Source organism: Bradyrhizobium sp. HKCCYLRH3099 (assembly GCF_051167855.1).
Classification (GTDB): Bacteria; Pseudomonadota; Alphaproteobacteria; order Rhizobiales; family Xanthobacteraceae; genus Bradyrhizobium.
The window spans coordinates 167,754-213,358 of record NZ_JBNPTW010000015.1 but is presented as its reverse complement, the minus strand read 5'-3'; the positions used below and the strand labels follow the sequence as shown (position 1 = coordinate 213,358).

At 65.8% G+C, this 45,605-nt stretch carries 46 protein-coding genes (1 of these 46 only partly in view); 7 read left to right on the top strand and 39 right to left on the bottom strand.

Annotated elements, in window-relative coordinates:
* Positions 1 to 393: 393 nt before the first annotated feature.
* The 6 genes from ACQR1Y_RS25435 to ACQR1Y_RS25410 all read right to left on the bottom strand — a co-directional run bounded on the left by ACQR1Y_RS25435 (position 394) and on the right by ACQR1Y_RS25410 (position 7,057).
* Positions 394 to 1,440, bottom strand: a complete 1,047-nt coding sequence (locus tag ACQR1Y_RS25435; RefSeq protein ID WP_434856711.1) for a peptidase M29 — start codon at positions 1,438 to 1,440, stop codon at positions 394 to 396.
* 34 nt (positions 1,441 to 1,474) lie between these two features.
* The gene (locus tag ACQR1Y_RS25430; protein WP_434878664.1) at positions 1,475 to 2,236 is read right to left on the bottom strand and encodes an ABC transporter permease; all 762 of its coding nucleotides are present in this window, start codon (positions 2,234 to 2,236) and stop codon (positions 1,475 to 1,477) included.
* Positions 2,233 to 3,009 (bottom strand): ABC transporter permease, encoded by a 777-nt coding sequence (locus tag ACQR1Y_RS25425; protein WP_434856713.1) that lies wholly within the window; start codon positions 3,007 to 3,009, stop codon positions 2,233 to 2,235. Before ACQR1Y_RS25425 ends, ACQR1Y_RS25430 begins: the two co-directional genes overlap by 4 nt.
* Positions 3,006 to 3,851 (bottom strand): ABC transporter ATP-binding protein, encoded by an 846-nt coding sequence (locus ACQR1Y_RS25420; RefSeq protein WP_434878665.1) that lies wholly within the window; start codon positions 3,849 to 3,851, stop codon positions 3,006 to 3,008. Before ACQR1Y_RS25420 ends, ACQR1Y_RS25425 begins: the two co-directional genes overlap by 4 nt.
* Before the next feature lie 498 nt (positions 3,852 to 4,349).
* Entirely contained in the window at positions 4,350 to 6,056 is a 1,707-nt protein-coding gene (gene ilvD, locus ACQR1Y_RS25415) for a dihydroxy-acid dehydratase (protein ID WP_434878666.1), read from the bottom strand.
* 23 nt (positions 6,057 to 6,079) lie between these two features.
* The gene (locus ACQR1Y_RS25410; protein ID WP_434856716.1) at positions 6,080 to 7,057 is read right to left on the bottom strand and encodes an ABC transporter substrate-binding protein; all 978 of its coding nucleotides are present in this window, start codon (positions 7,055 to 7,057) and stop codon (positions 6,080 to 6,082) included.
* A gap of 290 nt (positions 7,058 to 7,347) precedes the next feature.
* Between ACQR1Y_RS25410 and ACQR1Y_RS25405 the strand changes: the two genes are divergently transcribed.
* On the top strand, positions 7,348 to 7,698 hold the full coding sequence (locus tag ACQR1Y_RS25405) for a RidA family protein (RefSeq protein ID WP_008965519.1): 351 nt from the start codon (positions 7,348 to 7,350) through the stop codon (positions 7,696 to 7,698).
* Positions 7,699 to 7,966: 268 nt separating this feature from the next.
* Here ACQR1Y_RS25405 and ACQR1Y_RS25400 read toward each other — a convergent pair whose 3' ends face one another.
* From ACQR1Y_RS25400 to ACQR1Y_RS25355, 10 genes are read right to left on the bottom strand one after another with little or no spacing between them, the layout of a single operon-like run.
* A complete protein-coding gene (locus ACQR1Y_RS25400; protein WP_434878667.1) occupies positions 7,967 to 8,203 on the bottom strand; it encodes a hypothetical protein in 237 nt (78 codons plus the stop codon).
* 33 nt (positions 8,204 to 8,236) lie between these two features.
* Positions 8,237 to 9,142 carry an intradiol ring-cleavage dioxygenase gene (locus tag ACQR1Y_RS25395; protein WP_434856718.1) on the bottom strand — a complete coding sequence of 302 codons (906 nt, stop codon included), beginning with the start codon at positions 9,140 to 9,142 and terminating at the stop codon, positions 8,237 to 8,239.
* 19 nt (positions 9,143 to 9,161) lie between these two features.
* Positions 9,162 to 10,916: an FAD-dependent oxidoreductase gene (locus tag ACQR1Y_RS25390; RefSeq protein ID WP_434878668.1), complete on the bottom strand. Its 1,755-nt coding sequence runs from the start codon at positions 10,914 to 10,916 to the stop codon at positions 9,162 to 9,164.
* 23 nt (positions 10,917 to 10,939) lie between these two features.
* Positions 10,940 to 12,001: a branched-chain amino acid ABC transporter permease gene (locus ACQR1Y_RS25385; protein WP_434878669.1), complete on the bottom strand. Its 1,062-nt coding sequence runs from the start codon at positions 11,999 to 12,001 to the stop codon at positions 10,940 to 10,942.
* An 11-nt stretch (positions 12,002 to 12,012) separates the two neighbouring features.
* Entirely contained in the window at positions 12,013 to 12,876 is an 864-nt protein-coding gene (locus ACQR1Y_RS25380) for a branched-chain amino acid ABC transporter permease (protein WP_434878670.1), read from the bottom strand.
* On the bottom strand, positions 12,873 to 13,580 hold the full coding sequence (locus ACQR1Y_RS25375; RefSeq protein WP_434856722.1) for an ABC transporter ATP-binding protein: 708 nt from the start codon (positions 13,578 to 13,580) through the stop codon (positions 12,873 to 12,875). Before ACQR1Y_RS25375 ends, ACQR1Y_RS25380 begins: the two co-directional genes overlap by 4 nt.
* Positions 13,580 to 14,299: an ABC transporter ATP-binding protein gene (locus tag ACQR1Y_RS25370; protein ID WP_434878801.1), complete on the bottom strand. Its 720-nt coding sequence runs from the start codon at positions 14,297 to 14,299 to the stop codon at positions 13,580 to 13,582. The genes ACQR1Y_RS25375 and ACQR1Y_RS25370 overlap by 1 nt, the downstream gene beginning before the upstream one ends.
* Before the next feature lie 25 nt (positions 14,300 to 14,324).
* A complete protein-coding gene (locus ACQR1Y_RS25365) occupies positions 14,325 to 15,605 on the bottom strand; it encodes an ABC transporter substrate-binding protein (protein ID WP_434878671.1) in 1,281 nt (426 codons plus the stop codon).
* A gap of 47 nt (positions 15,606 to 15,652) precedes the next feature.
* The gene (locus ACQR1Y_RS25360) at positions 15,653 to 16,723 is read right to left on the bottom strand and encodes a maleylacetate reductase (RefSeq protein WP_434878672.1); all 1,071 of its coding nucleotides are present in this window, start codon (positions 16,721 to 16,723) and stop codon (positions 15,653 to 15,655) included.
* Positions 16,720 to 17,535: a dioxygenase gene (locus ACQR1Y_RS25355; protein ID WP_434878802.1), complete on the bottom strand. Its 816-nt coding sequence runs from the start codon at positions 17,533 to 17,535 to the stop codon at positions 16,720 to 16,722. Before ACQR1Y_RS25355 ends, ACQR1Y_RS25360 begins: the two co-directional genes overlap by 4 nt.
* A 148-nt stretch (positions 17,536 to 17,683) precedes the next feature.
* On the opposite strand from ACQR1Y_RS25355, the gene ACQR1Y_RS25350 reads away from it, so the two are divergent.
* Positions 17,684 to 18,631 carry a LysR family transcriptional regulator gene (locus tag ACQR1Y_RS25350; RefSeq protein ID WP_434878673.1) on the top strand — a complete coding sequence of 316 codons (948 nt, stop codon included), beginning with the start codon at positions 17,684 to 17,686 and terminating at the stop codon, positions 18,629 to 18,631.
* On the opposite strand, the gene ACQR1Y_RS25345 is transcribed toward ACQR1Y_RS25350, so the two are convergent.
* The 11 genes from ACQR1Y_RS25345 to ACQR1Y_RS25295 form a co-directional block, all read right to left on the bottom strand.
* Complete coding sequence (locus ACQR1Y_RS25345) at positions 18,632 to 19,540, bottom strand: flagellin (RefSeq protein ID WP_434878674.1); 909 nt, start codon at positions 19,538 to 19,540, stop codon at positions 18,632 to 18,634.
* Between the two features lie 15 nt (positions 19,541 to 19,555).
* Positions 19,556 to 21,313 carry a flagellar hook-associated protein FlgK gene (gene flgK / locus ACQR1Y_RS25340; protein WP_434878675.1) on the bottom strand — a complete coding sequence of 586 codons (1,758 nt, stop codon included), beginning with the start codon at positions 21,311 to 21,313 and terminating at the stop codon, positions 19,556 to 19,558.
* A gap of 27 nt (positions 21,314 to 21,340) precedes the next feature.
* A complete protein-coding gene (locus ACQR1Y_RS25335; protein ID WP_434878676.1) occupies positions 21,341 to 21,793 on the bottom strand; it encodes a flagellar protein FlgN in 453 nt (150 codons plus the stop codon).
* A 15-nt stretch (positions 21,794 to 21,808) separates the two neighbouring features.
* The gene (locus ACQR1Y_RS25330) at positions 21,809 to 22,072 is read right to left on the bottom strand and encodes a hypothetical protein (RefSeq protein ID WP_434878677.1); all 264 of its coding nucleotides are present in this window, start codon (positions 22,070 to 22,072) and stop codon (positions 21,809 to 21,811) included.
* Positions 22,073 to 22,074: 2 nt separating this feature from the next.
* Positions 22,075 to 23,313 (bottom strand): flagellar hook protein FlgE, encoded by a 1,239-nt coding sequence (gene flgE, locus ACQR1Y_RS25325; protein ID WP_434856730.1) that lies wholly within the window; start codon positions 23,311 to 23,313, stop codon positions 22,075 to 22,077.
* A gap of 22 nt (positions 23,314 to 23,335) precedes the next feature.
* The gene (locus tag ACQR1Y_RS25320) at positions 23,336 to 23,998 is read right to left on the bottom strand and encodes a flagellar hook assembly protein FlgD (RefSeq protein ID WP_434878678.1); all 663 of its coding nucleotides are present in this window, start codon (positions 23,996 to 23,998) and stop codon (positions 23,336 to 23,338) included.
* A gap of 313 nt (positions 23,999 to 24,311) precedes the next feature.
* Positions 24,312 to 24,605 carry a hypothetical protein gene (locus tag ACQR1Y_RS25315; RefSeq protein ID WP_434878679.1) on the bottom strand — a complete coding sequence of 98 codons (294 nt, stop codon included), beginning with the start codon at positions 24,603 to 24,605 and terminating at the stop codon, positions 24,312 to 24,314.
* A gap of 208 nt (positions 24,606 to 24,813) precedes the next feature.
* Positions 24,814 to 25,239 (bottom strand): flagellar export chaperone FliS, encoded by a 426-nt coding sequence (fliS, locus tag ACQR1Y_RS25310; protein ID WP_434878680.1) that lies wholly within the window; start codon positions 25,237 to 25,239, stop codon positions 24,814 to 24,816.
* Positions 25,239 to 26,951 carry a flagellar filament capping protein FliD gene (fliD, locus tag ACQR1Y_RS25305; RefSeq protein WP_434878681.1) on the bottom strand — a complete coding sequence of 571 codons (1,713 nt, stop codon included), beginning with the start codon at positions 26,949 to 26,951 and terminating at the stop codon, positions 25,239 to 25,241. Before fliD ends, fliS begins: the two co-directional genes overlap by 1 nt.
* Before the next feature lie 58 nt (positions 26,952 to 27,009).
* The gene (locus ACQR1Y_RS25300; protein ID WP_434856735.1) at positions 27,010 to 27,834 is read right to left on the bottom strand and encodes a flagellin; all 825 of its coding nucleotides are present in this window, start codon (positions 27,832 to 27,834) and stop codon (positions 27,010 to 27,012) included.
* Between the two features lie 138 nt (positions 27,835 to 27,972).
* The gene (locus tag ACQR1Y_RS25295; protein ID WP_434856736.1) at positions 27,973 to 28,677 is read right to left on the bottom strand and encodes an RNA polymerase sigma factor; all 705 of its coding nucleotides are present in this window, start codon (positions 28,675 to 28,677) and stop codon (positions 27,973 to 27,975) included.
* A 174-nt stretch (positions 28,678 to 28,851) separates the two neighbouring features.
* Here ACQR1Y_RS25295 and ACQR1Y_RS25290 point away from each other — a divergent pair, with 174 nt between their 5' ends.
* The 5 genes from ACQR1Y_RS25290 (at position 28,852) to ACQR1Y_RS25270 (ending at position 35,015) form a co-directional block, all read left to right on the top strand.
* Positions 28,852 to 29,163: a hypothetical protein gene (locus ACQR1Y_RS25290; protein ID WP_434878682.1), complete on the top strand. Its 312-nt coding sequence runs from the start codon at positions 28,852 to 28,854 to the stop codon at positions 29,161 to 29,163.
* Positions 29,164 to 29,573: 410 nt separating this feature from the next.
* Complete coding sequence (locus ACQR1Y_RS25285) at positions 29,574 to 30,896, top strand: hypothetical protein (protein WP_434856737.1); 1,323 nt, start codon at positions 29,574 to 29,576, stop codon at positions 30,894 to 30,896.
* A gap of 20 nt (positions 30,897 to 30,916) precedes the next feature.
* Positions 30,917 to 31,678: a formyltransferase family protein gene (locus ACQR1Y_RS25280; protein WP_434878683.1), complete on the top strand. Its 762-nt coding sequence runs from the start codon at positions 30,917 to 30,919 to the stop codon at positions 31,676 to 31,678.
* 236 nt (positions 31,679 to 31,914) lie between these two features.
* Positions 31,915 to 32,715 (top strand): CbbQ/NirQ/NorQ/GpvN family protein, encoded by an 801-nt coding sequence (locus tag ACQR1Y_RS25275; RefSeq protein WP_434856739.1) that lies wholly within the window; start codon positions 31,915 to 31,917, stop codon positions 32,713 to 32,715.
* Positions 32,703 to 35,015 (top strand): nitric oxide reductase activation protein NorD, encoded by a 2,313-nt coding sequence (locus ACQR1Y_RS25270; protein WP_434878684.1) that lies wholly within the window; start codon positions 32,703 to 32,705, stop codon positions 35,013 to 35,015. Before ACQR1Y_RS25275 ends, ACQR1Y_RS25270 begins: the two co-directional genes overlap by 13 nt.
* 1 nt (position 35,016) lies before the next feature.
* Here ACQR1Y_RS25270 and ACQR1Y_RS25265 read toward each other — a convergent pair whose 3' ends face one another.
* From ACQR1Y_RS25265 to ACQR1Y_RS25210, 12 genes are all read right to left on the bottom strand, one after another.
* A complete protein-coding gene (locus ACQR1Y_RS25265) occupies positions 35,017 to 35,859 on the bottom strand; it encodes an urease accessory protein UreD (RefSeq protein WP_434878685.1) in 843 nt (280 codons plus the stop codon).
* Positions 35,825 to 36,472, bottom strand: a complete 648-nt coding sequence (gene ureG / locus ACQR1Y_RS25260; protein WP_434878686.1) for an urease accessory protein UreG — start codon at positions 36,470 to 36,472, stop codon at positions 35,825 to 35,827. Before ureG ends, ACQR1Y_RS25265 begins: the two co-directional genes overlap by 35 nt.
* Positions 36,473 to 36,476: 4 nt before the next feature.
* Entirely contained in the window at positions 36,477 to 38,186 is a 1,710-nt protein-coding gene (gene ureC / locus ACQR1Y_RS25255; RefSeq protein ID WP_434878687.1) for an urease subunit alpha, read from the bottom strand.
* A 21-nt stretch (positions 38,187 to 38,207) separates the two neighbouring features.
* Positions 38,208 to 38,903 carry an urease subunit gamma gene (locus ACQR1Y_RS25250; RefSeq protein ID WP_434878688.1) on the bottom strand — a complete coding sequence of 232 codons (696 nt, stop codon included), beginning with the start codon at positions 38,901 to 38,903 and terminating at the stop codon, positions 38,208 to 38,210.
* A 12-nt stretch (positions 38,904 to 38,915) separates the two neighbouring features.
* Positions 38,916 to 39,587, bottom strand: coding sequence for an urease accessory protein UreF (locus ACQR1Y_RS25245; protein WP_434856745.1), 672 nt, complete (start codon positions 39,585 to 39,587; stop codon positions 38,916 to 38,918).
* 2 nt (positions 39,588 to 39,589) lie between these two features.
* Positions 39,590 to 40,123 (bottom strand): urease accessory protein UreE, encoded by a 534-nt coding sequence (gene ureE, locus ACQR1Y_RS25240; RefSeq protein ID WP_434878689.1) that lies wholly within the window; start codon positions 40,121 to 40,123, stop codon positions 39,590 to 39,592.
* Positions 40,124 to 40,197: 74 nt separating this feature from the next.
* Positions 40,198 to 41,235: an aliphatic amidase gene (locus ACQR1Y_RS25235; RefSeq protein WP_012042181.1), complete on the bottom strand. Its 1,038-nt coding sequence runs from the start codon at positions 41,233 to 41,235 to the stop codon at positions 40,198 to 40,200.
* A 92-nt stretch (positions 41,236 to 41,327) separates the two neighbouring features.
* On the bottom strand, positions 41,328 to 42,023 hold the full coding sequence (gene urtE / locus ACQR1Y_RS25230) for an urea ABC transporter ATP-binding subunit UrtE (RefSeq protein WP_434878690.1): 696 nt from the start codon (positions 42,021 to 42,023) through the stop codon (positions 41,328 to 41,330).
* Positions 42,023 to 42,766 carry an urea ABC transporter ATP-binding protein UrtD gene (gene urtD, locus ACQR1Y_RS25225; RefSeq protein WP_434856748.1) on the bottom strand — a complete coding sequence of 248 codons (744 nt, stop codon included), beginning with the start codon at positions 42,764 to 42,766 and terminating at the stop codon, positions 42,023 to 42,025. The genes urtE and urtD overlap by 1 nt, the downstream gene beginning before the upstream one ends.
* 3 nt (positions 42,767 to 42,769) lie before the next feature.
* A complete protein-coding gene (gene urtC, locus ACQR1Y_RS25220; RefSeq protein WP_434878691.1) occupies positions 42,770 to 43,918 on the bottom strand; it encodes an urea ABC transporter permease subunit UrtC in 1,149 nt (382 codons plus the stop codon).
* Position 43,919: 1 nt separating this feature from the next.
* Positions 43,920 to 44,813 carry an urea ABC transporter permease subunit UrtB gene (gene urtB, locus ACQR1Y_RS25215; RefSeq protein WP_434878692.1) on the bottom strand — a complete coding sequence of 298 codons (894 nt, stop codon included), beginning with the start codon at positions 44,811 to 44,813 and terminating at the stop codon, positions 43,920 to 43,922.
* A gap of 60 nt (positions 44,814 to 44,873) precedes the next feature.
* Positions 44,874 to 45,605, bottom strand: partial view of a transporter substrate-binding protein gene (locus ACQR1Y_RS25210; RefSeq protein WP_434856751.1) — the 3' portion only. Its footprint extends 525 nt past the window's final position; only the last 732 of its 1,257 coding nucleotides appear in the window; its start codon lies off the right edge, out of view — the gene reads right to left on this strand; the stop codon is at positions 44,874 to 44,876.

Here is a 45,605-nt window from a genome sequence, read left to right as displayed (position 1 = left end):
GGAGACAAGCCAGCAGTGATCGAATACTGTCAGGAGTCAGCCCGGTTCAAAATGTCAGGGATCAACCCGGTCGGTCAGGGCGCTGAACGGCGTTGGGGTAAATGTACCGCGAATTGCCAGCGCTTGTAGCCGTCAGCGGCACCGCCGGGGAGACACGCAAAGCAATCGAGGCTTGCGCAAACTACCCTGGATTGCGTCGCTGCGCTCGCAATGACGCTGTGGGGGCATCGCGTCCAACAGGCGGTTCGCCCGCGGACCGGAGCTCAGCTCTCCTCTCTGAGAGCAGAGTTCGGGGACCCCCACCCCCGACCCCTCCCCACAAGGGGGAGGGGAGCAGACTGCCCGCGGGGCGAGTGCTCGAATACGACTAAGAGGGCTATCCGAGAGAAAGGACTACCCGAACACGTCCTGCAGCACGCCGTGCTTGATCACGGCCACCCCATCCAGCTCGATCGTCGTTCCCATCATCGGCAGATCGAAATGGCCCGCCGTGTAGCGGCCGGCGAATTCGTTGGCGCCGGTGGAGAACAGGAAGTTGCCTGGGACGGCGCGCAGTTCGGTGCCGTTGGTGTCGCGCTGGTCGTACATGGTCAGTGCTTCGTAGCGTGCGCCGGGATTCATGCCCCAGCCGACATGCGACACGGCGTAGGCCTCGCGATCGCCCCAGGAGGCGAGATAGGCGCGCATCATCGCGGCATCGGCGCCCTCGCCTTCCAGATCCGTGATGTAGTCGTCGCGCATCGTCATCGTGACGGGCGAGGACAGATAGCGCTTGAAGGTGAGGTTGATGTCGCCGGGCGCCATCACGATGGTGCCGTTGACCGATTTGCTCTTGGGGAAGCTGACGACGATGCCGCCCGGCCAATGCGCCAAGGTACCGGGACGATCGGTCCAGCCCCAGACGCCGACCGTCGAGGCCCCCTCCATGATGACGTCGAGATCGGTGCCGGCCTTCGAGGTCACGCGCATCCGCTTGGTGCCGCGCAGCATCTTGGCGGCGGCGCGGACGCGCTTCTCCAGCGCTGCATCGGGCCGCATGCGCTCCAGCGCTTCCGGATGCTCGTTGGAGATCACGAGAATGCGCGCGCCGGCTTTGAGGATCTCCGGCGTCTCCACCGCATGCATTAGACCTTCGATGGTGCAGTCGACGACGAAGCCGGCCTGCTGGAGGGCCGTCACGACGGGGCCGAGCTTGCCGATCGCCTCGGACGCGCCGGTCGATCGCACGGGCACCGGGTGGGGATTGCGCGGCGTCGGCACGATCACATGGAAGGGGCGCGCGCCCATGCGCAGCAGCGCCAGTTCGGCGATGTGGACGTTGAGCGGACGCGACTGCGTCTCCGACAGGATGGCGGCGGTGTCGCCGGCCTTCACCGCGCAGCGCTCGAAGATCTCGCAGAATGCGTCGATCCATTTCGCCTCGATGCGATCCGCCAGCATGGTCGTTCTCCCGAATTGTCGTTGGTTGCTTTTATCAGACGGAGGGGAAGCCGCGCAGCAAATACGCGCGCAGGCCCTGCAGCAGGGCGTTGAGAATGAGGCCCAAGAGCGAGATCGTGATCAACGGCACGAACATGTCGACCGCCTGGAAGGTGCGCGCGGCGGTGACGAGCACGTGGCCGAGTCCGTCGGTCGAGGTGATCATCTCGGCCAGGAATACCACGATGCAGGAAATCACGAGGCCGATGCGGCAGCCGGTCAGGATCGAGGGCATGGCTGCCGGCAGCACAACCTTCCACAGCACGTCGCGCGGCGGCGTGCCGGCGGCAAGCGCCGACCAGATCAGCTTCTGCTCGATCGTGGTCGCGCCGTAATAGGTCGACAGCAGGATCGGAAACAGCGCGTCCGCCGCCACCAGCATGATCTTGGATTCATGGCCGAAGCCGAGCAGCAGCAGGAAGGCCGGATAGAGCGCGACCTTAGGTAGCGGCGCCAGCACGCGCACGATCGGCTTGACGGCCGCGTTAATCGGCGGGCTCACCGCAGCGGCGATGCCGAGGGAGACGCCGAGCACGACGGCGATGGCGAAGCCGGCGAACAGCCGGAACAGGGTCGCGGCGATGTCCTGCTGGAACGTGACGCTGGAGAGCTGCTGCGCCATGCGCAGGAACACCTGCCCGGGCGGCGGCAGCAGGGTCGGCGGCGCATAGCCGAACGACACGAGGCTTTGCCACAGCAGCAGCAGAAGGAGGATCGGGGCCGCGCCGAGGGCGACATTGTTCGAGGTGCGCGTCATGAGAAGCTCAGGGGCATGTCGAACTGCGGCTCGGACCAGCGCACCAGCCAGCGCCTGACGATTTCGAACGCGGCATCGAGGCAGATGCCCATCGCGCCGACGATGATGATCATCGCGAAGACCGTGTCGTACTGGCCCATGTCGAGCGCGTTGAACAGGATATTGCCGGCGCCCGACTGGCGCGCGATCATCTCGCTGGTGACCATGGTGATCAGCGCCAGCACCAGTCCGGTGCGGCAGCCGGTCAGGATCTCCGGCAGCGCGGCCGGCAGCACGATGCGCAGCAGGCGCTCGGCCGGCGACAGGCCCATGGCGGCGCCCGACCACAGCATCTTCTCCTCGACCGCCTTGGCGCCCTCGAAGCTGTGGTAGATCACGGGCAGGCTGACGCCGAGGAAGATGACCAGCGTCTTGGAGATATCGCCGACGCCGAGCCACAGCATGATGATCGGCATCAAGGCCGCCTTCGGCACCGGGTAGATCAGCATCAGCAGCGGATTGAAGAACGCGGCGGTGGCGCGGCTGCGGCCCATCAGCAAGCCCAACGGGATCGAGAACGCCAGCGCCAGCGCGAAGCCGATCGCCATCCGCCGCAGCGACGCCAGGATGTTGATCAGGGATTCCTTGTCGGTCAGGATCGGCGGGATCGCGCGCAACGACTCCAGCGCGGTCGGGAAGCTGTCGTTCTTCAGCCCGAGCGAGGCGAGCTGCCAGAGCAGCAGCAGCCCGCAGCAGGCCAGCACCGGCGCGAGCGGCTTCACGAGCCCGTTCATGACGGCAGCTCGTTGTCGCCGGAGGCGTCGAACATGCGCTCGATCTCGACAATGTAGTTCTGGTAGCGCGGGTCGAGCAGCAGCTCCTCGCGACGGCGCGGGCGCGGCAGGTCGATGTCGATCACCTCGCGGATGCGGCCGGGCGAGCGCGACATCATCACGACCTTGTCGGACAGGAACACGGCTTCCTCGACCGAATGCGTCACGAACAGCACGGTCTTGCGGTCACGCTCCCAGATGTCGAGCAGGTCGTTTTGCAGCCGCGTGCGCGTATGTGCATCGAGCGCGCCGAACGGCTCGTCCATCAGCAGCACCTCGGGGCCATAGGCGAGCGTGCGCGCCAGCGCGACGCGCTGCTTCATGCCGCCGGACAGCTCCTTGGGATAGAATTTCTCGAATCCGGTGAGGCCGACCATCGCGAGCAAGGTCCGCGCGAGCGCCTCGGCCTTCGCCGGCTTCATGCCCTGCTGCAGCGGGCCGTACATGACGTTGCCGAGCACGCTCTTCCAGGGAAACAGCGCGAACTCCTGGAACACCGGACCGCGATCCGTGCCCGGGCCGGTGATCGGCTTGCCCTTCATCCTCGCGGCGCCACTGGTCGGCTTGACGAAGCCGCCGACGATGTAGAGCAAGGTCGACTTGCCGCAGCCGGACGGGCCGAGGATCGAGACGAAGGCGCCCTCCTCCACTGAGAGCGAGATATCCGACAGCGCGGTGTGGTCGCGACGCGACGAGGTCTTGAACACCTGCGAGACGTGGTCGATCTCGATGATCGGAGTCGCTGGGCTGCGGCCGAGCGGAACGCCCGCGAGCTCGCCTGGTCGGATCGGGGTCACGCCCATGTCGACTTCTCTTTCCGGTGCAGCACGCTCAGAGGCTCCCAATCATCAGGCATCACAGACCGCCTTAGATATTCGTCCGTATCCACATCCACCGTCATTGCTGGGGCAAGCCTGAGGGTCTTGAACCTGGAGCTGGCCCGCCTCACGACGTCGGTCGTTCAAGCCGCCTGCCGACTGCAATGAGCACGGCCATCTCCCCGCCCGAGGTCGTTCCCTCCCCCCTTGTGGGGGAGGGCTAGGGAGGGGGGCTGGCCACACCCACCGCTCTCTCGGCTACCCCCCTCCCCAACCCTCCCCCACAAGGGGGGAGGGAGCCTCGAGAGCTTACTCGCCTCACGGCGACAACTTTGGAATTTCGAGCTTGCCTTGCGTTCATGCTCACTAGGCTCGAGATTCCGGGTTGAATCATCGAGGCTGCGCCTCGATGCTTGCCCCGGAATGACGGGGTGTGTGGTCGCAAGATTAGCAAGAACCCTGCCAATCGTCGCGCGTCGCGGCTCATTCCTGCTCCTGATCGAACCAGGGCCATTCCGCAGGTCCCTCATGCGTGACGGCGCCGAGCGGCGCCTGCCCGACCAGTTTCGCGTACTTCGCGAGCGCGCCCGCGCGGTGCCGCGGCGGCCGTTGCGTCCAGGCCTGACGGCGTGAGACGAGTTCGCGCTCATCCAGCAGCACGTCGAGCGTGCGCGCTTTCGCATCGATCCGGATCGGGTCACCGTCCCGCACCAGCGCCAGCGGACCACCGACGAAGGCTTCCGGTGAGACATAGCCGATGCACATGCCGCGGGTGGCGCCGGAGAAGCGGCCGTCGGTGATCAGCGCGACCTTCTCGCCCATGCCCTGGCCGTAGATCAGCGCGGTGACCCCGAGCATCTCGCGCATGCCGGGGCCGCCGACCGGTCCCTCGTTGCGGATGATCAGCACCTCGCCCGCCTGGTAGTTGCGCGCGCGGACCGCGGCGACGCAGGCCTCCTCGTCCTCGAACACGCGGGCACGGCCCTCGAACACCAGGTTCTTGAGACCGGCGACCTTGATGACCGCGCCATCCGGCGCGAGGTTGCCCTTGAGCACCGCGACGCCGCCATCGGCCATCATCGGCTTGGCCGGAGTGAAGACGACCTCTCCATCGGGTGCATTGGCCGTGCCATATTGCTCGGCGAGCGTGCGACCGGTCACCGTGATGCAGGAACCGTCGATGTGACCGCTCTCGATCAGCGCGCGGATCACGACGGCCGCGCCGCCGATGTCATAGACGTCCTTGGCGGTGTACTTGCCGCCGGGCCGGAGATTGCCGATCAGCGGCGTGCGCGAAAACACCTCGCCGACATCGTCGAGCGTGAAGCGGATGCCGGCCTCGTTGGCGATCGCAGGCAGATGCAGCGCGGCGTTGGTCGAGCCGCCGGTGGCGGCGACGATCGCCGCACCGTTCTCCAGGGATTTGCGGGTGACGATGTCGCGCGGCCTCGGACCATCCTTGGCGAGCATCTGCATGATCAGCCGCCCCGCCTGCCGCGCGACATGGCCGCGCTCGACATAGACGCCGGGGATCATCGAGACGTTGGGCATGGACAGCCCCATCGCCTCCGACAGCATGCCCATGGTGTTGGCGGTGAACTGCCCGGCGCAGGCGCCGATCGTCGGCAGGCACGAGCGCTCGATGCCCTCCAGCGTGGTGGCGTCGATCTCGCCGGTCATGTAGCTGCCGACCGCTTCATACGAGTCGAGCACCGTCAGCGTGCGGCCCTGATATTTTCCGGGCAGCGCGCTGCCGCCATAGATGAAGATCGACGGCACATTGCAGCGGACCATGCCCATCATCACGCCGGGCAAGGTCTTGTCGCAGCCGCCGAAGCCGATCAGCGCGTCATAGGCGAGGCCGTGCACGACGGCCTCGATCGAATCGGCGATCAGCTCGCGCGAGAACAGAGAGAACTTCATTCCCTCATGGTTCATGCTGATGCCGTCGGACACCGAAACGGTGGCGAACTCGCGCGGCGTGCCGCCCGCCTCGGAGACGCCCGTCTTGGCGGCATCGACCTGGAAGTCGTGCGTCATGTTGCAGGGCGTCTGCTCGCCCTTCTGGCTGACGATGCCGATCATCGGCTTGGCGATGTCGACATCATCCAGACCCATCGCGCGCATGAAGGCGCGGTGCGGGGCGCGGTCGAGCCCCTCCACCGTGACGCGCGAGCGCAGCTTCCTCATCGATACGTGCTCCGCGTGGCGCCCTACTGGATCGGCGCGACGATCGAGGGATGCTTGAACTGGGCGACGTCGAGCTTCGGCAGCATGCCGGTCTCGGCGTAGATGTCGAGCATCTTCTGGATCGCCGGGAAGTTCGGCGCGGCGACGGGATCGCGGCCGAAATCATTGTCCTTGAGCAGATAGGTCTCGATCACCGGCACCGGCACCTTCATCACTTCGGACACGACCTTCAGGGTCTCGTCGCGGTTGGCGAGCGCCTTCTTCATGCCGGCGGTGATGTCGCGGACATAGGCCTTCACCAGCTCCGGGTTCTTGTCGACGAAGTCGGCGCGGCAGGCTTCGAGGATGTGGACGATGTTCGGCATCGCCTGCGACAGCTGGAACAGCTTTCGGGTGCCGCCCTTGGCCTCGGCGCGCGCGGCGAACGGCTGGTTCATGTTGACGGCGTCGACGCGGCCCTGGCGCAGCGCATCCTCGGCGACCGCGAAGCCGACCTCGACCAGCTTGATGTCTTTGGCGGGATCGAGCCCGGCCTGCTTCAGGAGCAGGTTGAACGGCCCCTGGGTGCCGCCGCCGATGACGGAGATGCCCACCGTCTTGCCCTTGAGATCGGCGATGGTCTTGATCGGCGAATCGTCCTTCACCGCCCAATACACCGAGAACCCGCCGGGCTTCTCATAGACGTGCTGGGCGACGATGTAGGCCTTGAGACCGCCGCCGACGACGCCGTTCGACAGCGACAGCGGCGCCTGGGTCGCGCAATCCAGCGCGCCAGCGGCGAGCGCCTGGGTCATCGGTGCCGTGCCCTGGAACTGGGTCCACTCGATGTTGTAGGTCTTGCCGAGATCCGGAAATTCGCTCGGCCGCTTCATCATCCAGTATTTGGATTCCTCCGCCGGAATGGTCCAGCCGACGCGGATCGTCTGCTGCGCGAAGCCCGGCCCCGCATTCGTCGCCAACGTCATCGCTGCCAGCGCCGCCAGCATTAACCGTGTCCGCATCACGCCCCTCCGAAATCGTTTAAAAGGAACCTCGCGGGGAATGTTTCATGTCTCAAATATCGGTGCAAGCGCGGAAAACATTCCGTGCTTGCCTCTGCCATGAGCAGCTTTCGCCGCACCGCGACAATGCGTCGGCAGGCGGAAAACACATGATGGCCGCGTGGAGTTTGCAGGACGCCAGACCCGCAATTTAAGGTCGCGTCGCTCCGAAGCCGTCGCAGCCGACTGGCATTGCGGCGCGGCACGCGCTAGGGAGAGGCCCCGAATTGACCTTTTAAGGAGTTCTCTCGATGTCCATCCAGCGCTTTGAAGTCGGCCCGCGCATGAGCCAGGTCGTCGTGCACGGCAATACCGTCTATCTGGCGGGCGTCGTCGCGCAGAAGACCGCCGGCGAAAGCGTGACCAAGCAGACCGAGGAGATCCTGTCGATCATCGACGGTCATCTCGCCAAGGCCGGCACCGACAAGACCAAGCTGTTGTCCGCGACGATCTACCTCACCGACATCAAGACCTTCGGCGAGATGAACGCGGTGTGGGACGGCTGGGTGTCGGCCGGCAACACGCCGGCGCGCGCCACCGTCGAGGCTGGGCTGGCCGCGCCGCAATACACGGTCGAGATCATGGTGATCGCGGCGAAGTAAGTTGGTGCGGATTGCGCAGTTGCCGTGAGACTCACGCTCGTGCGGCTCGCTCGCTGCACCTCGCCCCGCTTGCGGGGGCGCGACGAGCTTCGCTCGCGCTGAGAGGTCGGATTGCATCGATAGATGCAATCCGGGTGAGGGGGTACAGGTCTCACCGCGAACGCTCCCGGCGCGTGTGCCCCTCTTCACACCACCCGTTCCGCTGCCCCTCACCCCAACCCTCTCCCCGTGAAGAACGGGGAGAGGGAGCGTAGCGAGTTCGTGGCTTCTATTTAGTCTCGCGCCGGCCGGTGTTGCGATTGAGCGGATCGCGCCGCTCGCGCGTCAGCCCTTCCGGGAGCACCGGTTCGGTACCGGGTAAGGGCTCGGCGCGCACGTCGGCGCCCCACTGCTCCCGCTGGCGCGGCGTCGTTGCGTCCTTGACCTGCTGCGGTTGCGGCAAACCGTCCTTGCTGACGGGATCATAGGCGCCGGAGCGCAGGTCGCGGGTGTCTCTGCCTGTCATGGTCGTCCAACGGACGTTGCCACCGGTTCGTTCCTACACGTGATCCTGCGACCGGCCGATGCGCACCGCCGCCAGCACGAAGTCGAAATGCGTCTCCCAGAACGGGTTGGCGAAGGCGAGCTGCTCGGCGCGGCGGGGATCGTCGACGCGATCGAATTTCGCCAGCAGGCTCTTCTTGACCCCGAACACCGCATCGGAATCGATGTAGCGATCGTCGGGATCGAAGATGTGGGTGGTCAGCGTCTCGAAGCCGTCGCCCGAGATGATGAAGTGCAGATGCGCCGGCCGATAGGGATGCCGGCCGAGCTTGCCCAGGAGCTGGCCGACCGGGCCGTCGTCGGGGATCGGATAGAAGCGCGGCTTGACGGCGCGGAACCAGTAGCGGCCCGCCTCGTCGGTGCGGAACACGCCGCGCAGGTTGAAGTCGGGCTGCAGGCCCTTCTGCTGCACGTCGTAGAAGCCGTCATCGTTGGTCTGCCAGACGTCGATCTTCACATTCGGGATCGGCCGCCCCTCGGTGTCGCGGATCGTGCCGGAGATCACCATGTCCTCGCCCTTGCGGTCGAGGCAGATGTTGCTGCCGAGCGGCAGCTCCGGCGCGTCGTGCACGTAGAACGGCCCGAGCACGGTGCTCTCGGACGCGCCGGCCGGCTTGCGGTGGTTGATCGCGTCGACCAGCATGGAGACGCCGAGCACGTCCGACAGCAGGATGAATTCCTGCCGCCATTCGTTGCACATCTGGCCGGTGCGGGTCAGGAACATGATCGCCTCGAACCATTCCTGCTGGGTCGGCTCGATCTCCTTCACCGCCTCGTGCAGCTTGCGGGTGATGACCGCCATCACCTCCTTCAGCCGCGCGTCCTTGGCGTTCTTGTTGCGGCCGATCACGACTTCGGCGGAGTTCTCTTCGGTGAAATAGCCTTGCTCATGATCGTCCATGAGGTCTTCCCTTTCCGCTTCAGTTCGCCAGGATCCGCTTGAACACGCGGCGCAGCTCCGCCGCCGGATCCTCGGCCAAGGTCTCGCGCCGCCAGCACACGTGCTGATCCGGCCGCGTCAGCACGATGCCGCCGTCCCTCACCTCGCGCAACCGCGACCAGTCGCCGTCGAGATCCTGCCAGACCTGGCGCGGGCCGATCACATGCGCGTCGATCTCGATGCCGAGCTCCTGGCTGAGCTTCCTCGCCGCCGCCGCCCAGGCCTCGCCGCCGATACCGGTCAGCACCGTGAACTTGCCATGGCCGGCGAGATCGAGCGTCGAGATTTTCGTGCCATCCTTGCCGAACAGCCACGCATGCGGCAGCCGCGCGCCAGGCCAGGTCGTCTGCTGGAAGTGCAGCTCGGGATCCCGGGTGAAGGCCGGCTCCTGCTGCCCGTCGGTCACGATGGCGTCCGAGCGATAGCGGTGGTTCATCTCGACGCCGTGGGCATCGAACTCATAGACCTTGCTGGCGATGGTCTCGCGGATCTTGGCACGCTGCTGCTCGGCCTGTTCGGTGCGGTCGCAGCGCGCGTCCATGTTCTGCTGCATCTTGACGGGATCAATCGAGTCCAGCAGGCCGAGCGCCTGGAAGATCGGCCCGAACTCCTCGATCGACTTGTTGGCGCGGGTGACGATCTGCTTGGCGACCGGCGCGCGCTCGATCGTGTAGCTGTCGAGCAGCTTTGGCCCGGCGCGGTCCTTGATGACATAAGCGAGCTTCCAGGCCAGGTTGAAGGCGTCCTGGATCGAGGTGTTGGATCCCAAGCCGTTCGATGGCGGATGGCGGTGGATCGCGTCGCCCATGCAGAACACGCGGCCATGCGACGTGCGGGTCGCGTACATGTTGTTGACGGTCCAGGTCGATACCGACTGCAGCTCGATCTGAAGGTCCTGGTCGCCGACGAGATCGCGCGCGACCTTCAAGGCAAACGCCTCGTCGACCTCCGGCGCCGGCTGGTTGATGTCATAGCCCCACACGATCAGCCATTCGTTCCACGGCCGCACCATACGCACCAGACCCATACCAATGCCGCCGACATCGGCGCCGGGCTGCACCACCCAATACAGCACCGACGGCCGGTGCGCGACGTAGCGCGACAGGTCGGCCTTGAACAGGATGTTCATCGAGCCGCCGACGCCCATCTTGCCCTCGAACGGCAGGCCGGCATGCTGCGCCACCAGCGAGTTGCCGCCGTCGGCGCCGATCAGATATTTCGAGCGCACGGTGACGGTCTTGCCGGTCAGGCGGTCGAGCAAGGTCGTCGTCACGCCGTCGTCATCCTGGACGTGGCTCTCATAAACCGTCGACATCCGCGCCTGCGTGCCGCGCGAACACGCCGTCTTGAACAGCAGCGGCTCCATGTAGGTCTGCGGCAGATCGTTCATCTTCGCCGGCGACGACAGCTGATGCTCGGCGCGCGACAGCGGGTGATTGCCCCAGGTCTTGAGCCGGCCGATCTCCTCGCCTGCGAGCGAGGTGCAGAACACGTTCTCGCCCATGATGTCCTGCTGCGAGGCGAACATGTAGGCCTCGTCCTCGACGTCGCGACCGAGGTCGCGCAGCACCTCCATCGTACGCTGGTTGGTGATGTGGGCGCGCGGCGTGTTGGCGAGCCAGCGATAGCGGTTGACCACCATGTTCTCGACGCCATAGGTGGACAGCAGCGCCGCCGCGGCCGAGCCGGCCGGACCGGTGCCGATGATGAGAACGTCTGTCTTGATGTCGGCCATCGGGCCCTCCCTGTCGATTGTTGTCAGTTGTCGATCGGTCCGCCGCGCAGCAGGCGGCGGACCGGCAGCAGCTGGATGCCGGTCCGGCTTGCGAACAGGCCCCATAATCCTTGCGGCGCGAACAGCATGATGACGATGCCGATCAGGCCGAGCGCGAGCAGATAGAGCGAACCGAAATCGGCGAGCAGCTTCTGCAGGCCGAAGAAGATCAGGACGCCGACGATCGGCCCCTCGATGGTGCCGATGCCGCCGATCACGACGATGAAGATCACATAGGCGGTCCAGTCGATCACCGAGAACGCCGCGTCCGGCGAGATCCGCGCCTTCTGCACATAGATCAGCGCGCCGACGAGACCGGTCAGCGCCGCGCTGGTCAGATAGACCATGGCCTTCAGCCGCCGCGCATCGACGCCGACGGCGCGCGCAGCCTCCTGGTTATCGCGGACGGAGGCGAGCGCGAGACCATGGCGCGAGCGCAACAGCCGATACACCGTGAAGATCGTCGCGACCGCGAGCAGCAGCGCCAGCCAGTAGCAGATGATGTCGACCGCCTGCGCCGGCCGCACGCCGAACAGACGCTGCACGACATCGGTGCCGAACATGGCGCGGGTCGCGGCCCCCGGCAGCGATGTGCCGGTGCCGCCGCCGAGCGTCTTCCATTGCGCGACGACGAGGCGGACGATCTCCGCGACCACCCAGGTGCCGATCGCGAAGTATGCCCCCTGCAGACGGAAGGCGAAGAAGCCGGCGGGGATGGCGAGCGCAGCCGCAGCCACGCCACCGAGCAGGATCGAGAGCAGCGGATCGAGCTTGAGCAGCACGACGCCGGCGAACATCGCGTAGGCGCCGAGGCCGACGAAGGCCTGCTGGCCGACGGAGACGAGGCCGGCATAGCCCGCGAGCAGGTTCCAGCTCTGCGCCAGCACCAGCATGGTCAGGATGAAGAACAGGTCCTGCAAGGTCGAGCGCGGCAGATAGGCCGGCGCGACGACGCCGGCCACGACGATGAGCGCCGCAATGATGGCGAAGACAATCGAGGCCTTGGTCCTCGTCTCGACGCGCCAGGGGATGGATCGTCCGTGCATCGCCCTGCCCCTCAATCGACCGCGCGCGGGAAGAAGCCGCGCGGACGGACCAGCAGCACCAGCACGAAGGCGATATGACCGGCGAGGATCTGCCATTCCGGATTGATCGCACCGCCGAGCGTCTGCGCCACGCCGAGCACGACGCCGCCGGCCAACGTCCCCCACAGCGAGCCGAGCCCGCCCATGATGACGGCCTCGAACGCATAGATCAGGCGCGCCGGACCGATGGTCGGATCGAAATTGGCGCGGGTGCCGAGAAACACGGCGGCGATCGCGACGATCGCCATCGCGATGCCCGTCGCCACCGCAAAGGTCCGGTTGGGCCGGATGCCCATCAGGCCGGCGGTCACGGCGTCATCGGAGGTGGCGCGGAAGGCGCGGCCGAGCTCGGTGCCGTAGAGCACGCGGTTGAGGATCAGGATCACGCCAACCGCCGAGGCGAAGGTCAGCATCGGCATGACGCCGATGTTGAACGGCCCGATTGCGACCGACGCAGTCTCCAGCGAGCCTGCGGGAATGCGGCGGCTGTCGGCCGAATAGGCTTGCAGCAAGCCGTTCTGCAGCACCACCGACAGACCGAAGGTCACGAGCAGCGGCGGCAGGATGTCCGGGCCGAGCGTCCGGTTGAGCACATAGGCTTGCAGCAGCCAGCCGATGCCGAACATCAGCGGCATCGCGATGACAACGGCGACGAACGGATGCAGGCCAAGACCGCTGACCAGCACCAGGATCAGATAGGCCGCGAGCACGATCAAATCGCCATGCGCGAGATTCACCAGCCGCATGATGCCGAATACGAGCGAGAGCCCGGCGGCGAACATCGCGTAGAGGCCGCCGAGCAGCACGCCCTGCAGGATGGTGTCTGCCCAGCTCATGCGTGCGCTCCGAAATAGGCCGCGTGGATCGCTTCGCGGCTGAGCTCCGCGGGCCGGCCGCTCAGGGTCACGCGGCCCTCCATCATGCAGTACAGCCGATCCGCGACCTTCATGGCCTGGCCGATGTCCTGCTCGACGATCACGATCGACGCGCCGCTGGCGCGGATCGCCGGAAACGCGGCGTAGATGTCCTTGATGATGATCGGCGCGAGGCCGAGGCTCAGCTCATCGCACAGCAGCACGCGCGGGTTCGACATCAACGCTCGCCCGATCGCCACCATCTGCTGCTGGCCGCCGGACAGCGCGGTGCCCGGCGTGTGGCGCCGCTCCTTCAGCACCGGGAACAGCCGGTAGATCGTCTCCAGCGACCAGGGCCCCGGCGCTGCGCGGCCGTAGCGCCCGATCAGCAGGTTCTCCTCCACCGACAGCGAGGGAAACAGTTTTCGTCCCTCCGGCACCATCGCGATGCCGAGCGCCACGACATCAGGCGCAGCCAGCGCGCCGATCGGGCGTCCGTCGAACAGGATCTGATCGGCGCCGTTGCGCAGCACGCCCGAGATCGAGCGCATCAAGGTCGACTTGCCGGCGCCGTTGGCGCCGACGATCGCAATCGTCTCGCCGGCCTCCAGCACGAGGTCGACGCCGAACAGCGCCTGGAAGTCGCGATAGAACGCCGTCAGTCCATGGGTTGCGAGCAGCGCCATCAGACCTCGATCCCCAGATAGATCTCGCGCACCGCGCTGGAGGCCATGATCTCCTCGGGCTTGCCGATGCCGATGACCTTGCCGAAATTGAGCACCAGGAGCCGCTGCACCACGGCATTCAGCGCATGCAGCACGTGCTCGATCCAGACGATGGTCACGCCGGAGGCGTGGATGCTGCCGATCGTCTCGACCAGCGATTGACATTCGGCCTCCGTCAGGCCGCCGGCGATTTCGTCGAGCAGCAGCAGTTTCGGATCGGTGGCGAGCGCGCGCGCCAGCTCCAGCCGCTTCCGCTGCAAAAGGCCGAGCCCGCCGGCCAGCGTGTTGGCGCGGTCGATCAGCCCGGTCTTGACCAGGATGTCGGCGCAGCGATCGGTGACCTCGGATTCCGCCTTGCGCGATCCCATGCTCGCGGCCACCACGAGGTTCTCGAATACGGTCAGCCTCTCGAACGGCTGCGGGATCTGGAACGTGCGCCCCACCCCCGCATGACAGCGCGCCATCGGCGGCATCCGCGTGACGTCGACGCCATCGAACGCCACGCGGCCGGCGTCGACGCGCAGATTGCCGGTGATCAGGTTGAACAGCGTCGACTTGCCGGCGCCGTTCGGACCGATGATGCCGAGCGCCTCGCCCGACGCGACGTCGAAGGTCACGTCATCCGTGACCTTCAACGCGCCGAAGCGCTTGGCGACATGATCAAGCTCGAGGATGGGCACGCCGGCTGCTCCGCTCATGCGACTGTCAGGCGATCGGCTCCATCTTCCCGCCCGCGGGAATATTCGGCGCCGTCTTGTTGTCGGTGATGACGAGGTCGTAGCCGCCGCCATCCTTGAGCCGCCACTGCCCGCCGACCAATGGCGTCTTGCAGACGTTCTTTGCGGCGAAGGGCGGCAGCTTGGCGCCGTTCCAGGCGATCGGGCCGACGATGGTGTCGAGCTTGGTCGCCGCGACTGCTGCAATCATCTTGTCGGCGTTGGTCGGATCGTCAACGCGCTTGAGCACGTCGGCCGCGATCTCGAACAGCGCGTGCACGAAGCCGATCGGCTGCGTCCACGGCCGCTTGGTCGCGGCGGTGAAGCCATCGGCGAGCTCCTTGGCGGACGCGCCCGTCAGGGACGATTTGAACGGATGGCTCGGGGTCCACCAGACTTCCGAGGACAGATTGTGCCCTTGCTTGCCGAGCGCCTCCACGGCCTGCGGGAACAGCAGCGCCTTGCCGATCGAGGCGATCTTCGGCGCAAAGCCCTTCTGCTTGGCCTGATTCCAGAAGGTGGTGAAGTCAGGCGGGATCATCACGCCGGTGATCACCTCGACATTGCCGGACTTGAAGGCGTTGATTTGGGCGGAGAAGTCGTCCGACAGATTCTGATAGCGGCCGGGATCGATCAGCTTGTAGCCCTTCTCGGTCAGCACCGGCGGGAAGCCGACCTTCGGATCGCCCCAGGCGTTGCCGTCGCCGTCATTCGGGAAGAGACCGCCGACCTTTTTGTTGGTCGAGAGCTGCGCCCACATGTTGGTGAAGACGGCGATGACGTCCTCCAGGCCCCAGAAGAAGTGATAGCTCGAGCTGAACGGCTTCCACGAGGCGGGGTCGCCGGGATTGCCCTGCTGGCCGATGAACCAGGGCTGCCACGGCGCAACGGTGGAGATGCACGGCAGGCCCTCGGACTCGCAGGTCGTCGAGACCGGATTGGTCGTCTCCGGCGTCGAGGCGACGAGCATCAGGTTGACCTTGTCGCTGACGATCAGCTCCTTGGCGACCTCGGCGGCGCGGTTCGGATTCGACTGGCTGTCCTTGACGACGACCTGGACCTGCAGGCCGGCCGCCTTGGCCGCGGCGTTGAAGCCGTCGATGATGAACTTGTCGGCCTCGGCGAAGGCTGCGAGCGGCCCGCTCTGCGGGCTGACATAGCCGATCTTGGCCGCCTTGCCGGCTGCGAGCGCGGGCTTGAAGATCGTATCGGTGGCGGACAGCAGGCCGCCGACAGCGGCGGTCTCAAGGAGCCTTCGTCGCGTGATCATGTGTCGTTCCTTCCCTGTTTTGTTTTTTGAGTTAAGTCACGATCGGTCTAGAGCGGTGGTTCTGTGCCGGACCAGGCATCCTGCAGCAGCGCGCGGATATCAGCCTGGTTGAAAGGCCGCGGATTGGCATAGGGGTTCTTGACCGCGATCGCGGCCGCCCGCTCGAGATCAGGCTCGGTCAGGCCGAAATCCTTCAGCCGTGTCGGCGCGCCGAGCTGCACGGCGAAGCGATACAGCGCCTTGCCGGGTGTGGCGCCGCCGAGCGCGGCGGAGATCGGCGCCAGCAGATCACCGGCGACCGCCGCATTGAAGCCGATCGTGTGCGGCAGCAGGATCGCATGCGTCTGTGCATGCGGCGTGTCGAAGCTGCCGCCGAGCGTATGACAGAGCTTGTGATGCAGCGACATCGAGGCGCCGCCAAGGGTCGCGCCGCACAGCCATGCGCCGTACAGCGCCTCGGCGCGGGCGTTTCTGTCGGAGAGGTTCGCGACCACGGCCGGCAACGCGGTCGCGAACGCCCTGATCGCATCCGCCGCCATCAGCGACAGGATCGGATTGCGGTCCGGCGCATACAGCGCCTCGGCGGCATGCGCGATCGCGTTGAGGCCTGACGAAATGGTCATCTCCTTCGGCAGGCTCAGCGAGAGATCGACGTCGTAGATCACCGTCTCCGGCAGGATCGCGGGATCACGCCGCGTGGTCTTCTCGCCACTGCTGGTCTCGCCGAGGATGTCGGTCATCTCGGAGCCGGCATAGGTGGTCGGGATGGCGATCTGGTCGGCCCCGGTGCGCAGCGCGATCGCCTTGCCGAGCCCGATCGACGAGCCGCCGCCGAGCGCGATCACGCAATCCGCCCCACTCTGCTCATAGGCCGCCACGGCTTCGCGGGTGACGTCCACGGGCGTGTGCATCACCGCGCCGGCGAAGACGCCGGCCGTAGCGCTGCCGAGCCGGTCGGCGAGCGCATCGATGTCCTTGCGCTGCTGCGGCGTCGCCAGCAGCAGCGCGCGCCTGCGGCCGAGCCGCTGCAGCTCGGCGCCGAGCTGCGACAATGTGCCCGCGCCGAACACGACGCGCGAGCGGATACCCGGGAAGACGAAGGCGCGTGTGCTCGTCATGTCATGCTCCGCGTCTTCGGCGCGCGCGCCATGACAAAGGTGTAGGCGAGGCTCCACGGCACGTCCTTGCGCCGCGTCGGCTTGAAGTCGGCGAGCAGGCTCGGCTTCACGCAATGTAGCGCGTCTTCGGTCGTATCAGTGCGGTCGAACAGCTGCGTCGTGATCGGCTCGAAGCCGGCGGCGGAGACGATGAAATGAATGCTGGCCGGGCGCCGCAGCGGACAGCCGAGCTGCCCGAGCAGCCGGCCCGCGGGACCATCGACCGGCACAGCATAGCTCGCCGGCTTCACCGTGAGATAATCGAACGCGCCATCAGCATCGGTCGTGAAAATGCCGCGGAGATTGCAGTCCGGCTGCTCGTCCGGCTGCTGGTTCTCGAAGAAGCCCTGCCCGTTGGCCTGCCAGGTCTCGACGACGGCGCCGGCAATCGGATGACCGTCGAGATCCACCACCCTGCCCGCGACCGCGAGCGGCTCACCTGCGCCGTCGAGACAGATGTTCGCGCCATTGGGGCGGCGCGGCGCGTCGGCGCGATAGAACGGGCCGCGCGGCGCGTTCGGCGTGGCGCCCGCGGGACGGCGGCTGTTGATGTCCTCGACCAGCGCGGTCGCGCCGATGAGGTCGGCCAGCAGCACCCATTCCTGGCGGTTGTCGGTGGTGGCATCGCCGACGGCTGCGAGATACCCCATCGCGTCGCGCCATTCTGCCCTGGTCGGACGAAGCTCGCGGATCAGCTGATGGATGTGGCTGACGATGGCGATCATGCCGATCGCCAGCCGGCCGTCGCCGGCCCGCGCGATGCGCTCCAGCATGGCCTCGCCCGGCTGTCCGCCACTGCGATCGATGGGCAGCTCCTGCCGCATCGTCCCTCCCCGGAAACGTTGTCCTGTTTCGTGGAACGGTAGCAGGGCCCGGCGAGGGCATTGATGATTTTTGCGCGGGATAATATAGCAAATTGCTATGAAGATCGACGAACGCCACCTCGTCCAGCTCGCCGCCGTCATCAATGCCGGGGGCGTCACCGAGGGCGCCGCGCTGCTCGGCATGACGCAGCCGGCGGTCTCGCGCACGCTTGCCGCCCTGGAAAAGCGGCTGGGCGAGCCGCTGTTCGTCAAGGGCCGCCGGCCGCTGCGTCCGACGCCGTTCGGCCGGGCGCTTGCCGATCACGGCCAGGCCATGCTGCTCGCCTCGCGCAAGGCGTCCGAGTTGATCGACAATTTTCGCCACGGGCTGGCCGGCTCCGTGCGTGTGGCCGGGACACCGTTCTTTATGGATGGCCTGATCTCCGGCCTGATCGCCGAGTTCCACAACGTCCGCCCCGACGTGCGCGTGATCCAGAGCTACGGCTACATGCCGGACCTGCAGGAGGCGATTCGCGCCGACCGCATCGATCTCGCCATCTGTCCGGTCGACGTGCTCGACGGCGATGACCTCGAATTCCAGTCGATCCTGCCCGGGCGCAACGTCATCGCCTGCCGCGTCACCCACCCGCTGCTGATGAAACGCAAGCTGAAGGGCCCGGAGATCCTGGACTATCCCTGGATCGCGCCGCCGCCGAACAGCCCGCTGCAGGCCGACATGCGTGCGCTGCTGCTCTCGTTCGGCTCGACCGGCGTGAGCATGCCTTACGTGGGCGGCTCGCTGGCAAGCGCGATGAACTATCTGAAGCGCAGCGATGCGCTCACCATCCTGCCGCACGGCGTCGTCTTCGCCTATCGCAAGGAGCGCGAGATCACCGCGCTGCCGCTGCGCGTGCCGCATCCGGAGCGCGCGCTCGGCATTCTGCGGCTCGCCGGAAGCCCGCAATCGCCCGCGGTGCTCGCGTTCTCGGACTCGGTCGCAAAGGGTTTTGCCGCGCTCGCCGAGCTGATCCGCCGCCACGAGCAATCGGTGATCTGGAAGGGGTGATCACCGCAGATAGCTGGCCAGGTTCAGGCTCTGGATCTTGGAGATCGCCGTGTAGGACGCTGTCAGCTGCGCCTGATACGTCGACAATTGTGCAGTGACCGCCGCGACGTCGACGCTGGTCAGGTCGGTCGCAAGGCTCTCGGCATAGCTCTTGTAATCGGTCTGCTGCGACTTGGCGCTCTCGATCCGCGACGCGGCGTCGGATAGCTTCGCCTGCACCGTCGCCACCTCGTCCACGGCCTGATCGGCAAGCGTCAGGGCCGCGCTGATGTCGCTGTCGGACAGGTTCGCGCTGTTCGCAACATATTTGAGGACGCGCATGACCTTTTCAAACGCCGGGTCGTCCGCCGTCACACCATAGCTCACGGACTGCCGGTCCGACACCCGCACCGATGCAAGCTCGCTGTCACCCTGGTAATAGCTGGTGTCGGCCGTCGTCAGCGAGCCCGTTCCCGACGCGAAGGCCGAGGTGTCGACGGCGGTTGTCGAGGTTCGCGCGCCGCCGAACAGATATTGTCCATCGTACTGCGTGTTGAGGAGCCCCGTCATCTGCTGCAGCAATTGCTGCGCGGTACTGATGGCAGAGGAGGTTCCCGTGCTGCTGCCAGACGTCGCGGCGCTCAGCGCCGATCGCAGCTGCGTGACGACATCGGACACCTGGCCGACCGCCGAATACATCACCTGCACCTTGCTGTCGGCCAGCGTCGCCGCATCGATATAGGACTGGGCACGGGTGACCGAGACCTGCAGGTTGACGACATGCTGGGTGTCGGCGCCGTAATCCGCAAGATACTCCGATTTCAATCCCGACGCTTCCTGGACCTGCAGCGTCGCCATGGTCGCCTGCGTCCGCAGCGAGCTTGCGATCATCTGGTCGGAATTCGCAAAGGTCGCGATCCGCATCGTCATGGCATTCGCTCCGGGTTAGCTCGACTGCACGGCGCTGAGCAGCGACGAGAACATGCTGTTGACGACGGAGATGACCTGGGACGCCGCCGCATACTTGTTCTGCAATGCGCTCAGCCTGGCCGTCTCCTCGTCGATGTTGACGCCGGATTGCGAGGACAGGGAACCGGCGTAGGTCGATTGGGCCGTTGATTTCGTCGTGTAGGCGCTCGATGCCTGCGACGCCTTGCTGGCGACATTGGCGACGATGGCCGCCGCATAGTCGGCGAACGAGCCGGTCGTCGCGCTCAGGCCTCCGGCCGACGAGAAACTCGTCGCGCCGGTCAGCCTGTCGTAGAGCGCGTTGATGATGGTCGCCGCCCCCGACGTCAACACCTGGCTTCCGGTCGTCAGGGTCGTGGACCCGTCGAGCGATCCGGTCGGCAGGCCTGCATCGCCGGACAGGATGCTGCTTCTCACCGCGAAGTCGGCGGCGCCCGTCCCGGTCACAAGGTCGTTCATGCCGAAATAATCGGAGAAGCCGGCGCCGCCAATCGCGCTGCTCATGTCGTTGATGGCGACGCCATACGAGGACGACGTTGCGCTGATCGACAGATGCCCGGCAGAATCGACCGACGCGGAGACACCGGAGATGCCGTTCAGGGCGGTGACCAGGTCACCCACCGTGGCATAGGACGACAGATCGAGATCCTGGTAGGAGACGAGATTGCCGCTCTGGTCGGCCACGGCGATGCGGACCGTACCGGAGGCAGACAGCGACGCCGCGCCGCTGGTCGCCGTCGTGCCGGTCAGATTGTTCGGCGGCGGCACTGCCGATGCGCCGTTCGTGGTCTCGTTGAGCGCCGATGCCAATTGTGACGCCAGTTGATCGAGCTGGCTCTGCACCGCCGGGAGGGTCTGGTCGCGCAGGGTCACCAGCGCGCCGATCTTGCCGGACGTGATCTGCGAGGTCACGTCGACGCCGTCGACCATGATGCCGCTGAAACCGCCGGACCCATAGCTGGAGGATGCCGAGACATTGGCCGACGCCGTATAGCTGAGCGCGTGAGCGGAACTATCGACGAGCGCCCGCCCCGAGGAGGTGTAGACCTGCAGGTCGCCGTTGGACGCCGTATAATAGCTGACGTTCATGTAAGACGAGAGATCCTGCAGCGCGGCGTTGCGCTGGTCCTCGAGGTCGGCCGTGGACTGGCCCGACGCCGCCAGCTTCCGGATCTCGACGTTGAGATCGGCAATCTGCTGCAGGTCGTCGTTGACGCTTTCGACCGACGACGCGATGTCCTTGTCGGCGTTGGCGCGGAGAGTCTGTACGCTGCTGGACGTGCCGCGCAGCTGGCTCGCGAAATCATCGAGGGCGCTGACGACGGCGGACTGCAGCGACACGCTGCTCGGCGAACTCGCCAGCGATGACAGCGCTGACTCCAGCGATGCCAGCGAGTTGGCGAGCGACGTTCCGCCGGTCGACGTCCCCGACGTCGAGGCGCTGCCGAACAGCTGCTGAAGCTGTTCGAGATAGTTGTTCGTAGCGTCGGCGGAGCCGAGCTCGGAATTGGCGGCGATCAGCGACTTCAGCAGCAGCTTGTCGACATTGCTCGAAATGCCGGTGATCGACACGCCGGTGCCGATGCCGGCCGTGACGTCGGCGACCTGGTTGGCCGATTTCCGCGTATAGCCCGTAGTATCGGCGTTCGAGATGTTCGACGACGCCAGACTGATCTGCAACTCCGTGGCGGAGATGCCGCTGAACGCGACGAGCCGTGCTATATCGAGCGACATCGTTCGACTCCCGCTTCCCGTTGTCGATCACGCCCGGACATTGGTTCCGCAGGACGTCGCGCGCGCGGTCAGACGCCCGCCGGCCCCATAGGGCGAGGCGCTCGCGATCTGGTCGCGGATGGCCTGCATGATCGCCTCGATCCGCCGATGGCTGGCGTCGATCGCAGCGCGCAGGCGGACCAGATTCTCGTCCATCGCGCTGCGCAGCCTGATGATGTGCTCCATGAGCTGCTCGCGCAGCACGCGGTCGCGCACGTCGAGGCTCGCCGTCTGCCTCGCACATTCGGCGACCCGCTGCTCGAAAACCCCGGCCAGCCGGCTCTTGTCGTCGAGCTGCTTGGACCGCGAGGCCGGCAGCCCCTTGGCGAGCTCGGCATTCTCTTCCGAGATCACAGCGATCAATTCATCGATCAGCGCGAGCAAGGTGCGCACGTCGTCCTCGCTCGCCGGCCGTCGATCGGCCTGGGTTCCCAGTTTCATTCTGTCACTCCCATCTCAATGTTCACGGCGCCGGCTTGCCTGCGCCACGCGCGCGTAGCTGCTCAAGGCGGTCACGCGGACCGCGGCAACCCTGAATTCTTCCTCGAGCAGCGCGCATTCGCGCAGCAGCTTGCGGCGGACACTCTCGATATCGTCCATCAGCGCCAGCAGTTGCGTACGATCATCCTTGCCGACGGCCGCCGCACGGAGCTTCAGCCGCCGCAACTTCCTCAACAGCATCTCGCCCTCACCGAGCCGGTCCTTGCTCAGCTCGGTCATGGCTACCTCATCGACGAGATCAGGGTGTCGTACATCTTGTTCACCGCCGAGACGACCTGCGACGCCGCCGAATAGGCCTGCTGGGCGGAGATCATGCTGCTGAACTGGCCTGTCGTGTCCGTCGTGCTGGACTCCAGCTCGCTGCCGTAGACCGTCCCGGCGCCGTTCTCACCGGATGCCTGCAAGGTCGCGTTGCCGGAGGTCGCGGTTGCCGAATACATGCCGCTGCTGTGCGCCACGAGCCCGTTCGGATCGCCGAAGGTCGCCACCGCGATCTTGTAGATCGGCACGGTCTCGCCATTGGAATAAGTCGCTTCGACCAGGCCGTTCTTGCCCACAGAGATGCTGCTCAGCGTGCCGAACGAGACGCCATCGGAATTGGCGCTGAAGTTGGAGACGCTCGGGGTGGTGCTGCCGGAGGCCTTCTGCGTCAGGCCGTCGGTGCCGCCGCCGGTGGTGCCGAAGCTCAGCGCGATCGAGCTGGCCGCCGCGCCGTTGTTCCAGGTGATGCCGAGATTGGTCGAGGAGACGCTGCTCAGCGAGCCATCCGAGTTGAAGTCGATGGTATAGGTGCCGCTGGTCACCGTGCCGTCCGTGCTCGTCGCCGGCGCGAAGTCGGCGGTCCATTCGTTGGCGGTGGTCGACTTGGTCCAGGTGATGTTCATGGTGTGCGCCTGGCCGAGCGAGTCATACACGGTCATCGAGCTGCTGAACGTGTCGCCGCTCGCGGCATCGGCCGGCAGATTGGCGGCCAGCGAGGTCTCGGTGGTGGCTCCGCCGTTGGTCAGCGCGACCCTGGTGTTGACCGGCTCGAGCCCGTTGCCGACGACGTTGCCGCTCGCATCGGTCCGCCAGCCTTCGAGATAGTAGCCGTTGTTCTCGAGATAGCCGGCATTGTCGATCGTGAACGCGCCGTTGCGCGTGTAGAACGTCTCGCCGCCAGCGGTGGTCGAATTGGTCGCGACGAAGAAGCCCGATCCCTGGATCGCGACGTCGGTCGCGTTCGTCGTTGCGGCCAGCAGTCCCTGCTGCGTGATGTTGGCGCGGCCCGACACCGACACGCCGCCGGACGAATAAGCCTTGGAACTGCTCGATGCCGTCACCAGCTGTTCGAAAAGGCCGGACGTCGTCTTGTATCCGGTGGTGTCGGCGTTGGCGATGTTGTCGCTGATCATGGCAAGCGACGAGCTCTGCGCGTTGAGTGCCGAGATGGCCGAGGACAGTGCTCCAGACAGACTCATGATGCTACTCCGAAAGGTCGCGTCAGGACGTGACGCCGATGATGTTGCTGGCGCTGACCGGGACGCCGCCGACGGTGAGCGAGGGCGTGCTGGTCGATGTGTCGATGCCGGTCACCGTTCCGGTGACGGTCGTATAGTTGAGGACCGAGTTGCCGGAGGAGTCGGTGGCGGTGACGGAGATCGTGTATTGGCCGCCGTCGCTGAGCTGGTTGCCGCTCGAATCCGTGCCGTCCCAGGTGATGCTGTTGCTGCCCTTGTTGCCCGTGCCCGTGCCGGTCCAGACCGTGTTCCCCGAGGAATCGTTGATCGAGATCGATACATTCGATGCGGCCGAGGACAATGAGTAGCCGAACGTGGCGGAGCCATTGGAGAGAACGGCCGTGTCCGTCTTCGCCTCGACGGTGTGGCCGATGTAATTGACGGAGTTCAGCGTCACCAGGCTCGAGAACGAACTGGCCAGCGATGTCATGCTGCTGTTGAGCGACTGCTGCGACGTATAGTTGGCGTAGGACGTCATCTGATTGACGAAGTCGGTCACGCTGGTCGCGTTGAGCGGATCCTGGTTCTGCAGCTCGCTGACGAGCAACTGGAGAAAGTCGGTCGAGCTCAGCGTCGTGCGCGAGTCGCTACTCGATGACGTCGAGGATGTCGTCGTTGTCGACGAGCTTGTTGCAGTAATCGTCATGGCTGGCTCCGGCTCTCGCAACACCTCCGGCGTGGTGGAGATGTCTGCTGATCAAACGGCCGAAGCGCCGAGATCAGGCGCACAAACAGGTCGCGAACTACGTTGTTTTGGCGGCAGAATTTGCCGCCGCGCGCTCAGCCGAGGCGGCAAAATTCGCCTGGTACGACGCGCGGCGAGGCTCGCGCGCGCAACGAGGCATGATGACGACGGCGAACCATCGCGACCGGCTCAATGCGCTCGAGCGCGAACGCGCCATCCGATGCGACCGCCGCATCGATTGATCATTTGGTGGGTGCGGAGTGCGTGGCCCGGCTCAGCCGGCCTCGTGGACATCGGCAGATGCGGGCGCCGTCTGTTCGGACGTCGCCTGGCCAGCCGCCGCAACGATGCGGGCGGCAAGACCGGAGGGGGCACGGATCGGCGTCGACGCCAGCGCCTGCCGCACGAGGCGCGCTTCCGCGAGCAGTCGTTCGGCGTCGGGTGACGACGCCAGCAGATCGGTCGCCGACTGGCGCTGCTCAGCGGGCCATTGGGAGAGGTCCTGCCCCAGGCGGTCGATCAGATCCTCGAATTCCCTGACGTCCATCGTCCGGCCATCCCGCGTCATCAGCCTCCTCATAAAGCATTCAGGCGGCGCGCGAAATTGATATTGGCCGACGGCGACGACGGACCACAGGACACGGACCGAAAACCTGTCGATTTTGGCAGGCGGACGCGCCTGCGGCCGACCGGAATACCGCGAGCGCCGGTTGATGCTGACTGTTTCCAGCCAGTTTCAGGGAATTTCTGCGGTGCAACAGGAGACTGATTCGGGCCTATCGGCGGGAGCTCGAGTCGCCAGGGGGTCGCACGCTCCGCGCAGCCGCGTCGACGGACTCCCAGGCCTCCCGCAATTGGAGCAGGCTGTTCGTGATCGTCTGGACATGCTCGCGCATGCGAGGCTTGCCGTAGGCGCGCAAGGCCGCGACGATCAGCCCGTTATAGGTCTCGAACAACTGCTCCGCCACGGCCCCGCCCCTGACGGAGTCGAGATGCAGGCTCAATCCGCGCAGGATCGCGATCGCCCGGGTAAGCTGCGCATACCCCTCCTCGAAGCGGCGGGCCTCCTGCGCCTGCACCGATTTCTGCAGACAGGTCATCGCGCCATTGAGCAGCATGATCACGGCGCGCAGCGGCGGCACCGCCACGGCCGCGCCGCGATAGGCCTGGCTTGCAAGTTGGGCCATCGAACTCTGGGTCATCAGTCACTCGAACTCGCGTTGAGAAGTGCTTTGAGGTAGGTCAGGGTGTTGTTGGCGCTCTCGATGGCGGCCTGATATCTCGCATACTGTGCCGTGAGCTGCGTCTGGAATGTCGCGGCCGCGCTCTTGATGTCGTCGACCTTGGCCTGCATCGTCTCGTCCTGGGACGTCAGATTATCGATCAGCGTCTGCAGCGATCCCGTCGTGGACGAGGCGTTTTTCGCGATCTGGTAGATCTGCGTGGCGAGCCCCTGTGTCGACGTCACCGTGATCGATTGCGACGTCGAGCCGGTGTAGGTGAAGGCCATGCCGGCATAGATCGTCCCGGAATTGCCGACGATGGTATTGCCGCTGACGGTGAACAGCGAACTGTCGCCGCCGACCGAGGCGGCCGTCAGGCTTCCCGACGAATCCACCGTGAGATCGAGCGTGAAGGATTGCGGCGACGTTCCGGTGTTGACGACGCTGAGCTGACTCGACGAGGTCTTGGTCTGCGCCGACAGCAGCGTGGTCACACCGCTGAGATTGGTGCTGAGAATCGTCGACAGCGTGCCGGTGTCGAGCTCGAGCTCGTTCTTCTCGTTGAAGGACAGGCCGAGATCGGCCATCGTGAGGCCGCCGACCGAGGTTCCGAGCACCGCCTGCAGCGTGTTCATGATGTCGCGCATCGTGCCATCGCCGAACAGCACCGCGCTCGATGCGGCGGTGCCGTCCGAATTGGTCGTCTGTTGCGCGATGACGGCGTCGCGAAACGCGTTGTAGTCGGTGACGAAGGTCTGCAGCGCCGACGAGATCTGGCTGGTATCGGTGCCGATGTCGATGGTCAGCGACGTCCCCGACGGCGTCGCCTGCAGCAGGTTGAACGTCACGCCACTGAGGACATCGGTGATGTCGTTGGTCGTGCGGGTCATGCTGATGCCGTCGAGGGTGAACTCGGCGGCCTGCGCGGTCTGCAACACCGTCGAGAAGTCGCCGGCGCTGTCGGTGACGCCGAGCGCATTGAGGACATCGTCGCCGGACGCGCTCGACGTGGTGATGTCTGCGGCATCCTGCGTTCCGGTCAGGACCAGCTGATACGATCCGCTCGACACCTGAACGATGGAGGCCTCGACATTGGTCGTGGACGTCTGCGCATTGATCGTATCGACGACGTCCAGCAACGACATATCGCTCGTGATGGTGATGTCGGCGGTGCTGCCGCCGGAGAGACCCAGTGAGAACGTGCCCGCGTATCCGAGCGCGTCGGTCTGGCTCGACTGTGCCGTTCCCGTCACCTTGTGCGCGGTCGCGATCTGGCCGATCGCCAGCGTGTGGCTTCCCGTCGCCGCGCCGTTGCTGACCGACATCGACAACGCCGATGAGGCACTGACGTCTCCGGTCGAACTCAGCGTCGCCGCCCGCGTCGCGAAGACGTTGGTCGCGAGCGAATTCACCATCGACGTCGCGAGCGAGGAAAGCCCTGACGACAGCGTTTTCAACGCCGTCTGCAGCGTCTGATACGCCGTGATCTTGGCCTCGTTGGCGGTGATCTTGGTCGAGATCTGCGTCGCCTGGGTCAGCTTGGCATTGACGGCAGACTCGATCAGCGCGCTCCAATCGATCGTGCTCGTGGTGCTGGTCCCCGAGGTGGTCAGGGAACTGCTCGAGCTCGTCGACGAAGAGGACGATGATGTCGTACTGCTGGTGCTCGAGGTGGCGCTGCTCACCGTCATTCATCGTCCTCCGAGAATGGAGCCGGACCGGCGCAACGCCGGCCCGGCGGATCGCGGCTCAGCCGAGCAGCTTCAGGAGATATTGCGGGATCTGGTTGGCGGCGGCTTCCGCCGACACCGCCGCCTGGGTCTTCACCTGGGCCGAGGACAGCTTCGCCTGCTCCGAGGCAATGTCGACGTCCTTGATCGCCGAATTGGCGGACTGCAGGTTCTGGGTCTGGGTCGAGATCGAGTCGGCCGAGAAGTTGAAGCGCGACTCCTGCGCGCCGATATCCGCGCGTGCCTTCGACACCGTGTCGATCGCCGTATCCAGCGTCGTCAGCGCAGTGTTCGCACCGGCCTGCGTGCTGACGTCGAGCGTCGACACGCCGAGCGTGGCGGCGGTGAGATCCGACAGTTTGATGTCGATCGTATCGGTGGCGGAGGAGCCGACCAGCACCGACACGCCGGTGGAGAAAGTGCTGGTGCCATCGAGCAGGCTCTGTCCCGAATAGCGCGTGCCGGTCGCGATCGAGGTGATTTCGCTGATCAGCTGCGAGAATTCCGACTGAATGTAGGTGCGGCTGGTTCCGACCGTGGTGCCGGAGGCCGACTCGGAGGCCAGCGACTTCATGCGCGCCAGGATGTCGCTGATGTTGGACGCGCCGCCGTCGGCGGTCTGCAGGATCGACGTCGCCTGCGCGGCGTTCGTCGCGGCCTGCTGCAAGGTGGTGATGTCGGACGAAATGCGGGTCGAGATGGCCAGGCCGGCGGCATCGTCGGAAGCCGCGGTGATGCGCGAGCCGCTCGACAGCTTCGACAGCGAGCTCGTTTCCTGGTTGGAGTTGATGTTCAGGTAGCGGACGGCCGAGTTGGCGGCGATGTTGGTGGAAATGGCGGGCACGGTGAGAACTCCTGAATGATCGGCAAGACACGCCGCATCGTGGACGGACTGACGGTGCGGATCAGCCCCGTCTGATCGATCAAACGGAAGCGACTGCGGGAATCAGGCGGGATTTCTGCCGCGCCGTCGCGCGTATGGTTAGCGGTCGGTAAAGGCGCCGCGAATGTCGCGCTCGTGCCGGCGCAGGATCTCGCGCAGTTGCTGACGTCCGCGCTTCAGCAGCGACTCCACCGCCGAAACCGTCGTATCCATGACGCCGGCGATCTCACCGTTACTCATGTTCTCGTGATACGACAGGATCACCGCAATGCGCTGCTGCTCGGGTAGCCGCTGCATGGCGGCATCGAGGATGTCGCTCATCTCGGCGCGCTCGATCACGCTGACGGCGTCGGGCGTGCTGTCGGCCACCTCCGGAACGACGTCGACATTTTCGGTCCGCGGCTTGCGGCGGATGTCGATGCAGCGATTGCTCACGACGCGATACAGCCAGGTCGAGAACTTCGCGCGGCCGTGCTGCCAGCGCCCGCGATGGGTCCAGACCTTGAGCATCGTGTCCTGGACGACATCCTCGGCGTCCGCGGCGCTGCCGACGATGCGCAGGGCGATCGCATAGGCGCGGTCGACGTGGCGCTCGACCAGCAGACGGAACGCAAGCTCATCTCCTGTTGCAAGCCTGTCGAGCAGTTCCTTGTCTTCATCAAAGATCGCAGGTTCGACGACGGGCTCGCAGGCGGGAACGGTGCTGGCCGACTCGCTCCAGGGCATCGATACGGCATCCTGCGACGCCGGCTCGTTCAAGGACACGCCATCGGCCGGGGCACAGACATCCAGCGCGTAGCTCATTTCCGACTCTCCAACCCGCATTGCCGATCGCGCAGTTCGCAGACGGCTTCCGATCCTTGAACGGTGCGATCGCCACATCCAGGCAAGCTATTTTTGTTGTTTTTCAATTGCTTAGATGGAAACTTTTGCCTGGAGCGCGGCAAATTCTGCCGCACGCGAAGGCCGGGTCGCGCGATGTTGAAGACGAGAAAGCCGCTGGTCGGCATGGCAGGGATTCATTCCGGACGACGAATTCAGCAGAAAACGCAACCGCAACGCCAACTAACAGCAGCCGGTGACCACATCTGGCGCAACAGCGCAGCGTCGGCCCCGATGACTCGCGATGTCGTGCGAGCAGTGATTTTCACTCGGCAAATTTTTCCGAATCACGTCGTCGAAATTATCGTATTTTTTGACGCTGTCAGTTGCCGCGTGCCGCGTTTTCGGAAACTGCCGAAGATTTTTTACGACAGTGTGCGCCTGATCGCGCGATTTCATCCGTTGTAGTTGATGCATATGATGATTTAGAGGACGATCGACCTTGCAGGTCGAGCGTTTCGTGCGCGCGTGTATTGCTGAATGTTTCAAATCACGTCGGATCTATGCACGATGATGTCTCTCGCTGTCATGAGAGCATCGGTCGCGACGTTCGCCGTGCGCGCTATCCTCCTGCCATCGGCAATTCCGAGTGCCGAACAACGCCATTGCAGAGCCAACTAATCAAACCCGCGCCCGACGACGGGACTCCATCCTTTCGCGGCCACAAGCTCAACCGCGACACGTTGAAACATCTCGAAAAGAAATACGCGTTTGCCGTGTGAAAGTAACAAGCGCAGCCGCCGATTCAGATCGCCGGACTTCAACTTGATGCGCCTGATTGGCCGCCGTCGTCCGTTTCACGCTGAAGAGGACACGGCATGACGCGATCAGACTTTCACTCCATTCACGGCGCGATAGCAATCTTGCGCAGACATGGCGTCAAGCTCGGCGACCAACAGATGCGCCGCCTGGAATGGCTGTCGCATGCGGTGGGACCTCTCGCGATATGGAACGGCGACCGCCCGTCCGCTGGCGGACGATACACCATCGTCGTCATTGATCCCCCAACGGGCGCGGGCGCGGAGCTCCTATTCGGCGCGATGAAATCGGGCGACGCCATCGTCATTCCGTTCGGAGAAAATCCGGCATTCGATTTCCTCAAATCCAAGTTCACGGAGTGCGGCACGGTCGGCGTCTCCGCGGACGCACCCCACCAGCTATGGTGGGGAGGCATCGACCGGAGCTCTTCAAGCGACGCGGCCGCCAAACCCGCAATGCGCATCGTCTCCTGCCATCCCAGCCGCGTCGGCGACCTGCACGTCTATCATCTGCGGCGATCGCTCGAGCGTCTCGGGCTCGCTTTCGACATCGAAGCGATCGACGGACGGGATCGGCTGACCGCGGCCGACAAATCCGCTTTCGTCGCCCGCATGTGGCGAAGCGCCCGCGAGCCGCTGCTGTATGTCGACCCCGACGTGATGTTTCAGGCGGTGCCTGATCTTCCTCAGCTCGCCACCTGCGATTTCGCGGTCCACAAGTGGAACGGCTGGGAAATGTCAGCACGGACGCTGTATTTCGGCCGCTCCGTGGCGGCCGAGGCGCTGCTTGCAACCTGGCACGACATCGCCACCTCCTATCCGGATGTCTGGGACGGCTACGTGATCGACCAGGCCTGGAGCGCAGTGACGTCCCAGATGGCCCTGGACACTGTCTGGCTGCCGCGATCCTACCATGCCGTCGCAGGCGAAGCCGATATGCGGCGCGCAACCATCGTCCACAATCTCCCGCCGACTGGCATGGATCGGGGCGCCGATGCGGATTTCGCCGTCAGGGCCCGCCTGCCCAGGCGGGCAGGTCGCGCGGGAGCCACGGATTCACTGCTCGTGATCACGTCCGAGGCGGCATCCGATCAAGCCGTCACGGTCATTCTGCGTGACGAGGGCAGCCCCGCGCGTGATACAGCCGCGAGCCTTCAGGCGCTGACCACGGCATTCGCTCGCGACAATGGCGGCTTCTGCCGCCTCGAAGTCTCGCTTTGCGCCTGGCAAGACGACGTCCGGATTGTCAGGGACGCTGCGCGCCGATCGGACAACAATCTGATCGAGATCGCGCCCGGCCAAACGCTGCGGCCCGACCTGTTCCGCGCGCTTGCCGCCAACGCCAGGTCCCAACCATTCAACCTCGTGACCGACCGCCCCTAACCCCACCGGGATTGCGCACCATGTTCGATACGATCATCCTTCTCACCGGCAGCCGCGATCAGCACCTCGCTCTGACCGAGCTCCTCAAGGCGCACAATCCGGCCTTGTCGTTCCGCTGCGCCGTGAGCTTGCAGGAGCTCGAACGCATCGAACGCGACCTGCTCGGCAGATCCCGCCTGATTGCGTTCACGTCGGGCGTCATCGTGCCATCTGATATCCTTCAGGCCCTCGGCTATGGTGCCTATAACTTCCACCCCGCCACACCCGACTATCCCGGCTGGGCGCCCGCCCACTTCGCAATGTACGAGGGTGCCGAGCGCTTCGGCGCGACGGCCCATGTGATGGAGACCCGCGTCGATTGCGGCGCGATCGTCGGGGTCGAGACATTCGACATCCCCCGTGGCATCGACGTCCGCGGCCTCGAGCAGATGGCGTTCGTGCGAACGGCCTATCTGTTCTGGCGCATGGCGCGCGAACTCGCCTGCCACGCCGCCCCACTGCCGGAGCTCGATATCAGTTGGAGCGGAGTCAAGAGCACGAAGCAGATGTATGCTGCGATGTGCGAGATGCCCGCCGACATCGCGCCGGCCGAGATGATGCGCCGTATCCGCGCCTTCCACGACGATTACCGCGGCATCGCGCTCACCGTGACCGTCAACGGCGTGCGGTTTGAACTGTCGCGGGCAAGGACTGCGGATGGGCTGAAATCCGTGAGCGCCCCCGCTCTTGCGGCCGATGGCGAGTTGCGGTCGGAGGCTCTGCAGGCCAGCAGGGTCAGCTGAACGCCCGGCTGACGGAGCGCGGCGTCGCCCCCGCAGCAGGAGGAAACCGGAGCCGCAAGCGACTCATTTCATCTTGTCCCGCGTCGCGTTTTCGTCTCTAATTTGATCGTGCAGCGTCGCTGCATGTCCGCACGCTCCGAGGCCGCAGCGTGTTTCCAAGGCAATGATCGCCATATCTCCCTTTGCGGAGAACGGCGACTTTTGGCCGGTCTCCGCACGGGCAAGCGGAGATTCGCATGATCCTCGATTCCTACCGAATTGACGTAGAACCCTATTACCAGCCGTCCGGCCAGGAGGTCGCGACCTTCATGGCCGCCTATCACGAGCGGCTGCCGGTGATGCTGAAGGGCCCGACCGGCTGCGGCAAGACCCGCTTCATCGAGCACATGGCCTGGCGGCTTGGAAAGCCGCTGATCACGGTTGCCGCGCATGAGGACATGACGGCAGCCGATCTCGCTGGCCGCTATCTGCTGGAGCCATCCGGCACGGTCTGGCACGACGGGCCGCTGACTCTCGCCGTGCGTCACGGCGCGATCTGCTATCTCGACGAGATCGTCGAGGCGAGGCAGGACACCACGGTCGTGATCCATCCGCTGACCGACGCGCGGCGCATCCTGCCGCTCGACAAGCACAATGAGGTCGTGCCGGCGCATGCCGACTTCCAGCTGACGATCTCCTACAATCCCGGCTACCAGAGCGCCGTCAAGGACCTCAAGGAATCGACCAAGCAGCGCTTCATCGCGATCGATTTCGGCTATCCGCCGCCGGCCACCGAGAGCGCGATCGTCGCGCGCGAGAGCGGGGCCGATGCCGATCTTGCCCGCCTGCTCGTCAGCATCGCCGAGCGCTCGCGCAACCTGCAGGGTCACGGGCTCGACGAGGGCGCCTCGACGCGGATGCTGATCCACACCGGCCGCATGGTGCGCGCCGGCCTGCCGCTGCCGGCCGCCGTGCAGTCCGGCATCGTGCTGCCGATCACCGACAATCCCGACATCCGCGCAGCGCTGTCGGACGCGATCGAGGCGTGCCTGCCGTGAGCGCGGCGCCGCTGCAACTGCTGACCGATCCCGACGGGCCGACGCGGACGCTGCATCTGTGGATCCGTCAGCGCGAGACGTTGCGGCCGCTCTTCCTTGCGGCATGGGAAACATTGTCGCGCCGCTTCGATGCCGCCGAGATGGATGCGTGGGCTGGCGCCATGCTCGTGCTCGCGAACGTCAATGCCGGGCCGGCCTGCCTGATCGCCTATTGGGAGGCGAGCACCGGCGATACCGCCGGCGAGATCGCACCGCTGCTCGGCGCGGCGCAGGCAGCCGCAGAGGTGTGCCGCCATGCTGGCGCGCCGGCCGCGACAAGTGCGCTGAAGGCGCTGCCCGCAGCCCGCCGCATCCTCGGCCCCGGCGCGGCCCTGTCGCGCTGGTGGCGAACGATGGACGTGCTCGCGAAGCAGGCGCCGGAGTCGATCGCTGCCGCCGCGAGCCACATGACCGAGACCCTAGGGCCGGGCAGCATCGCCGCGTTCGAAAGCTTCGTCGCCGCCGGCCTGCGCGCCGCGGCGGGCGATCGCCGCAAGCGGCTCGCCTTCTTCTCGCTGCAGGACGAGCTGGCACGCCGCCTGATCGCGCGCGATCTAGGCAGCGTGACGTTCGGCGATGTCGAGACCGAGCTGAAAGCCTTCCTCACCGCGCTCCATGGAGCGGTGCCGCTGCTACGGAGCATGCCGGTCGAAGGCGGGCAGACGCCGCAGCGCCGCTCCGCCCTCGCCGGGCCGCTGATCCGCCTGCCGGAGGTCTATCGCGGCATGCAAGGCGAGGCCGCCCGCGCCTTGTTCCGCGCCGCTGCCGCGCATGCGCAGGCACACCTCGTACTCGGCCGCGCCCGTTTTCCGATCGGCCATCTCAAGCCGCTGCAGGTCGCGCTGGTCAATCTGATCGAGGATGCCCGCGTCGAGGCGCTGGCGATGCGCGCGCTGCCCGGCCTCAGGCGGCTATGGGCGCCCTATCACGTCGCCGTGCCCACCACCGTCACGACAGCGCCGACGCTTCTCGCGCGGCTGGCGCGGGCGCTGTTCGATCCGGACTATGCCGATGACGACGGCTTCGTCGGCAAGGGCCGCGCGCTGTTTTCAGCGGCGCGGCCGAGGCTCGATGACCACGCGATCAGCCGCGAGATCGGCATGCTGCTCGGCAACGATCTCGGCCAGATGCGGGTGCAGTTCAACGCCAAGACCTATGTGGTCGAGCCGCTCTACCGTGATGACGGTCTCGGCCTGTGGGAGTTCGATCAGGACACGCCGCCATCGGCCGAGACATTGGAGCTGTTCATCGACGCCGTCAGGCCGGAGCAGCAGCCCGACGAGGGCGAGCGGCACGAGCAGGATGCCGAGGACGCGCCAGCCGAGCCCGGCCGCGCCCGCCCCGTGGCGCCGGACGCACGCGGCGTGATCATCGCACGCTATCCGGAATGGGACCGCGTCGACGCGATCGAACGGCCGGACTGGACCACGGTGCGCGAAGTGGCCGCGCCGGCCGGCGATGCGGCGCGCATCGAGCATGCGCTGGACCAGGCGAGCGCCCTGCGCAGCCGCGTGGCGCGGCTCGTGCGCGGCGTGCGCATCGGCCGCACGGTCAGGCTCAAGCGGCAGCAGGACGGGCACGACCTCGATCTCGACGCCGTGCTCGACGCCGGGATTGCGCTCCGCGGCGGCGAGATGCCGGACCTGCGCGTGTTCCGCTCGGCCAAGGCGCTGCACCGCGACCTCTCGGCGCTGCTGCTGGTCGACATTTCGGAATCGACCCGCGACCGCCTCGCCTCGGGCGCGACCGTGCTCGACGTCGAGCGCCTTGCGGTCGCGCTACTAGCCGAGGCCATGGATCAGCTCGGCGATGCCTTCGGCCTGCTCGCCTTCGCCTCGGACGGGCGCAACGACGTCCGCATGATCACCATCAAGGCGTTCAGCCATGCCTATGACCGCGACTGCCGCGCGCGGCTTGCTGGTCTCGCATCGGGACTGTCGACCCGGCTGGGCACCGCGCTGCGCCATGCCGGCGCAGTGCTGGAGACAGCCAACACCAGCCGCAAGCTGCTGATCGTGCTGACCGACGGCGAGCCCTCCGACATCGACGTGCCGGATCCGCTCGATCTCATCGAGGATGCGCGCCGCGCCGCGCTCGGGCTACATGGCCAGGGCATCGATGCCTATGGCGTCGTGCTCGGCCGCGGCGGCGTCGATGCCGCGACGCGCATCTTCGGCCGCGGCAACACGATGCTGGTGCATCGTGTCGAGGATCTGCCGGCGCGGCTGTCCGAGCTGTATTTCAGGCTGGCGCGGCGCTGAGCTATTTGCGCCGGCGCGCCAGCGTCAAGCCGAGCGCGGCCTCGGCCGCAACATGGAAGGCAGTATCCATCGCGCGCGACAGGGTGCCGCCGTCCGGCGCGAGGATGCGCAGCACGAGGCCGGCGTCGTTCGGCGCGGCCGACGCGCCGGCCAGCGCACCGCAGGCATCGGCCGCCTGCTGCAGGCTCTTCGCGGGCGGCAACCGATCGGCCGGCGCGATGAGGACGAGATTGGCGGCCGCGGCCATCGCGCCCAATGCGCCCGCGAGGTCGTCGCCGCCGATGCGGCCGGCGTCCTGCAGCAGCAGGCGGCCGTCGGGACGCACGATGCGCAGGCGGCTCGACAGCTCCGTGAACATCCGGCCGCTCCCGCGCGGATCGTGCACGGCGAAACCGTCCGCCACGCACAGCACGGCATCCTCGGCGACCGTCGCCGCGGTCTGCAGCGTGAGCTCGGCCCCGGGAAACAGCACATAGGGATCGTTCGTCACGGCGCAGAACGCACCGGCCTCGACCGTCACCGTCAGGCGTTGCACGGCGCCGACATCGCGGCCGTCGTGAACCACAGTCGCCGCCTGTGTCGTGAGGTGAAACGCCGCGCCGCGCGCGACGCTCACATCGAGGCCGATGCGGTCGCCGGCATAGAGACCGCCTGACGCCGATTGCAGATACAGCGTCAGCAGATCGGGTTTGGCCGCATCGAGATAGAACCCGCGCGTCACATGCAGGGGATATCCGACATGCTGACGGCGCAGCATGCTGCGGCCGCCGGCATGTTCGATGGACAGCGCGGCCTCGACCGCGCGGCCCTCAGACGCGGAACAGGACTGCAGCGGAGATCGCATCGGCGACCGCCTCCACGCCAGTGCCGTTCTTCAGATTGGTCGCGATCACCGGCCGCCCGCCGCGCACCTGCCGCGCGTCGGCGAGCATGCGCTCGAGATCGACGCCGACATGCGGCGCGAGGTCCATCTTGTTGACGACGAGGAGATCACAGCGCAGCAGCCCGGGGCCGCGCTTGCGCGGGATGTCGTCGCCGCCGGCGACGTCGATGACGAAGATCCACCAGTCGACGAGGTCGAGCGAGAAGGTCGAGGCGAGATTGTCGCCGCCGGATTCGAACAGGATCAGCTCGACGCCGGGAAAGCGCGCCTCGAGTTCGTCGCCGGCCGCGATGTTCAACGTCGGATCCTCGCGGATCACCGTGTGCGGACACGCCCCCGCTTCCACCGCCAACACCCTCTCCGGATCGATCAGGCCGGAGCGGCGCAACCGTTCGGCATCCTCCTTGGTGACGAGATCGTTGGTGACGACAGCGAAATCGATGCCGCGCCGCTGCAAGACCGGGATCAGCGCCTCGATCAGCGCGGTCTTGCCCGAGCCTACCGGACCGCCGATGCCGACGCGTGCGGCCCCTGTCGCCGCTTTCACATCGGTCGACATCAATGTCTGCAGCATCGTCTCACCTCAGCATGTAGCGCCGCGCCAGCGGCAGCTCGCGCGCCGGCTCGCAGGTCGCGAGCTCGCCGTCGACGAACACGTCGAAGGTTTCAGGATCGACCCGGATGTTGGGACACGCATCGTTCCACAACATGTCGCGCTTGGAGAGCCCGCGCGTGCCCTTCACCGGCAACAGCTGCTTCGACAGGCCGAGCTCGGCAGCGAGGCCGCGCTCGATCGCCAGCGGATGCACGAAGCAGGCCGACAGCGCCGCGGGCGCACGGCCGAACGCGCCCCATTGCGGCCGCATCAGCATCGGCTCGCAGGTCATCAGCGACGCCGCGCTGTCGCCCATCGCGCCCCAGGCGATGAAGCCGCTCTTGATCACGAGCTCCGGCTTGATGCCGAAGAACGCCGGACGCCACACCACGATGTCGGCGATCTTGCCGTCCTCGAGCGAGCCGATGTGGTCGGCGATGCCGAAGGTCTTGGCGGCATTGATCGTGTACTTCGCGATATAGCGGCGGATGCGGGCGTTGTCGCCGAAGCCGGGCTTGTCGTCCGGCAGCGCGCCGCGCTGGTCCTTCATCTTCGAGGCGAGCTGCCAGGTCCGGCAGATCACCTCGTGGATGCGGCCCATGCCCTGGCTGTCGGAGCCGAGCATCGAGATCGCACCGATGTCGTGCAACACGTCCTCGGCCGCGATGGTCTGCGCGCGGATTCGACTCTCGGCGAAGGCGACATCCTCGGGGATGGCCGGATTGAGATGGTGGCAGACCATCGTCATGTCGAGATGTTCGTCGAAGGTGTTGACCGTGTAGGGATTGGTCGGATTGGTCGACGACGGCAGGCAATGCATCTCGCCGGCGACGCGGATGATGTCGGGCGCGTGGCCGCCTCCGGCGCCTTCGGTGTGATACATATGGATGGTGCGGCCGCCGATCGCCTCCAGCGTGTTCTCGACGAAGCCGGACTCGTTCAGCGTATCCGTGTGGATCTGGACCTGAAAATCTTGCGCGTCGGCTACCTTGAGACAGGTGTCGATCGCCGCCGGCATCGTCCCCCAGTCCTCGTGCAGCTTCAGTCCCATCACGCCGGTCTGCAGCTGCTCGATCAGCGGCGCCTCGCGATGCGAATTGCCGCGGCCGAGGAAGCCGAAATTCATCGGCCAGGCCTCGGCGGCCTGCAGCATCTTGCCGGTGTTGAACGGACCGCCGGAGTCGATGCCCACGGTGATCGGGCCGAGCGAGCCGCCGATCATCGTGGTGATGCCGCTCGCCAACGCATGCTCGACGAGGCCTGCGCTGTCGAAATGGACGTGGACATCGATCGCACCGGGCGTGGCGATCAGGCCCTCGCAGTCGCGCACGGTGGTGCCGGTCGAGACGATGAGGCGCGGATCGACGCCGTCCATGATCGCGGGATTGCCGGCCTTGCCGATGCCGACGATGCGCCCGTTGCGGATGCCGAGATCGCCCTTGACGATGCCGATGACGGGATCGATCACGGTGACGTTGCACAACAGGAAATCCAGCGCGCCTTCGGCGCTGGTGATCCCAGCCATGCCGATGCCGTCGCGCAGGGTCTTGCCGCCGCCATGCAGGCATTCGTCGCCATAGACGGCATGGTCCTTCTCGACCACGGCGAACAGCGAGGTGTCGCCGAGCCGGACCGCATCGCCGGTCGTCGGGCCGTAGAGTGCGGCGTAGTCACGCCGGTCGATCGTCGCCAATGGATGTCCCCCTTCGAAAACTCAGGCGCCGCGGAAGCCGCGCGCCTTGGCGCGCGCCAGCGCGGCTGCACGCACGGCCGGATCGGACGCCGCGCCATCGGTGAGATTGTTGAGGCCCGACAGATGCTGGCGGCCACCGAACTCCACCAGGGTCACCTGCTTGGAGGCGCCCGGCTCGAAGCGAACGGCGGTGCCGGCGGGAATGTCGAGCCGCATGTTGAAGGCCGCCGCGCGGTCGAATTCCAGCGCCTTGTTGACCTCGAAGAAATGGAAATGCGAGCCGATCTGGATCGGCCGGTCGCCGGTGTTGACCGCGGTCAAGGTGATGCTGCGACGGCCGTCGTTGAGCGCGAGCTGGCCCGGCAGCGCCTTGATCTCGCCGGGACGCTCGGGATCGGCGGCCGAGCCGACCGCCGGCCGGATCGGCTCGTGCACCGTGACGAGCTTGGTGCCGTCGGGAAACACGCATTCGACCTGGATGATGTCCATCATCGCCGCGATTCCCGGCAGCACGTCGTCGGTCGTCAGGATGGTCGAGCCGTGGCTGATCAGGTCGGCCACGCTGCGTCCGTCGCGCGCGCCTTCGAGGATCTCATCGGTGATAATGGCCACGGCTTCCGGATAGTTCAGCTTGAGCCCGCGGGCACGGCGACGGCGCGACAGCTCGGCGGCGTTGAAGATGGTGAGGCGCTCGAGTTCGGTGGGTGTGAGCAGCATGCAGTGACACTCTCAATTGGCGAACAGCCGCAATTCGGCATGGACGTGCCGCGCGGCGGCAATGTCGAGAACGGGGATGAAGCTCTCCAGCTCGGCGTCGTCATCGACCGGACGCGCGACCAGCTCGTCGATCAGCGGCAGCAGCGCCTGCAGCACGCTCTGTCCCTGCAGCGCGCCGACGCTTCCGAGCCGCACAGCGGCCGTGATGAGCCCGGAGGCGACCGTGTAGGCCGAGCACAATTCGGCATGCCGCTCCTCCAGTTGCAGGGCAGCCCAGACCGCGCCCTGCATGACGGCGATATGGCCGTGGCCCTCACCTGCCCTCAGCCGCTCGCGCAGCTTCACCGCGAGCGGCTGGCCGAGCCGCGCATGCGCGGCCAGGAAGGATGCGCCGTTGCGCCGCGAGCCCGCGCGCAACGCCTCGATCAGGGTCGACGCCTCGACCTCCCGGTCGATCGCGTCGAGGACCGCGACGTCTGGCCCGGCGCGGAACGATCGCAACAGGGCAACGCGGTCATAGCTCGCCCAGCGCTGCTGCAGCACCGCCGCGCAGAGGCGCTCGAACTCCGGCAGGCCCATGTCGGGCCGCAGCGCGAGCGCGCCCTCGATGCCATAGGAGAACGCGAACGCGCCGCTCGGGAATGCGGCATCGGCCTGCCAGATCGCACGCAGCAGCGGCAGCATGGTCAATGATCGCCGTGATGATGATGGTGGTGATGATGGCCGCCGGTCGACGCCGGCTCGGCAGGCGCCGGGGCATCCGCGGCATCCTCGTCGAGCACGGTGACGGCGACGCGGCGCGCCGCGATCAGGTTCTCGATCCGCGCGGTGTAGTCCTCAGGGCGCCCTTCCAAGGCGACCAGCAGCACCTCGCCGCCGAACCTGACGCGCCAGTGCAGATTGCCGACCTGGTAGCCGAGCTCGACCGCGTCCGAGATCGAGCGCGGCTCGAGCCGCAGCCAGCGCTCGGTCGCGGCGCGCACCACGATGGCGCGGTCGGCCTCGAGCAGCAGCACCGCGCCGTCGAACAGTCTCTCGGTACGCGGCAAGGCGATCGCGAGTTCCTCGCCGCTGCGCGTCGCAATCAGCAGACGGCGGCGTGCGAGGTCGGCGGCCGGCACGGTGACGACATCGACCGCCCCCTGATGCTCGAGACGATGGAGCTCCTCGGAGAAGTCCGGCTCAAGCCTGCTGCCCAGCACGTGCTCGATGCGTCGCATCGCAGAAATCTCCATTCACCCGATGACAAGACAAGGTCGGCGGCGGATGTGGCCCGCCGCCGACGGCATTCGAGCTAGCGGTGCGCGACCTTCTTGTTCGGGATGCCCTCGATCGGGCATTCCTCGGTCCCGACGGTCGAGCGCGTGAACGACTCCACCATCTCGCGCGTCCCCTCGGGATCGGCGACCCATTTGGCGTAGAAGTCGTACGGACAGGCCGCGACGCCGCGATCGCCGTCACCGGAGTTGATCAGACCGGTGTAGCCGCGGTGGACGAGCTTGAAGAGGTGGTTCTGCGACTGGCCGTTCTTGCGCGCGTCGCGGATCAGCGACTTGGACAGCTGCGCATACTGCACGCCGTAGTCCTCCTCGCCGCATTCGCCGAGCGTGCGGCCGTCGAAGCCGATGATCGCCGAATGGCCGAAATAGGAGTAGACGCCGTCGAAGCCGGAGGCGTTGGCAACCGCGACATAGACGTTGTTGGCCCAGGCCATCGCCTTGGCCATGATCACCTGCTGGTCCTTGGCCGGGTACATGTAGCCCTGGCAGCGCACGATCAGCTCCGCGCCCTTCATGGCGCAATCGCGCCAGATCTCTGGATAGTTGCCGTCGTCGCAGATGATCAGCGAGATCTTCAGGCCCTTCGGCCCTTCCGAGACATAGGTGCAGTTGCCGGGATACCAGCCCTCGATCGGCACCCAGGGCATGATCTTGCGATACTTCTGCACGATCTCGCCCTTGTCGTTCATCAGGATCAGCGTGTTGTAGGGCGCTTTCTTCGGGTGCTCCTCATGACGCTCGCCGGTCAGCGAGAACACGCCCCAGACCTTGGCCTTGCGGCAGGCTTCCGCGAAGATCTCGGTCTCGTCGCCTGGCACTGTGGAGGCCGTCTCGTACATCTCCTTGGAGTCGTACATGATGCCGTGAGTCGAATATTCCGGGAAGATCACGAGATCCATGCCCGGCAGGCCCGTCTTCATGCCGACGATCATGTCGGCGATCTTGCGGGCATTGTCGAGCACCTCCGCCTTGGTGTGAAGGCGCGGCATCTTGTAGTTCACGACGGCGACGCCGATCGTGTCGTTGCTGGACGTGATATCACCGTGAAGCATCTTGCTCTCCTTGCTGCCAACCCGTCAGAAGCCTGCCGTTCGCGATGCGATGCGCCGGCCCGCGCATCCACTTTCTCCACGACATCCGATCGTCACACCGCCATGTGGCGGTGGACCATCGCGTCGGTGAGTTCCGAAATGTCTCCCGCCGCGACGATGCGGCCCTTCTCCATCATCGCGAAGCGGTGCGCCGCGTTGCGGGCGAACGCGACGTTCTGCTCGACCAGGATCACCGTCAGCCCGATCTCGCGGTTGAGCCGGATGATGACGTTCTCGATCTCCTCGACGATCGACGGCTGAATGCCTTCGTTCGGCTCGTCCAGCAGGATTATTCTGGGGTTCGCGGCCAGCGCGCGGGCGATCGCGAGCTGCTGCTGCTGTCCGCCCGAGAGCACGCCGCCATTGCGGTCGAGATTGTTCATCAGATACGGGAACAGCTCGGCGACCAGCGGCGGGATCTCGCGCTTGCCGTCGGCGCGCGCGAACGATCCCATCAGGATGTTCTCGCGGATGGTGAAGTCCGGAATGATCTCGCGCCCCTGCGGCACATAGGCGATGCCGGCGCGCGCCCGCTTGAAGGTCGGCTCGGCGCCGATCTCCTGATCGCCGAGCCAGATCTGGCCGTGCATCTTGTCGGTCAGCCCCATCAGCGTCTTGAGCAAGGTCGTCTTGCCGGTGCCGTTGCGGCCCAGGATCGCGGTCACGCGGCCATCGGGCACGTCCAATGAAACGTCGTGCAAGATGTGGCTGCGGTCGTAGAAGCTGTCGACATGCGCAAACGCCAGCATCAGGTGATCCCCTTCGATCCGAGATAGGCGGCGCGTACCTTGGGATCGTTCTCGATCTCGGACACGCTGCCTTCCGCCAGCACCTGGCCGAGATGCAGCACCGTGATCCGCTCGGCGATCTCGCGGACGAAGGCCATGTCGTGCTCGACCACGATGATGGTGTGGCGGCCCTTGAGGTTGTTGACGATCAGCGAGGTCTTGTGCGTCTCGGCCTGGGTCATGCCCGCGGTCGGCTCGTCGAGCAGGATGATCTTGGGGTCCTGCGTGATCAGCAGGCCGAGCTCCAGCCATTGGGTCTGGCCATGGCTGAGATAGGCCGCGACCTGGTTGGCCTCCTCGGTCAGCCCGATCAGCTCCAGCACCTCGTCGATCTTGGATTTCGCTGTAAAGCCAAAGCCGAGATTGGCGAACACACCGGGATTCTTGCAGCTCGCCACTTCCAGGTTGCGGCGGACCGTGAGCTCCTTGAACACGCTGGGGATCTGGAACTTGCGGCCGATGCCGGCGCGGGCGATCTTGTGCTCCTCCCAATTGGTGATCTCGGTGTCGTGAACGAACACGCGGCCGCCGGTCGACTTCGTCTTGCCGGAGATCAGGTCCATCAAGGTCGTCTTGCCGGCGCCGTTAGCGCCGAGCAGCACGCGCAACTCGCCGTCCTCGACGATCATCGAGACCCCGTTGACCGCCTTGAAGCCTTCGAAGTCGACGCTGAGTCCGTCGATGGTAAGCGCTGCCTGGGCCATGAGCTACTCCGCGGGCTGCGAGGATGGATCGGTGACACCCAGCGCGGGCGCCGGCGTCGACGGCTTGCGGGCGATGAAGCGATCGATCAGGTCATGCGCGAGCCCGGCGATGCCGCGGGGCATGTAGAGCACCACCAGCACGAAGATCAGGCCGATGATCGCCTTCCAGGCCTCGGCAAATCCCTCGGTCTCGCTGACCGTCGCCGAGATCATGTTGATTAGGATCGCGCCGATGCAGGCGCCGAGGATCGAGGCCCGGCCGCCGACCGCGGCCCACACCACCATGGTGATCGAGAAGCTCAGATCCATGAAGGTCGGCGAGGCGAATTCCGAGACGATCACATAGAGCATGCCGGCAAAGCCCGCGATCAGCGCCGAGGCTGCGAAGAAGAAGGTCTGGTAGGCCGGCACATCGAAGCCGAGATAGCGTGCCCGGTTCTGGTCGTCGCGGATCGCCTGCAGGATGACGCCTGCCCTTGTCTCGACCAGGAGGCGTGCCAGCACCAGCACGACGCTGAGCGAGATCGCGATCAGATAATAGGTCGGCACGACGTAGGGATCGAACTCGAACTCGCCGAGCTTGAACCAGCCGAGGTCGGTGAGGCCGTTGAAGCCATTTGTGACCGGCTGGGCGTCGATCATGACCAGCCGCACCAGCAGCACCAGCGCCAGCGTGATGATCGAGACGAACACGCCGGCGATGCGCTTGCGGAACACGATCGAGCCGAGCACGAAAGCGATCACGACGGGCAGGATCAGACCCATGGCGACACCGAACCATTGGCTCTGGAAGGGTAGCCAGAGGAACGAGGCCTTGTTGATGCAGCACAGCTCTGTCTTGGCGCCGGGCTCGGCGTTCCAAAGCATGAAGTCCGGCACCGGCCTGTCGGAGCCCTGCTGCAGGCTGGTGGAGCTCGCGAGCTTCAGCGACATCGCCAGCATGTAGGCGCCGGCGCCGAAGAACAGCCCCTGCCCGAGGTTGAGAATGCCCGCGTAGCCCCAGGACAGCGCCACGGCGATGCCGAGCATGCCGAACACCAGATACTTCGCCAGGCGGTTGAGCCAGAACGAATCCATGACGAGCGGCACAAGCATGATCGCGACGATGAAGATCGCGTAGATCGCCCAGTCGATACGGCGCTTCGACAGCATGTCAGCGCCCCTTGAGGGCGAACAGGCCCTTCGGCTTGAGCACGATGATGGCGATGACGACGCCGAACACGACGGCGCGGGCGAGGATGTCGTTGGTCGCGGCCGCAACGAGCCCGTTGATCTCGCCGAGAATGCCGGCGGACAGCACCGATCCGAGCAGGCTGCCGACGCCGCCCATGACGACGACAAGGAAGCCGTCGACCACCATCGAGGTGCCCATGTCGGGAAACACGGTCTTGAAGCCGGACATCATCACTCCGGCGACGCCGGCAAGGCCCGATCCGAAGGCGAAGGTCAGCGCGTTGACGCGCGTGACGTCGATGCCGCAGGCGGCCGCCATTTTCGGATTGCGGATGATGGCACGGACCTGAGTGCCGGCCACGGTGCGGTAGATCACGAACCAGGTGGCGATGGCGAGAACGGCCGTGACCAGGATGATGAAGGTCCGATAGCGGTTGATGTCGGAGCCGAAGACATGGAACGTGCCCTGCAGGATGTCGGGCACGCTGACATTCTGCAGCCCGGGGCCGAGGCCCTGGATGTGGATGCCGAGGAATGACAGCCCGAATTCGAGCCGCACCGCCTGCTGGATCAGGATGGCGATGCCCCAGGTCGCTAGCAGCGTATCGAGCAGCCGGCCATAGAGCTTGCGGACCACGACGCGCTCGATGAGCAGGCCGAGCAGCGCGGTGACGATGAAGGCGAGCGGGATGGCAACGAAGATGTTGGTGCCGAGCCAAAGGCCGGAGAGCACGGTCACATAGGCGCCGACCATGACCATTTCGCCATGGGCCATGTTGATGACGCCCATCGCGCCATAGGTGATGGCGAGGCCGAGCGCGACCAGGAGCAGGATCGATCCCAAACTGAGACCGATAAACAATACCTCGAGCATGACATGCCTCCCGCCATCCACCGCGCGAGGGAGGCGCGCGGTGGATGAGGTTTCCCTACGTCAGGTTTTCAGCTTGGCCGCGTCGAGACCTTTCCCAGTACAGAAAAGGTTCGTCGGGGTCTCGCCATAGGCGACGTAGGGAAGCGGCATGACCGGCTCCTTGTAGGCATCGATGATCTTGCCCTGCCCGTCCGGGAGCCATTGCGCGATGCGCGGCGTCAGATACGTATGCAGGTTCTCGGCCTCGATCTTGACGTGGCCGTTGGGCGCGTCGAACTCCTGGCCCTTCACCGCCTCGCGGATCGCCACCGGCGTGATCTCGGCGGCCTTCTCGACCGCCTGCTTCCACAGGAACACCTGGAAGTAGGACGATTCGAGCGCGTGATGCGTCACCGCCTTGGGGTCCTTGACGAACTTGCGGTAGCGCTCGATGAAGGCCTTGTTGCGGTCGGTGTCGATCGCCTGGAAATATGGGAACGAGGTGAAGGAGCCGACGGCATATTCCGCACCCATCGCCGCGATCTCGATCTCCGAGGTCACCGTGGCGCAGATCGGCAGCTTGTCGTGGGTCAGGCCCTGGTTCTTGTACTCGCGATAGAACGCGATGACAGAGTCGCCGACCACGTTGGACAGCACGACGTCGCAGCCCGAGCTCTTGATCTTGTTGACCATCGAGCCCCACTCGGAATGGCCGAGCTCGAGATATTCGTCGGCGATCCACTCGCCGCCGTTCTTCTCGATCAGGATCTTGGAGACCTTGGCCATCTCGCGCGGATAAATGTAGTTCGATCC

Coding starts and splice junctions, on each gene's coding strand:
- ACQR1Y_RS25435 (WP_434856711.1), bottom strand. CDS start 1,440: ATGCTGGCGGATCGCATCGAGGCGAAATGGATCGACGCATTCTGCGAG.
- ACQR1Y_RS25430 (WP_434878664.1), bottom strand. CDS start 2,236: ATGACGCGCACCTCGAACAATGTCGCCCTCGGCGCGGCCCCGATCCTC.
- ACQR1Y_RS25425 (WP_434856713.1), bottom strand. CDS start 3,009: ATGAACGGGCTCGTGAAGCCGCTCGCGCCGGTGCTGGCCTGCTGCGGG.
- ACQR1Y_RS25420 (WP_434878665.1), bottom strand. CDS start 3,851: ATGGGCGTGACCCCGATCCGACCAGGCGAGCTCGCGGGCGTTCCGCTC.
- ilvD (WP_434878666.1), bottom strand. CDS start 6,056: ATGAGGAAGCTGCGCTCGCGCGTCACGGTGGAGGGGCTCGACCGCGCC.
- ACQR1Y_RS25410 (WP_434856716.1), bottom strand. CDS start 7,057: ATGCGGACACGGTTAATGCTGGCGGCGCTGGCAGCGATGACGTTGGCG.
- ACQR1Y_RS25405 (WP_008965519.1), top strand. CDS start 7,348: ATGTCCATCCAGCGCTTTGAAGTCGGCCCGCGCATGAGCCAGGTCGTC.
- ACQR1Y_RS25400 (WP_434878667.1), bottom strand. CDS start 8,203: ATGACAGGCAGAGACACCCGCGACCTGCGCTCCGGCGCCTATGATCCC.
- ACQR1Y_RS25395 (WP_434856718.1), bottom strand. CDS start 9,142: ATGGACGATCATGAGCAAGGCTATTTCACCGAAGAGAACTCCGCCGAA.
- ACQR1Y_RS25390 (WP_434878668.1), bottom strand. CDS start 10,916: ATGGCCGACATCAAGACAGACGTTCTCATCATCGGCACCGGTCCGGCC.
- ACQR1Y_RS25385 (WP_434878669.1), bottom strand. CDS start 12,001: ATGCACGGACGATCCATCCCCTGGCGCGTCGAGACGAGGACCAAGGCC.
- ACQR1Y_RS25380 (WP_434878670.1), bottom strand. CDS start 12,876: ATGAGCTGGGCAGACACCATCCTGCAGGGCGTGCTGCTCGGCGGCCTC.
- ACQR1Y_RS25375 (WP_434856722.1), bottom strand. CDS start 13,580: ATGGCGCTGCTCGCAACCCATGGACTGACGGCGTTCTATCGCGACTTC.
- ACQR1Y_RS25365 (WP_434878671.1), bottom strand. CDS start 15,605: ATGATCACGCGACGAAGGCTCCTTGAGACCGCCGCTGTCGGCGGCCTG.
- ACQR1Y_RS25360 (WP_434878672.1), bottom strand. CDS start 16,723: ATGACGAGCACACGCGCCTTCGTCTTCCCGGGTATCCGCTCGCGCGTC.
- ACQR1Y_RS25355 (WP_434878802.1), bottom strand. CDS start 17,535: ATGCTGGAGCGCATCGCGCGGGCCGGCGACGGCCGGCTGGCGATCGGC.
- ACQR1Y_RS25350 (WP_434878673.1), top strand. CDS start 17,684: ATGAAGATCGACGAACGCCACCTCGTCCAGCTCGCCGCCGTCATCAAT.
- ACQR1Y_RS25345 (WP_434878674.1), bottom strand. CDS start 19,540: ATGACGATGCGGATCGCGACCTTTGCGAATTCCGACCAGATGATCGCA.
- flgK (WP_434878675.1), bottom strand. CDS start 21,313: ATGTCGCTCGATATAGCACGGCTCGTCGCGTTCAGCGGCATCTCCGCC.
- ACQR1Y_RS25335 (WP_434878676.1), bottom strand. CDS start 21,793: ATGAAACTGGGAACCCAGGCCGATCGACGGCCGGCGAGCGAGGACGAC.
- ACQR1Y_RS25330 (WP_434878677.1), bottom strand. CDS start 22,072: ATGACCGAGCTGAGCAAGGACCGGCTCGGTGAGGGCGAGATGCTGTTG.
- flgE (WP_434856730.1), bottom strand. CDS start 23,313: ATGAGTCTGTCTGGAGCACTGTCCTCGGCCATCTCGGCACTCAACGCG.
- ACQR1Y_RS25320 (WP_434878678.1), bottom strand. CDS start 23,998: ATGACGATTACTGCAACAAGCTCGTCGACAACGACGACATCCTCGACG.
- ACQR1Y_RS25315 (WP_434878679.1), bottom strand. CDS start 24,605: ATGACGCGGGATGGCCGGACGATGGACGTCAGGGAATTCGAGGATCTG.
- fliS (WP_434878680.1), bottom strand. CDS start 25,239: ATGACCCAGAGTTCGATGGCCCAACTTGCAAGCCAGGCCTATCGCGGC.
- fliD (WP_434878681.1), bottom strand. CDS start 26,951: ATGACGGTGAGCAGCGCCACCTCGAGCACCAGCAGTACGACATCATCG.
- ACQR1Y_RS25295 (WP_434856736.1), bottom strand. CDS start 28,677: ATGAGCTACGCGCTGGATGTCTGTGCCCCGGCCGATGGCGTGTCCTTG.
- ACQR1Y_RS25290 (WP_434878682.1), top strand. CDS start 28,852: ATGTTGAAGACGAGAAAGCCGCTGGTCGGCATGGCAGGGATTCATTCC.
- ACQR1Y_RS25285 (WP_434856737.1), top strand. CDS start 29,574: ATGACGCGATCAGACTTTCACTCCATTCACGGCGCGATAGCAATCTTG.
- ACQR1Y_RS25280 (WP_434878683.1), top strand. CDS start 30,917: ATGTTCGATACGATCATCCTTCTCACCGGCAGCCGCGATCAGCACCTC.
- ACQR1Y_RS25275 (WP_434856739.1), top strand. CDS start 31,915: ATGATCCTCGATTCCTACCGAATTGACGTAGAACCCTATTACCAGCCG.
- ACQR1Y_RS25265 (WP_434878685.1), bottom strand. CDS start 35,859: ATGCGATCTCCGCTGCAGTCCTGTTCCGCGTCTGAGGGCCGCGCGGTC.
- ureG (WP_434878686.1), bottom strand. CDS start 36,472: ATGCTGCAGACATTGATGTCGACCGATGTGAAAGCGGCGACAGGGGCC.
- ACQR1Y_RS25250 (WP_434878688.1), bottom strand. CDS start 38,903: ATGCTGCTCACACCCACCGAACTCGAGCGCCTCACCATCTTCAACGCC.
- ACQR1Y_RS25245 (WP_434856745.1), bottom strand. CDS start 39,587: ATGCTGCCGCTGCTGCGTGCGATCTGGCAGGCCGATGCCGCATTCCCG.
- ureE (WP_434878689.1), bottom strand. CDS start 40,123: ATGCGACGCATCGAGCACGTGCTGGGCAGCAGGCTTGAGCCGGACTTC.
- ACQR1Y_RS25235 (WP_012042181.1), bottom strand. CDS start 41,235: ATGCTTCACGGTGATATCACGTCCAGCAACGACACGATCGGCGTCGCC.
- urtE (WP_434878690.1), bottom strand. CDS start 42,023: ATGCTGGCGTTTGCGCATGTCGACAGCTTCTACGACCGCAGCCACATC.
- urtD (WP_434856748.1), bottom strand. CDS start 42,766: ATGGCCCAGGCAGCGCTTACCATCGACGGACTCAGCGTCGACTTCGAA.
- urtC (WP_434878691.1), bottom strand. CDS start 43,918: ATGCTGTCGAAGCGCCGTATCGACTGGGCGATCTACGCGATCTTCATC.
- urtB (WP_434878692.1), bottom strand. CDS start 44,813: ATGCTCGAGGTATTGTTTATCGGTCTCAGTTTGGGATCGATCCTGCTC.